The 56,512-nt window shown below is 60.5% G+C and carries 54 protein-coding genes (2 of these 54 running past the window's edge); 37 read left to right on the top strand and 17 right to left on the bottom strand.

Translation table 11 applies throughout. The annotated features are described in order from the left end of the window. The 8 genes from BM344_RS04165 to BM344_RS04130 form a co-directional block, all read left to right on the top strand. Nucleotides 1-659 carry the 3' portion of a chemotaxis protein CheA gene (locus BM344_RS04165; protein WP_091986351.1) on the top strand. Its footprint begins 1,480 nt before the window's first position, so only the last 659 of its 2,139 coding nucleotides appear in the window; its start codon lies off the left edge, out of view; the stop codon is at nt 657-659. 56 nt (nt 660-715) lie between these two features. Further along, on the top strand, nt 716-1,876 hold the full coding sequence (locus BM344_RS04160; RefSeq protein WP_091986349.1) for a protein-glutamate methylesterase/protein-glutamine glutaminase: 1,161 nt from the start codon (nt 716-718) through the stop codon (nt 1,874-1,876). Beyond that, nucleotides 1,876-2,616, top strand: a complete 741-nt coding sequence (locus BM344_RS04155; protein ID WP_091986347.1) for a flagellar motor protein — start codon at nt 1,876-1,878, stop codon at nt 2,614-2,616. Before BM344_RS04160 ends, BM344_RS04155 begins: the two co-directional genes overlap by 1 nt. A gap of 18 nt (nt 2,617-2,634) precedes the next feature. Further along, a complete protein-coding gene (gene motD, locus BM344_RS04150; protein ID WP_091986344.1) occupies nt 2,635-3,417 on the top strand; it encodes a flagellar motor protein MotD in 783 nt (260 codons plus the stop codon). A 196-nt stretch (nt 3,418-3,613) separates the two neighbouring features. Next, nucleotides 3,614-4,411, top strand: coding sequence for a ParA family protein (locus BM344_RS04145; protein ID WP_091990780.1), 798 nt, complete (start codon nt 3,614-3,616; stop codon nt 4,409-4,411). Continuing rightward, a complete protein-coding gene (locus tag BM344_RS04140; protein WP_091986343.1) occupies nt 4,404-5,207 on the top strand; it encodes a chemotaxis protein CheW in 804 nt (267 codons plus the stop codon). Before BM344_RS04145 ends, BM344_RS04140 begins: the two co-directional genes overlap by 8 nt. A 134-nt stretch (nt 5,208-5,341) precedes the next feature. Continuing rightward, nucleotides 5,342-5,830: a chemotaxis protein CheW gene (locus BM344_RS04135; protein ID WP_091986340.1), complete on the top strand. Its 489-nt coding sequence runs from the start codon at nt 5,342-5,344 to the stop codon at nt 5,828-5,830. 68 nt (nt 5,831-5,898) lie between these two features. Then, nucleotides 5,899-6,291 carry a DUF2802 domain-containing protein gene (locus BM344_RS04130; RefSeq protein ID WP_091986338.1) on the top strand — a complete coding sequence of 131 codons (393 nt, stop codon included), beginning with the start codon at nt 5,899-5,901 and terminating at the stop codon, nt 6,289-6,291. Here BM344_RS04130 and BM344_RS04125 read toward each other — a convergent pair. Both BM344_RS04125 and fliK read right to left on the bottom strand, forming a co-directional pair. Then, a complete protein-coding gene (locus BM344_RS04125; protein ID WP_091986335.1) occupies nt 6,269-6,580 on the bottom strand; it encodes an EscU/YscU/HrcU family type III secretion system export apparatus switch protein in 312 nt (103 codons plus the stop codon). The genes BM344_RS04130 and BM344_RS04125 overlap by 23 nt on opposite strands. Continuing rightward, complete coding sequence (gene fliK, locus BM344_RS04120; protein WP_091990777.1) at nt 6,577-7,962, bottom strand: flagellar hook-length control protein FliK; 1,386 nt, start codon at nt 7,960-7,962, stop codon at nt 6,577-6,579. Before fliK ends, BM344_RS04125 begins: the two co-directional genes overlap by 4 nt. 168 nt (nt 7,963-8,130) lie before the next feature. On the opposite strand from fliK, the gene ccmA reads away from it, so the two are divergent. From ccmA to ccmI, 9 genes are all read left to right on the top strand, one after another. Further along, nucleotides 8,131-8,763 carry a cytochrome c biogenesis heme-transporting ATPase CcmA gene (gene ccmA / locus BM344_RS04115; protein ID WP_091986334.1) on the top strand — a complete coding sequence of 211 codons (633 nt, stop codon included), beginning with the start codon at nt 8,131-8,133 and terminating at the stop codon, nt 8,761-8,763. Next, on the top strand, nt 8,760-9,485 hold the full coding sequence (gene ccmB, locus BM344_RS04110; protein WP_091986331.1) for a heme exporter protein CcmB: 726 nt from the start codon (nt 8,760-8,762) through the stop codon (nt 9,483-9,485). Before ccmA ends, ccmB begins: the two co-directional genes overlap by 4 nt. Nucleotides 9,486-9,516: 31 nt before the next feature. Next, nucleotides 9,517-10,260 carry a heme ABC transporter permease CcmC gene (gene ccmC / locus BM344_RS04105; protein ID WP_091986330.1) on the top strand — a complete coding sequence of 248 codons (744 nt, stop codon included), beginning with the start codon at nt 9,517-9,519 and terminating at the stop codon, nt 10,258-10,260. Between the two features lie 3 nt (nt 10,261-10,263). Beyond that, on the top strand, nt 10,264-10,503 hold the full coding sequence (ccmD, locus tag BM344_RS04100) for a heme exporter protein CcmD (RefSeq protein WP_091986327.1): 240 nt from the start codon (nt 10,264-10,266) through the stop codon (nt 10,501-10,503). Nucleotides 10,504-10,517: 14 nt separating this feature from the next. Then, nucleotides 10,518-10,988: a cytochrome c maturation protein CcmE gene (gene ccmE / locus BM344_RS04095; RefSeq protein ID WP_091986326.1), complete on the top strand. Its 471-nt coding sequence runs from the start codon at nt 10,518-10,520 to the stop codon at nt 10,986-10,988. A gap of 37 nt (nt 10,989-11,025) precedes the next feature. Further along, complete coding sequence (locus tag BM344_RS04090; RefSeq protein WP_091986323.1) at nt 11,026-13,026, top strand: heme lyase CcmF/NrfE family subunit; 2,001 nt, start codon at nt 11,026-11,028, stop codon at nt 13,024-13,026. Next, nucleotides 13,023-13,559 carry a DsbE family thiol:disulfide interchange protein gene (locus BM344_RS04085; RefSeq protein ID WP_091986322.1) on the top strand — a complete coding sequence of 179 codons (537 nt, stop codon included), beginning with the start codon at nt 13,023-13,025 and terminating at the stop codon, nt 13,557-13,559. Before BM344_RS04090 ends, BM344_RS04085 begins: the two co-directional genes overlap by 4 nt. Continuing rightward, nucleotides 13,559-14,038 carry a cytochrome c-type biogenesis protein gene (locus BM344_RS04080; RefSeq protein ID WP_091986320.1) on the top strand — a complete coding sequence of 160 codons (480 nt, stop codon included), beginning with the start codon at nt 13,559-13,561 and terminating at the stop codon, nt 14,036-14,038. Before BM344_RS04085 ends, BM344_RS04080 begins: the two co-directional genes overlap by 1 nt. An 84-nt stretch (nt 14,039-14,122) precedes the next feature. Next, the gene (gene ccmI / locus BM344_RS04075) at nt 14,123-15,391 is read left to right on the top strand and encodes a c-type cytochrome biogenesis protein CcmI (protein ID WP_091986318.1); all 1,269 of its coding nucleotides are present in this window, start codon (nt 14,123-14,125) and stop codon (nt 15,389-15,391) included. A 27-nt stretch (nt 15,392-15,418) separates the two neighbouring features. On the opposite strand, the gene BM344_RS04070 is transcribed toward ccmI, so the two are convergent. Genes BM344_RS04070 through BM344_RS04045 form a run of 6 tightly spaced genes read right to left on the bottom strand, consistent with a single transcriptional unit; the run spans nt 15,419 to nt 22,413 of the window. Beyond that, complete coding sequence (locus BM344_RS04070; protein ID WP_091986316.1) at nt 15,419-17,167, bottom strand: BatD family protein; 1,749 nt, start codon at nt 17,165-17,167, stop codon at nt 15,419-15,421. Then, the gene (locus tag BM344_RS04065; protein WP_091986314.1) at nt 17,161-18,978 is read right to left on the bottom strand and encodes a VWA domain-containing protein; all 1,818 of its coding nucleotides are present in this window, start codon (nt 18,976-18,978) and stop codon (nt 17,161-17,163) included. Before BM344_RS04065 ends, BM344_RS04070 begins: the two co-directional genes overlap by 7 nt. After that, nucleotides 18,968-19,996: a vWA domain-containing protein gene (locus BM344_RS04060; RefSeq protein ID WP_091986311.1), complete on the bottom strand. Its 1,029-nt coding sequence runs from the start codon at nt 19,994-19,996 to the stop codon at nt 18,968-18,970. Before BM344_RS04060 ends, BM344_RS04065 begins: the two co-directional genes overlap by 11 nt. After that, a complete protein-coding gene (locus tag BM344_RS04055; protein WP_091986308.1) occupies nt 19,990-20,460 on the bottom strand; it encodes a DUF4381 domain-containing protein in 471 nt (156 codons plus the stop codon). Before BM344_RS04055 ends, BM344_RS04060 begins: the two co-directional genes overlap by 7 nt. Then, nucleotides 20,457-21,398 carry a DUF58 domain-containing protein gene (locus tag BM344_RS04050; protein WP_091986306.1) on the bottom strand — a complete coding sequence of 314 codons (942 nt, stop codon included), beginning with the start codon at nt 21,396-21,398 and terminating at the stop codon, nt 20,457-20,459. The genes BM344_RS04055 and BM344_RS04050 overlap by 4 nt, the downstream gene beginning before the upstream one ends. Nucleotides 21,399-21,450: 52 nt before the next feature. Further along, nucleotides 21,451-22,413: an AAA family ATPase gene (locus BM344_RS04045; RefSeq protein ID WP_091986304.1), complete on the bottom strand. Its 963-nt coding sequence runs from the start codon at nt 22,411-22,413 to the stop codon at nt 21,451-21,453. Between the two features lie 163 nt (nt 22,414-22,576). On the opposite strand from BM344_RS04045, the gene BM344_RS04040 reads away from it, so the two are divergent. The 5 genes from BM344_RS04040 (at nt 22,577) to BM344_RS04025 (ending at nt 30,970) form a co-directional block, all read left to right on the top strand. Continuing rightward, complete coding sequence (locus BM344_RS04040) at nt 22,577-27,463, top strand: NAD-glutamate dehydrogenase (protein ID WP_091986302.1); 4,887 nt, start codon at nt 22,577-22,579, stop codon at nt 27,461-27,463. Nucleotides 27,464-27,528: 65 nt separating this feature from the next. Further along, nucleotides 27,529-28,221, top strand: coding sequence for a carbonate dehydratase (gene can / locus BM344_RS04035; protein WP_091986299.1), 693 nt, complete (start codon nt 27,529-27,531; stop codon nt 28,219-28,221). A 110-nt stretch (nt 28,222-28,331) separates the two neighbouring features. Next, entirely contained in the window at nt 28,332-28,505 is a 174-nt protein-coding gene (locus BM344_RS17545; protein ID WP_167363208.1) for a hypothetical protein, read from the top strand. 108 nt (nt 28,506-28,613) lie between these two features. Further along, the gene (locus tag BM344_RS04030; protein WP_091986297.1) at nt 28,614-29,660 is read left to right on the top strand and encodes a class I SAM-dependent methyltransferase; all 1,047 of its coding nucleotides are present in this window, start codon (nt 28,614-28,616) and stop codon (nt 29,658-29,660) included. 164 nt (nt 29,661-29,824) lie between these two features. Beyond that, nucleotides 29,825-30,970 (top strand): class I SAM-dependent methyltransferase, encoded by a 1,146-nt coding sequence (locus tag BM344_RS04025; RefSeq protein WP_091986295.1) that lies wholly within the window; start codon nt 29,825-29,827, stop codon nt 30,968-30,970. 13 nt (nt 30,971-30,983) lie between these two features. Here BM344_RS04025 and BM344_RS04020 read toward each other — a convergent pair whose 3' ends face one another. After that, nucleotides 30,984-31,604, bottom strand: a complete 621-nt coding sequence (locus BM344_RS04020; protein WP_091986292.1) for a riboflavin synthase subunit alpha — start codon at nt 31,602-31,604, stop codon at nt 30,984-30,986. A gap of 170 nt (nt 31,605-31,774) precedes the next feature. On the opposite strand from BM344_RS04020, the gene BM344_RS04015 reads away from it, so the two are divergent. Genes BM344_RS04015 through BM344_RS03995 form a run of 5 tightly spaced genes read left to right on the top strand, consistent with a single transcriptional unit; the run spans nt 31,775 to nt 35,989 of the window. Further along, nucleotides 31,775-32,668: a hypothetical protein gene (locus BM344_RS04015; RefSeq protein ID WP_091986291.1), complete on the top strand. Its 894-nt coding sequence runs from the start codon at nt 31,775-31,777 to the stop codon at nt 32,666-32,668. Nucleotides 32,669-32,727: 59 nt separating this feature from the next. Beyond that, nucleotides 32,728-33,405: a TetR/AcrR family transcriptional regulator gene (locus tag BM344_RS04010; RefSeq protein ID WP_091986288.1), complete on the top strand. Its 678-nt coding sequence runs from the start codon at nt 32,728-32,730 to the stop codon at nt 33,403-33,405. Between the two features lie 53 nt (nt 33,406-33,458). Continuing rightward, entirely contained in the window at nt 33,459-33,953 is a 495-nt protein-coding gene (locus BM344_RS04005; protein WP_091986285.1) for a L,D-transpeptidase, read from the top strand. A gap of 24 nt (nt 33,954-33,977) precedes the next feature. Then, nucleotides 33,978-35,204 (top strand): mechanosensitive ion channel family protein, encoded by a 1,227-nt coding sequence (locus BM344_RS04000; protein ID WP_091986282.1) that lies wholly within the window; start codon nt 33,978-33,980, stop codon nt 35,202-35,204. Further along, a complete protein-coding gene (locus BM344_RS03995) occupies nt 35,201-35,989 on the top strand; it encodes an S-methyl-5'-thioinosine phosphorylase (protein ID WP_091986280.1) in 789 nt (262 codons plus the stop codon). The genes BM344_RS04000 and BM344_RS03995 overlap by 4 nt, the downstream gene beginning before the upstream one ends. Here the strand turns inward: BM344_RS03995 and BM344_RS03990 are convergent. Both BM344_RS03990 and mfd read right to left on the bottom strand, forming a co-directional pair. Next, complete coding sequence (locus tag BM344_RS03990) at nt 35,964-36,782, bottom strand: CsiV family protein (RefSeq protein WP_208603372.1); 819 nt, start codon at nt 36,780-36,782, stop codon at nt 35,964-35,966. The genes BM344_RS03995 and BM344_RS03990 overlap by 26 nt on opposite strands. A gap of 29 nt (nt 36,783-36,811) precedes the next feature. Beyond that, complete coding sequence (mfd, locus tag BM344_RS03985; RefSeq protein WP_091986276.1) at nt 36,812-40,345, bottom strand: transcription-repair coupling factor; 3,534 nt, start codon at nt 40,343-40,345, stop codon at nt 36,812-36,814. A gap of 286 nt (nt 40,346-40,631) precedes the next feature. Here mfd and BM344_RS03980 point away from each other — a divergent pair, with 286 nt between their 5' ends. The 10 genes from BM344_RS03980 (at nt 40,632) to sthA (ending at nt 50,969) form a co-directional block, all read left to right on the top strand. Then, nucleotides 40,632-42,035: a glyceraldehyde-3-phosphate dehydrogenase gene (locus BM344_RS03980; RefSeq protein WP_407656841.1), complete on the top strand. Its 1,404-nt coding sequence runs from the start codon at nt 40,632-40,634 to the stop codon at nt 42,033-42,035. A gap of 270 nt (nt 42,036-42,305) precedes the next feature. Next, nucleotides 42,306-43,652, top strand: coding sequence for a Na(+)-translocating NADH-quinone reductase subunit A (locus BM344_RS03975; RefSeq protein ID WP_091986272.1), 1,347 nt, complete (start codon nt 42,306-42,308; stop codon nt 43,650-43,652). Between the two features lie 4 nt (nt 43,653-43,656). Beyond that, nucleotides 43,657-44,865 (top strand): NADH:ubiquinone reductase (Na(+)-transporting) subunit B, encoded by a 1,209-nt coding sequence (locus BM344_RS03970; protein ID WP_091986270.1) that lies wholly within the window; start codon nt 43,657-43,659, stop codon nt 44,863-44,865. Then, entirely contained in the window at nt 44,858-45,661 is an 804-nt protein-coding gene (locus BM344_RS03965) for a Na(+)-translocating NADH-quinone reductase subunit C (RefSeq protein ID WP_091986269.1), read from the top strand. The genes BM344_RS03970 and BM344_RS03965 overlap by 8 nt, the downstream gene beginning before the upstream one ends. Before the next feature lie 2 nt (nt 45,662-45,663). Continuing rightward, complete coding sequence (locus BM344_RS03960; RefSeq protein ID WP_091986267.1) at nt 45,664-46,329, top strand: NADH:ubiquinone reductase (Na(+)-transporting) subunit D; 666 nt, start codon at nt 45,664-45,666, stop codon at nt 46,327-46,329. Further along, nucleotides 46,329-46,937 carry an NADH:ubiquinone reductase (Na(+)-transporting) subunit E gene (nqrE, locus tag BM344_RS03955; RefSeq protein WP_091986266.1) on the top strand — a complete coding sequence of 203 codons (609 nt, stop codon included), beginning with the start codon at nt 46,329-46,331 and terminating at the stop codon, nt 46,935-46,937. The genes BM344_RS03960 and nqrE overlap by 1 nt, the downstream gene beginning before the upstream one ends. Before the next feature lie 37 nt (nt 46,938-46,974). Further along, nucleotides 46,975-48,201, top strand: a complete 1,227-nt coding sequence (nqrF, locus tag BM344_RS03950; RefSeq protein WP_091986264.1) for an NADH:ubiquinone reductase (Na(+)-transporting) subunit F — start codon at nt 46,975-46,977, stop codon at nt 48,199-48,201. Nucleotides 48,202-48,210: 9 nt separating this feature from the next. Further along, nucleotides 48,211-49,260: an FAD:protein FMN transferase gene (locus BM344_RS03945; RefSeq protein WP_091986263.1), complete on the top strand. Its 1,050-nt coding sequence runs from the start codon at nt 48,211-48,213 to the stop codon at nt 49,258-49,260. An 11-nt stretch (nt 49,261-49,271) separates the two neighbouring features. Then, the gene (nqrM, locus tag BM344_RS03940) at nt 49,272-49,514 is read left to right on the top strand and encodes a (Na+)-NQR maturation NqrM (protein ID WP_091986261.1); all 243 of its coding nucleotides are present in this window, start codon (nt 49,272-49,274) and stop codon (nt 49,512-49,514) included. Nucleotides 49,515-49,577: 63 nt separating this feature from the next. After that, entirely contained in the window at nt 49,578-50,969 is a 1,392-nt protein-coding gene (gene sthA, locus BM344_RS03935) for a Si-specific NAD(P)(+) transhydrogenase (RefSeq protein WP_091986260.1), read from the top strand. Nucleotides 50,970-50,975: 6 nt separating this feature from the next. On the opposite strand, the gene BM344_RS03930 is transcribed toward sthA, so the two are convergent. The 6 genes from BM344_RS03930 to BM344_RS03905 all read right to left on the bottom strand — a co-directional run. After that, nucleotides 50,976-51,794 (bottom strand): glycerophosphodiester phosphodiesterase, encoded by an 819-nt coding sequence (locus tag BM344_RS03930; protein WP_091986257.1) that lies wholly within the window; start codon nt 51,792-51,794, stop codon nt 50,976-50,978. After that, the gene (locus BM344_RS03925; protein ID WP_091986256.1) at nt 51,791-52,918 is read right to left on the bottom strand and encodes a 3-deoxy-7-phosphoheptulonate synthase; all 1,128 of its coding nucleotides are present in this window, start codon (nt 52,916-52,918) and stop codon (nt 51,791-51,793) included. Before BM344_RS03925 ends, BM344_RS03930 begins: the two co-directional genes overlap by 4 nt. A gap of 11 nt (nt 52,919-52,929) precedes the next feature. Next, complete coding sequence (locus BM344_RS03920) at nt 52,930-53,379, bottom strand: tellurite resistance TerB family protein (protein ID WP_091986253.1); 450 nt, start codon at nt 53,377-53,379, stop codon at nt 52,930-52,932. Between the two features lie 41 nt (nt 53,380-53,420). Beyond that, nucleotides 53,421-54,386, bottom strand: a complete 966-nt coding sequence (gene tal, locus BM344_RS03915; RefSeq protein WP_091986251.1) for a transaldolase — start codon at nt 54,384-54,386, stop codon at nt 53,421-53,423. 127 nt (nt 54,387-54,513) lie between these two features. Continuing rightward, a complete protein-coding gene (gene dusA, locus BM344_RS03910) occupies nt 54,514-55,545 on the bottom strand; it encodes a tRNA dihydrouridine(20/20a) synthase DusA (RefSeq protein ID WP_091986248.1) in 1,032 nt (343 codons plus the stop codon). 147 nt (nt 55,546-55,692) lie between these two features. Next, nucleotides 55,693-56,512, bottom strand: the 3' portion of a protein-coding gene (locus tag BM344_RS03905; RefSeq protein ID WP_091986247.1) for an NAD(P)H-dependent flavin oxidoreductase. It continues 206 nt past the right edge of the window; only the last 820 of its 1,026 coding nucleotides appear in the window; its start codon lies beyond the right edge, outside the window; the stop codon is at nt 55,693-55,695.

Here is a 56,512-nt window from a genome sequence, read left to right as displayed (position 1 = left end):
TGCGTCGCAAGGCCGTGGAGAAGGGGATCTATGATCAGGATGCGGCAGACCGGCTTACCAGGACCGAATGCTACAATCTGATCTTCGCCGCCGGCTTCTCCACCAAGGAACAGATCTCCGACGTGTCCGGCCGTGGGGTCGGCATGGATGTGGTGAAAACCAAGATCGGCCAACTCAACGGGCAGTTGAATGTTGAGTCCGAGCTGGGCAAGGGCTCGCGAATTGTCATCAAGGTACCGCTGACGCTGGCGATCATGCCGACCCTGATGATCATGCTGGGCGACCAGTCGTTTGCCCTGCCGCTGGTGAACGTGGTGGAGATCTTCCACCTGGACCTGACCAAGACCAACATCGTCGATGGTCGCGAGTGCATCGTGGTTCGGGAGCGGGTGTTTCCGCTGTTCCACATCAAGCGCTGGCTGGTTCGAAACGGCTCTTCCCAGGAGGTGCCGGAGAACGCCCATGTGGTGATTGTTGCCATGGGAACCAAGCAGGTTGGCTTTGTGGTTGACCAGTTGGTCGGACAGGAAGAGGTGGTTATCAAACCGCTGGGCCGCGCCCTCCAGGGAACCCCCGGCATGGCCGGTGCGACCATCACGGGCGATGGCCGGATTGCACTCATTATTGATGTTCCAAGCCTGTTGCAGCATTACGGCTGAGCTGAACCGCACAGGTGATACCAGGCAGAGAGCGAAGGATTGGGTAGGAGAATTGGATGACAGTTTCTGTCCTGGTCGTTGATGATTCAGGTTTTTTTCGAAAACGGCTGACGGAGATCCTGACCAGTTCCGGCCAGATCAAGGTGGTGGGTGCCGCCACTAACGGGCGCGAGGGTGTGGAGCTTGCCGAAAAGTTGCGCCCGGACGTGATCACCATGGACTACGAGATGCCGGTAATGGATGGCATCACCGCCGTGCGGGAGATCATGCGCAAGCGCCCGACACCGGTACTCATGTTCTCGTCCCTCACTTATGAGGGTGCCCGGGTCACCCTGGACGCGCTCGAGGCGGGAGCGGTGGACTTCCTGCCGAAGAATTTCGAAGAGATTGCGCGCGACAACAGCCAGCTACAGAAGATCCTCATCGACCGGATTCTGGACGTAGCCCGCAGCCGGCCCGGTAACAAGGCGGCGCCAGCTGCTCCGGGGCCGTCGGCGCCGGCAGGCCGGGAATCATCACCGGCGTTGCGGTCCCGAACGGCGCCGGTGGAACGGCCTCGTTCCGCGCTACGGGAACGGCCTGCTACCCAGGCACCGGTCGGCGACCCGGAGGCTGGCCGCCGCCCGGTTCGGCGAGGTCCCGCCCGGCATTACGCCGTGGTGGGTATTGGCACCTCCACCGGTGGCCCGGTGGCCCTCCAGCGAGTGTTGACGGCTCTGCCGGCCTCGTTTCCGGCGCCCCTGGTGTTGGTTCAGCACATGCCTGCCAGCTTCACCCCCGCCTTTGCCGAACGACTCAATAAGTTGTGTCAGATTGAAGTGCGCCAGGCCGAAGATGGCGATGTGCTCCGGCCTGGACTTGCCTTGCTGGCGCCGGGCGGCAAGCAGATGATGATCGAGAACCGGAGCGGCCAGGCCAGGGTTCGCATACTGCCCGGGGACGAGCGCCTTAATTACAAACCCTGTGTGGATGTCACTTTCGGTTCGCTGGCTCGCAGCTTTCCGGGTAAGACCCTTGGCGTGATCCTTACCGGCATGGGCTCGGACGGCAAGGAAGGTTGCCGGCTGATGAAGCAGAGCGGATCGGACGTGTGGTCGCAGGATGAGAAGTCCTCGGTCATTTACGGAATGCCCATGGCCGTGGCCAAGGCGGGTCTGACCGACGAAGTGCTGTCACTGGATGACATTGGCCCCCGGCTGATCGAGGGCGTGAGCTGATGGATATCCTCTCCCTGCTCGGGGTTGTTCTGGGCTTTGCCGCGATCCTCGGTGGTAATCTGCTTGAGGGCGGTGCCCTCGCTTCCCTGTTCAATGCCCCGGCGGCGATCATTGTCATCGGTGGAACCGTGGCGGCAACCATTCTGCAGACGTCCTGGCCCATGCTCAAGCGTGCCTTCAGTCAGGTGCGTTGGGTGTTCGTGCCGCCGTTTATCAGCCTGGAGGACGGCATTGGCAAAGTGATCGACTGGAGTGTGAAAGCTCGAAAGCAGGGGCTTCTGGGACTTGAAGGGCTGGCGGAGCGGGAGCCGGAAACCTTCGCACGCAAGGGATTGCAACTGCTGGTGGATGGTGCCGAACCGGAAACCATTCGCAGCATCATGGAGGTGGATCTGGAATCCCGGGAACAGCGGGATCTGGAATCGGCCAGGGTGTTTGAGGCCATGGGGGGCTACTCGCCCACCATCGGTATCATCGGTGCGGTCATGGGTCTGATCCAGGTGATGACCAATCTGGAAGATCCGCAGTCCTTGGGTAGCGGCATTGCCACCGCTTTTGTGGCCACCATTTACGGTGTTGCCCTGGCCAACCTGCTTTTCTTCCCTGTGGCCAACAAGATGCGGGGCATTGTGCGCGAGCGCACCCGCTACGAAGACATGATGATTGACGGCATTATTGCCATCGCCGAAGGCGAAAACCCGAAATCCATCGAATTGCGGCTGCGGGGCTTCCTGCAGTGACCGCACGCAGGCCAACTTATGAGGCGCCGTAGGCAAGCCCCGGACGATCTGCACAACAAAGAGCGCTGGCTGATTTCCTACGCCGATTTCATCACGCTCCTGTTCGCCTTTTTCGTGGTGATGTATTCGGTGTCCTCGGTGAACCAGGGCAAGTACAAAGTGCTCTCCGAGACCATGACCGGCGTCTTCAACGCGCCCCAGCGCTCCTTTCAGCCCATTGAGGTGGGAGACCAGCCCAGACGATCCCTGGAGGCTCCGGCCGATGACGTCATTCCTCCGACGGTAACGGAAGCCCCTCAGAACCCCGAAATGGACGCCCAGGCCCGGACTGAAGCCCTCCGTGCAATGGCCGACCAGTTGGCACTGGAATTTGATGAGCTGATCAATCAGGGGGTGGTGACCCTGGAGACCAGTGACCGCTGGCTTGAGCTCAATCTGCCGAACAGCCTGTTGTTTGGCAGTGGCGACGCCGAGCCTCATTACGATGCCTTTGAAGTGGTTGAGAAGATTGCCACGGTGCTGAATAACCGGGACAACGCCGTCAAGGTTGAGGGCTTTACCGATAACCAGCCCATCAACACATCCCGCTTTCCATCCAACTGGGAACTGTCCGCGGCCAGGGCGGCGGCGGTTGTCCGAATGCTGGTGATGGAAGGTATCGAGCCGGAACGGCTGGCGGCCGTTGGCTATGGCCAATACCAGCCGGTAGCCCGTAATGACACCGAGACAGGACGGCAAAGGAATCGCCGGGTGGTATTGCTGATTTCGCGGGATGCCAGCATCCGGGGCGCAATGCGCTGACAGTTCTCCTCGGCAGATGCGTATATCCCGGTTGGCATGGTTCCTGTATTACTCCCGGTTAATATCAAACGACGGCAACCGCTTGCCGGTATTCCTGTTCGCCGCTCGTTCAAGTTGCCCGCAGACTGGCCGATAACCCCTCAGGTACGCGCCGCGGGCTGTCGGCGAAATGACCTGTCTTCTGGAGAACCAAAGCGTGCGAATCTGGGCAGTAGCCAATCAGAAAGGTGGTGTGGGTAAGACGACAACCGTGGTCACCCTCGGCGGATTGCTTGCCGAACGGGGCAAGCGGGTACTTGTCGTCGACCTCGATCCCCACGGCTCGCTGACCAGTTGGTTCGGTTACGACCCTGACACCATTGCTCACAGCGTCTTCGACCTCTTCCAGCACCAGGGCAAGGTGCCACAGGGTCTGCCAGCCCAATTGATTACGGAAACCAGCTGCAAGGGACTGTCCCTGCTGCCAGCCAGCGCGGCGCTGGCGACTCTCGAGCGCCGTATGATTGGTGTTGAGGGAATGGGGTTGATTGTGTCCCGGGCATTGACCCAGCTGTGGGACGACTTTGACTATGTGCTGCTGGACAATACGCCCTCGCTCGGCGTGCTGATGGTCAATGCCCTCGCGGCGGCCCAGCACCTTATTATTCCAGTGCAAACGGAGTTCCTGGCCATCAAGGGCTTGGAGCGGATGTTGCACACGCTTCAGATGATCATGCGCTCGCAGAAGAATTCACTTGCCTACACCATCGTGCCCACCCTGTACGACCGACGTACCCAGGCCTCGGTGAAAAGCCTCAACCTGTTGCGGAAAACATACCGGGACACGCTCTGGCAGTTTGCGATTCCGGTGGATACCAAGTTCCGGGACGCCAGCCAGGCAGGAGTGGTCCCCTCCGCTCAGGATGCTGAAACCCATGGAGTTCGAGCCTACAGCCACTTGCTGGACGATCTGATGTCGCGGGTTGGCCAGGTGAGGGAGCGTCAGCATGGCTGACGAAAAGTTGACACGGCTGGCGGACCCGGAATCCGCCATTGCCAGTTACCTCGATGAGTTGCTTCACACCGCCACGGATACCGCCAGGCGTGAGGAGACATCCGAATCGTTGGTGCAGGAAGCGCCAGCAACGAAACCAGCTCCTGCACCTCGCCCGGCCGTTACCGCCGAAAAACCGGCACCGAAGCCGGAACCAGCCAGGCCGGTCAGGGCGAAGCCTTCGGAACCGGCCAGCCCAAAGACGCCAGTGGCCCCTCACATTGCGGAGCCAGTGGCGCAGAAACTGGATAAAGCTCCGGCCGAGCCTGCACCTGTAGCGCCACCCTCCCGCCCTGAGTGGTCGGACAAGCCGTTCGAGTGCCTGATCTTTACGGTAGCAGGGCTGCAGCTGGCAGTGCCATTAATCCTGTTGGGCGCCATTCACCGGATTGAGGATGAGATCCGCCCGATTCCCGGCAGCCCCCGCTGGTACATGGGCATTCGGGCCGACCGTGACCAGAACCTCCGGGTGGTAGACACAGCCGAGTGGATCATGGCCGGGCGGGTTCCGGAAAATGCCCGGGACAATTACCGATTCGTGATCCGGCTCGATAACAGCGAGTGGGGCCTGGCCTGCGACGATGTCGCCCAGTCCTTTACGCTGAAGCCCGACGAAGTGCGCTGGCGGACTGCCCGCAGCAAACGCCCCTGGCTGGCAGGAACCGTTATTGATCATATGTGCGCACTGATTGACGTTCGCACCATGGCCGACTTGCTGATCAGGGCTGAAAGAGAGCACCATCTGGACTTGAGCTGAAGCAAACAACCGTTACCGAATGAAACCGAGCCTTGCTGGCACGGTTTGTGCCCTTAACTATAGTATTGGGCACTGATGATAATTTTTTGACGATCAGGTTGCCCGCCGGGCAGCCCCAGAGGAGAAACATCGCTATGGCATCCCCGAGCGGAAAAACCAATCAGGCCCAGGACGATCAGGTACTGCAATACGTTACCTTCCGGCTGGATGATGAGACTTATGGTCTGAATGTCATGCAGATCCAGGAGGTGCTGAGATACACCGAGATTGCGCCGGTTCCTGGTGCCCCGGATTATGTGCTCGGCATTATCAACCTGCGGGGTAACGTGGTTACGGTCATTGATACCCGTCGCCGTTTCGGCCTGGCCGACGCAGAGGTGACCGACGCCACCCGGATTGTGGTGATGGAATCCGCAAACCAGGTCATGGGTATTCTGGTGGATTCGGTGGCCGAAGTGGTTTACCTGAAGTCCAGTGAAATTGAGACCGCACCGAACGTGGGTAACGAGGAAAGTGCCAAGTTTATCCAGGGCGTGTGCAACAAGGATGGCGAACTGATCATACTGGTCGAGTTCGACAAGATGCTGTCAGATCACGAATGGGCTGAAATCGCCGCACTGTAATAGGGGGCTACCCTGCGCAGTGCCAACCGATGGATGCCTTCCGTGGTCACAAACGGGAGACATCCGTCATGTTTGTAGAAATTCCGTCGTACCTTCCCTGGGCTCTGACTGTTGCCGCCCTGTCCCTGGTGTTTTTACAGGGGCTTTCGCACCGGCGCCAGATCCGCAGCTTGCGCACCCAACTGAAAGACCGTTGCGATACGCTTGGTCGTGAGCTGCACGCTACTGCCAGCGGCAGCATGGGCGTGGGCCAACGCCTCGTCACCTGTGAGCGTCAGCTCCACGAACTGCGCAGCACCCTGGATGAGATGCGACAGAACGATCCGCTGCGCATTTCCTACGACGAAGCCTCACGCCTGGTTGATCTCGGTGCTGATATCGACGATCTTATGAACACGTGCGGAATATCCCGTCCCGAGGCCGAGCTGGTGTCAGCGCTCAGGAAGCGTCAGGCGGCCTAGCCCCCGGCCTCCGGTCCTCAGGCGTGAAGCCCCGGATGTGAAAGGCAAACGCCAGGATCTCTGCAATTACCCGGTACAGTGACTCCGGAATCTCCTCGTTCAGCGACAGTCGGGCAAGGATGCTCGCCAATTCGGCGTTCTCGTACAGCGGGACGCCGTGTTCACGGGCAATTCGAATGATCTCTTCGGCCAGTTCGTGGGTGCCCGTGGCGCTGATGGTCGGGGCCCGCTCGCCATCATAACGCAGCGCCACTGCGGCGCGACTGCTGTAGTCCTGATCTGTGCTCATGCCCGGGTATCCACCAGTCGATGTTCCAGACGGGTAACGCTGCCTTGAGGCGTTCCCCTTCGGCATTCAAGATCCGACACTTCAAGACCGAGGTCGGTGAGGCTCTGCCGTAACAGCGGCAGTTCTTCGTTGATCCGTTGAAGCGTGCTCTGTTTTTCTGCCCACACCCTGGCACTGACGGACTGCTGGCGCAGGGATACGTCGAAATGCAGAGGACCTGCTTCGTCCAGATCCATGGCCAGCGACAGGCGCCATTCTGCAACCGCCGTGGTCGCAGCCTTATGATCCGATTCCTTGTTTTCCGGGTATTGCTCAATCCTGAGCTGGGCCAGCCTGGGCTCATTTTGCGGGGTAAGCCAGGGCAGGTCGAGCAACAGTGTGGACGCCGGCGCAGCGGCCTCGGCACCGCCTCGGGCCGTGAGCGCCTGGCTGTGCAACTGGTTGACGGTGATACGGTTCAGCATACCGGCCAGCAGCCGGAGCATCTGCCCGACTGTGGCGGGCTCACCGCTCGCTGTTGGCTGGGGCGTTGTCAAAGGTTGCGGAAATTGCAGAGGGGCCCGCATCAGATCCGCGGTTGCCAGGGGAGTGAGGCGGTTGAACTGCTCGGGAGGTTGTCCTTGCTGGGCCAGCAGGGTGGTCACAATCCGCCCGAGGGCGAGCTTCAGATCGGGGAGCTGGGCTGAGGGGGTCTGGGCCAGCCGGGATTCGGCAAACAGGCCGCTTTCCGACAGCCACTGGCGCACCTGCCTTGCGACCTGTGGCTGCGTGCCGTCGCCGGGCGACAGGCTGGTACTGCCGGGTAATCGGGACAGCATCTGTTCAACGGCCTGCCGGGCCGCTTCCGGCAGAGGCTGGGGTATGCGGGTAGAGGGGAGTTGGCCGGGCAACGGATCCGGCTTCAGACCCTGTTTGAGAGCCCCCAGTAATTGTGCCAGCCCGGCGTCCAGACTCTGCTGCCAGGGCAATCGCTGCGCCATGGCCCGCGCTATTCCGGCCTCCGGAGCCGGTGCCAGTTTGCCCATCAGTTGCAGCTCGTTGCCGGCCCGCATCACTTTGACCCAGTCGCCCGCGGCAAACTCGGTTTTACCGGTGGCGGCCTGAACCAGCAGAGATTTGCCTCGCACGTCCAGCAGCAAGTCAGTGCCTTTGCCGCCCTGTTGCTGAATGATTTCCGCCACCCGGGCCAGCGTGGTTTCCCGGTTGGCGAGCTGGAGCTGGTCCAGCAGTTGCCTCGCAGAGGCGGGTGTTATCGGCTGCCCGCCCTGGCCCGGACCGGAGGCCGGTTCGCCGGAACCGCTGGTCGGTGTCTGCCCGGTTCTGGTTGTCGACACGGGCTGAGGCTGGGGTGCCGGAGGCTGTTGTCCGCTGGGTAGTTTCATCGCCACCGAATTGATGTTGAACAAGAGTAATCGGCACGGGCTTTCGCTATAATACGCCGCGCCGGCCGGCCGCATCTGTTTCGCCACTGACTCAAGGGTAGCGCTGGCAGCGGCTGTGAATACACCCGGTGCCGTCAACACGCGCATCGTCCTGGTTACGGGGACCTGATGTCTGAGCCGTTATTACAGGCTGTCGACCTGCAGTGCGAACGGGATGAACGATTACTTTTCCGCGATCTTTCGTTCTCCATAGTGCCCGGTACGGTCACCCGTGTCGAGGGCCCCAACGGCTCTGGCAAGACGACGCTTCTGCGGATTCTCGCCGGCCTCAACGACGCCTGGTCAGGGCAAATTCTCTGGTGCGGCGCGCCCAGGTCTGCCAGCCGGGAAGCGTTCCTGCGCAATACCCTTTACCTTGGCCACCGGCCAGGCATCAAGGCGCTGCTGACGCCGGTCGAGAATCTGCGCGCGCTCACCGCCGGGCGGCGGCCCCTGCCGGAAAAGGTCCTGCGTCAGGCGCTGGCGGGTACCGGGCTGGCGGGCTTCGAGGATGTGCCCTGCCGCACCCTGTCTGCTGGCCAACAACGCCGGGTTGCACTGGCGCGTTTGCTGGTGGCGGATGAGCCGCTCTGGCTGCTGGACGAAGTCTTTACCGCCATCGACGTGGAGGGCGTCAGTGCGATCGAATCGCTGCTTCAACAGCGGGCGGCGGAGGGTGGGGCGGTAGTGGTGACCACCCACCACGAACTCCAGTTGCCGGGTATGCAGCGCATAACACTCGGGGAAGGGGGTGTTTCATGAACGTGGCGAACCGGCCTTTCGAAGCACTCCAGCATGAGACTCCGGGCGTATTGTCCGCCATGGTTGCGGTTTTCAGCCGGGATTTGCGAGTGGCGTTGCGACAGCGTCAGGATCTGCTCAATCCCTTGCTGTTTTTCGTAATGGTAGTGGCACTTTTTCCCCTTGGAGTCAGTCCGGAAGTGTCATTTCTAAGGGAAGCCGGAGCAGGTATCCTGTGGGTTGCGGCGTTGCTCTCGGTTCTGCTGTCGCTGGATCACCTGTTCCGGCACGATTTTGATGACGGCACCCTCGAGCAGTTGGTGTTGCAGCCCCATCCGCTGTTCTTGCTGGTGCTGGCCAAAACCGCGGCGCACTGGGTGCTCACCGGGCTGCCGCTGGTGGCCCTGGCGCCTGTTCTCGGCGTAATGGTGCATCTGGACGGGAACTCCATCGGAGTTTTGTGTCTAACGCTGCTGATCGGTACACCGGTATTGAGTCTGATCGGTTCCATCGGCGCTGCATTGACTCTTGGATTGCGCTCGGCAGGCGTGCTCTTGTCCCTGCTGATCATTCCGCTGTACATTCCCGTGCTGATTTTCGGCACGGGCACCGTGGCTTCGGCCGCAGAGGGCGCCCCGGTGGCTGCCTATATGGCCCTGATGGGGGCTCTTCTGGTGCTGGCACTGACCCTGGCACCGTTTGCGTCGGCAGCGGCACTTCGAATCAGCCTGTCGAACGGATGAAACAAGCTTACGGTAAGACGGTGACCATCTGATGTGGCAATTTTTTCACAAGCTGGGCTCGCCCAAGTGGTTCTTCGGTATAGCGACCCGGCTCATGCCCTGGCTGCTGGCTGGCGGCGTCGCGCTGCTGCTGACAGGCATTGTCTGGGGGCTGGCGTTTGCCCCCAAGGATTATCTGCAGGGCAACAGTTACCGGATTATCTTCATCCACGTACCCACCGCGTTTCTGGCCCAGTCGGTGTATGTCATGATGGCTGTTGCCGCGGTGGTGACCCTGGTATGGCGCATGAAGCTGGCCGATGTCTTTGTGAAGGCGGTGGCGCCTGTGGGCCTGGTTCTTTGCTTCCTGTCTCTGTTTACCGGTGCCGTGTGGGGAAAGCCCACCTGGGGCACCTGGTGGGTGTGGGATGCAAGGCTGACCTCCATGCTGATCCTGCTGTTTCTATACGGTGGTGTGATCGCGCTTGACCGGGCCATCAACGACGAGAAGTCGGCAGCCCGGGCAGTGGCCGTGCTGGTACTTGTGGGCGTGGTGAATATTCCGATCATCCAGTATTCGGTGGAGTGGTGGAATACCCTGCACCAGCCTTCCACGTTCAAGCTCACCGAGAAGCCGGCCATGCCAGCGGAGATGTGGGTGCCTCTGCTGCTGTCGGTACTGGGGCTGTACCTGCTGTTTGGCTGGCTGGCCTGTCTGCGCATGCAAACCGAGATTCTGCTCCGGGAGCAGCGCACCCGCTGGGTAAAAGAATTCGTGATGGCCGGGAGGGGCTGACCAATGGCGTTTGATTCCTTTTCGGCATTTGTGGTGATGGAGGGTCATGGACCCTATGTCTGGGCGTGCTACGGCGTTTTTTTTCTGCTGATGACCGGTTTGATGGTCATCTCGCTCCGCCGTAGAAGGGCTGCGATCGAGTCCTGTCGGCGTGGCTTTGAGCACCAGGCCGACGGGCACAGCCAGCAGGCCTCGCAACAGCCGGTGGCGGCCTTCACCCGGATCAAGGTTTCCCAAGACTGAGTGGCAGGTATCTGATGCATCCTATCCGTAAAAAACGGCTGACCATTGTGCTTTTTCTGGTACTGGGGCTGGGGTTGGCCGTGGGGCTGACCACTTACGCTCTGAGGCAGAACATCAATCTCTTCTACGACCCCACCCAGATCTCCGCCGGCGAAGCACCGGTGGATGTGCGGATCCGTGCCGGCGGAATGGTGGAAGAGGGCTCGGTAAAGCGTGATCCGGACAGTCTTCGGGTAGAGTTCCGGGTGACGGATTTCAATGCCTCGGTGCCGGTTGAATACACCGGTATTCTGCCGGACCTGTTTGCCGAGGGGCAGGGTGTTGTGGCCATGGGACGACTGGACGCCAACGGCCGCTTTGTCGCCGACCAGGTGCTGGCCAAGCATGATGAAAACTACATGCCACCGGAGGTGGCCGATGCCCTGGAAAAGGCGTCCAAAGGACAGCACAAGGCCGGTGGCGCTGCTGACACCGTATCCTATTAAACGACTCAACTGACAGCCTGGCTTCTGGAGGGCTTTGATGTATCCCGAACTCGGACAGCTCGCACTGATTCTCGCGCTGTTGCTGGCAGTGCTCCTCTCCGTGGTACCCCTGGCGGGCTCACTGACCGGCCGGGACAATCTTCAGGCGTTTGCCAGGCCCCTGGCCTCCGGCATGTTTGTGTTCATAGGTCTGGCGTTCGCTGTGCTGACCCATGCCTTTGTGACCGACGACTTCTCGGTTGCCTACGTGGCCAATAACAGCAACAGCATGCTGCCCTGGTACTACAAGTTCAGTGCGGTGTGGGGCGGTCATGAGGGCTCGCTGTTGCTCTGGATCCTGATGCTGGCGGGCTGGACCCTGGCCGTGGCCATCTTCAGCCGCCGTCTGCCGTCGGTGATGATTTCCCAGGTGCTGTCGGTGCTGGGCATGGTGACCGTCGGTTTCCTGCTGTTTATCGTGATCACCTCCAACCCGTTTGATCGCCTGCTGCCGAATGTGCCCGCCGATGGCGCCGACCTGAACCCTCTGCTCCAGGACTTTGGCCTCATCGTGCATCCGCCCATGCTATACATGGGGTACGTTGGTTTTGCGGTGGCCTTTGCTTTTGCCGTGGCCGCGCTGATCAATGGCCGGCTGGATGCGGCCTGGGCCCGTTGGTCCCGGCCCTGGACCACGGTGGCATGGGCCTTCCTGTCACTGGGTATTGCCCTCGGCAGCTGGTGGGCCTATTACGAGCTTGGCTGGGGCGGCTGGTGGTTCTGGGATCCGGTTGAAAACGCCTCGTTGTTGCCCTGGTTGTCTGGAACCGCGCTGATGCACTCGCTGGCGGTGACCGAAAAGCGCGGCGTATTCAAAAGCTGGACCGTCCTTCTGGCCATCGTCACCTTTGCCCTCAGCCTGTTGGGTACCTTCCTGGTGCGTTCCGGCGTGCTCACCTCGGTTCATGCGTTCGCCTCGGACCCGGAGCGGGGCACCTTCCTGCTGGGATTGCTGGCCGTTACAGTGATTGCCAGCCTGGCCCTCTATGCCTTCCGGGCGCCAGTTGTTCATGTGCGCTCCCGCTATGGCTCCCTCTCACGGGAGGTGTTCCTCTTGCTGAATAATGTGCTGCTGGTGTCCGCCACGCTCCTGGTCGCCGTCGGCACCCTGTACCCCCTGGTTCTGGACTACCTGGAGCTGGGCAAGCTGTCCATCGGCGAACCCTTCTTCAACCTGACGTTCAGCCCGCTGGCCGTCGCCACCGGTTTGCTGCTGGGCGCCGGCATATTCTCCCGCTGGAAGAAAACCGACGGCGGCTGGCTGGCGCGCAAGCTGCTCTGGCCTCTGGCTGTCAGCACCCTCGCTACCACGGCCGTTCTGATTGGTTATGGTGGATTCAAGCCCTGGGCGTTCATTGGCGTGTTCACGGCTTTGTGGGTGACGTTGGCCACCCTCTGGGATCTGTGGGACAAGTCGTCCTCGCGCAAAGGACGCCTGCACGGACTCAAAAGACAATCCCGCAGTTACTACGGCATGGTTCTGGGCCACCTGGGTCTGGCGATTACCATGGCCGGTGCCACCGTGGTGTCCAACTACGGCATCGAAAGGGATGTCCGTATGGTGCCGGGAGACGTAGCAGAGGTGGGGGATTATCAGTTTGCGTTCAAAGACATCGGCGCCCGGCAGGGCCCCAACTTCAGCGCCCAGTACGGCACCTTCGAGGTGATGCTGGACGGCGAGCGCATCGCGGTTCTGCACCCGGAGAAGCGCCAATATCCGGTGGGCATGAGTGTGATGACCGAGGCCGACATTGATGCCGGTCTGTTCCGGGATATTTTCGTGGCCATTGGCGAGCGTATTACCGATGAGGCCTGGGCCATACGGCTACAGTACAAGCCGTTGGTACGCTGGCTGTGGCTGGGCGCTCTGTTCATGGCGGCGGGTGGCTTCCTGGCCATTGCCGATCGCCGTTACCGTATCAAGGAGAGTGCCTCGGAGCGGGCGCCGTCCCCGGTCTCTGATAGCGGATCCGGCGCCTCGGCGGGAGCGGTTTCATGAAGCGCTTTCTGTTGTTCCTGCCTTTGCTGGTTGCCCTGGTTATCGGGATTGTCCTGTTTGCCGGAATCGGCAAAGATCCGACCAGACTGGAATCGGTGCTGGTGGGCAAGCCCGTGCCGGAATTCAGTCTCAAGGACCTGCACGATCCCGAGGTTCAACTGACCAGCGAGCTTTTCCGGGGCCAGGTCACCCTGCTGAATGTCTGGGGAACCTGGTGCCCGGCCTGCCGGGACGAGCATGACGACCTCATGTGGCTGGCGAAGGAAAAGAACGTGGCCATTATTGGCCTGAACTACAAGGATGACCGGGAAGAGGCGTTGGCCTGGCTGGACCGCCTGGGCGATCCGTACCGGAGCGTTATCTACGATCCCAGGGGCACACTGGGGTTTGATCTGGGCGTCTACGGCGCGCCGGAAACCTTCGTGATCGACGCCTCTGGCGTGGTCCGGTACCGCCACGTGGGTGTTGTCAACGAGACCGTCTGGGAGCAGACCCTGCTGCCGGTGGTGAACGAGGCGCGGGGGAACGGATGATGGCCCGCAGTCTGATCGTTGCCCTGGTTCTGCTCTTTGCGTCCGGCGCGATGGCCGAAGTAGCCGATGTCTATGATTTTGCAGACCGGGCCGAGGAACAGCGTTACCAGGACCTGATTTCGGAGCTGCGTTGCCCGAAGTGCCAGAACCAGAACATTGCAGATTCCAACGCGCCCATTGCCAAGGATATGCGGGATGAGGTGTACCGCATGATGCAGGACGGCGCGAGCAATCAAGAGATTACTCAGGCACTGGTGGCACGCTTCGGTGAATTCGTTCGCTACAAGCCTGAGCTCGACAGCCGTACCTTCCTGCTGTGGGCAACGCCTGCCATTGCCGTGTTGGGCGGATTGCTGGTGGTGATTGGCGTTGTGATCCGTGGGCGCCGCGTTTCTGCCGGACGGCCAGCCCTGAGCGACGAAGAAAAAGCCCGGGCCGATCGTATGCTTGCGGACGGCGACGAGCAGCGCCGCTCCTGATTGACAAAAGCACACCCCGGCGACAGGCGATGGTTTGTAAGCCCTTCTCCCATTGAAACATTCTGAATCTGTGACTGAGACTCAATGACCGACACTTTCTGGATTGCCGCAACGGTACTTATCATCCTGGCCCTGGCGTTCGTGCTCTATCCGGTGTTTTTCCACAGGACCAGCGCGAGAAAGCAGGCCGATCTGAAAAACCAGAACCTGATGGCCTACCGCTCGAGGATGAAGGAACTGGACGATGAATACGACGCCGGCATCCTGGATGACGACAACTACCGTCAGCTTAAGGAAGAACTGGCTGGCAGCATGCTTGACGATGTGCCCGAGAACATGACCGCCCGGCCGCTGGTAAGCGGCCGGAAAAGTGCCATGGCGGTGGCTCTGGTGTCGATCCTGCTGATTCCTGCCGCCGCGGTTTTCCTTTATGAGCGCTGGGGCGCGATGGACCGCGTGGAGCAATTCCTCACCATGCAGAATATGGCCAGCTCCGATGAGGCGCGACAGGCCCAGATGGCCGACCTGTCGCAGCAACTGAGGGAGCGCTTGCTGGCCAGCCCGGACAATCCGGAAGGCTGGGCCATGCTCGGCAGGACCTATATGCGCCTGGAGAACTATGAAGACGCGGCCTGGGCCTTCCGGCAACTGGCCACCAACGTCAACGGGGACCAGCGCGCCCAGGCGGTCGCTTACGGATTGGCCGCCCAGGCACTGTTCTTTCAAAGCCAGGGCACGATGACCGATGAAGTACGAGCCGCCATCGACCAGGCCCGCCAGCTGAATCCGGACGAGGTGAATGCCCTGGGTTTGCTGGGTATCAATGCCTTCAGCCAGGACAACTATCGCGAGGCCATCCGCTACTGGGAGCGGATTGAAACGGTTGCCCCGGATCACCCCCAGTTGCCGTCCATCCGTGAGGGAATTCGCGAGGCCTATACCCGCCTGGGTGAACAGCCACCCGCGCCGAAAGGCGAGCCTGGGCCTTCTGGCCCGGGGGTCACTGTTCAGGTAACGCTGGCTGATAATTTTAAGGGCCAGGTGCCGGACGACACCACGCTGTTTGTGTTCGCCCGCGAAGCGGGGAGCAGGCAAGGGCCGCCCCTGGCGGTGGCTCGGCTGACGGCGGCGCAGCTACCGGCAGAAATTCGCCTGGACGATCGTTACGCCATGTCGCCCCAGGCCAGTATTTCCGGTGCCCGTGAAGTGATGCTGACTGCCAGGCTCAGCCGCTCTGGTAACGTTGCCGCTCAGGCCGGTGACTGGCAGGGCAGCACCGATTCCCCGGTACCCGTAGTCGAAGAACAGGGTGCGCCCGTTGAGTTGGTAATTGATCAGCAACTGATTGACTGATGGCCGCCGGGAGGCCCCCGGACGGCGTCAGCCGAGGCCTCGTGGGTACAACGGTGGCAGATCGGGGGCCTCGTCGGTTGCCTGAGATTGCCGTATTTCCTGAAGTGATTTTGCCAGCGGCCGTCCGTCCCATGGGGCCGGTTCCTGCCCGCTCTGATCGGGCGCAAACAGCCGGGCCTGAAGGTTTCGGATTTCCGAGAGCAGCGTGTTGTGCCCGAAGTATTGGGCTACCTCGGTAGCCGAATGGAAGCCCCGCCCGGGCGCCTTCAGGTTGGCCCAGGCCACCAGTAGCTCTGGCGCCGCTGGCGACCCGTCACGGGCGGCCCGGATCAGCCGTTCAAAAACTGCCCGTTCGTTGGTATCGTGCACGGCCCCGCCGGGGCTGGTGTCGCGCTGGCGATAATGCTTGCGGGAGTACCACCAGGCCAGAGCCGTGATCAGCCATAGCAACGCCAGGCCCAGACTGGTCCAAAGCCACGGGTTGTCGGTTGCCGACGCATTCTGCGCTGAACTGGCGTTTTCTTTTTCCGGGGTGTCCGGATTGGCGCTGGTTGTAGCAGCATCTGCCGGGACGTTGGTGTTCGGCGCCGTCCCGGCGTCAGTTACCATGAGGGTCCGCGCGGGAATGACGGCGACGCGCTCACGGTCGGCCTCGGTGTCCCACCAGGGAATACGAATGGCCGGCAGGGTCATGGTGCCGGGTTGCACGGGCACCAGGGCGACCGACTGGCTGAGGGACGATGTCAGGCCGGTAGGGGTGGTTTCGGTGTTCCGCTCCGGCGCCTCCGGGTAGCTCCGAAGCCCGTCGGGCACCTGATCGGGTAGGGGCGGTAACGTCTCGGAGGGCAGGCCGGCGGCGGTCATGCGGATTTCCCGGGTCAGGTTTTCCCCGGTGGTCACTTCCAGGCTGGGTGGCAGGCCAGATTCTTCCAGTGCCAGCCCGGTCGCCGGCAGCCAGGTCTTGCCGCTGAACTGCGCCGGCACGTCCTTCACGGGTACCTCGAACAATTCCTCACTGTCTCGCAGGAACTTGAGCTTGCCGGCGCTATCCCGCATCTGGCCCTCGAACCGTATGGGCGGCAGTTTCAGCATGCCCGGGCGCTGGGGAAACAGGGCGTAGCGTCGCTCCACAACGCGATAACGCAAACCATCCCGATACTGGGACGATTCCTGCTGCCGGCCCAGAGATTCGATGATCACATGGGGATGATCGGGCTCGGACAACTCGCCCCGAATCAGATTGCCCCGGAAAAACAGTCGAATGGTCAGAATCAACTGCTCCTGAACGTACACTTCTGCCTTGTCTGCAGAGAGCTCGATGAAACTGTCTCGGCCGGTTGCCGCCTGGTTCGGCGGCGTTCCGTCCACCACTTCGATGGTCACCGGCTCGGACATCGATTCACGGAACTTCAGCGCCGGAATGGTCAGCTCGCCGGTCTTTTTGGGCGCCAACTGGTAGGTCCAGGTAATTTCGCCCACCATCCGGCTGTTTACGGTCCGGATGCTGTATTGCTGGTTTCTGGCCAGGATCTCGAAATCAGGCTCGACCTTCTCGATGTTGGGGGAAGGCAGGTTCGACATGTCGAAATCGAACAGATTGCTGAGATTAATATCGATTTCCATGCTGCCCTTGACGGTCAGCGTCAGGACCTCGCCTTCGTATAACCGGGTCCTGTCCGGTTCAACGGTCAGCTGCTGGTTCTGCGCTTGGGCCGGAAGCCCGATGGCCGCCAGCCACAACAGGCAGAGGATCGATGTAAAGATCCGCTTTACCATGGTGTATCCCCTTCATCGGATGGAGTCTGGCGCTGCTGATACTGCTGCAGGAACTTGCGTTGCAGAAGCCCGCCCGGGTTGTCGGGTACCCGCCTGAGCCACTGTTCCTGGCTTTGCGTCAGGGGTGTTTCGGAAATCTGGGCGGGCGCCTGGCCTTCGGCACTTTCTGTTCCCGCTTCGCCTGAAGACTCCCCGCGGGACTCTCTCTCGCCTTGAGGCTCTTCCGGAGACCTGTCGCCTTCCTCGCCCTGTTTACCCTGGCCCGGAATGTCTTCTCCCTGATTGCGCTGGCCCTGTGAGTCGTTTGCCTGATTCCCGGGATTCTGGTTGCCCTGGTTCTGGTTATTCCGGTTCTGCTGGCTCTGACCGGAATTGTCGGGACTGCTATTGTTTCCGGACTGGTTTTGCTGGCTGTCTGCGGGGCTGCTGTTCTTGCCCTGGTTCTGCTGGTTGAGCAGATCCTCGACCAGTTTCCGGTTGTGTCTGGCATCGTCCATGTCAGGTGCCTGGGTCAGCGCCTCGTCGTAGGCCGCGAGGGCCTGTTCGAGCTTACCCGCACGGGCCAGGGCGTTGCCCCGGTTGTAGCTGGCCTGCGGGCCCTGCGCCTGCGCGAACGCCTCCGCCGCCTGGTCGTATTGCTTTGACCGGTACAGCGCGGAACCGCGCCAGGACGGGTCGTCCAGAAGGCGAGCGGCCCGCTCCGGATTGGTCTGGATCAGGGCTGGCCCCAGTTGATCCTCCCGTTGCCAGAGCTCATCCCAGCTGATGGCCTGGGCCGGGCGGGGCAGTGCCGGTAGCAGCGCCAGCGCCAGAACGGTGAGGGCACCGCGGCGCCAGCCAAGAAGAATCAACGGCAGCGCCAGCCAGAGCAGCCAGTAACCGTCGTCCTGCCACCGGCTGACGGTCAGGCCGTCCTTGGATTCCTGCCAGTCTTCCTGTGCTTCCGGGCTCAGATCAAGGGCATTGATATCCGCATTGTCCAGAGTGAGCTCATGGCTCTGCCCACCGGTGTTTCTGGCCAGCTCCGCCAACTGCCCGGGTTCAGCCCGGCTGATCACGATTTCGCCGTCCTCACGAATAAACCCACGACGGGCCAGGGGAATGGGCCCGCCTTCCTCGGTGCCCACCACCAGGGTGCTGAGCGTGAACGGGCTGCCCGCAAGCGCTTTACGTATCGGCTCACGATACCGGTCACCGACCGAATCGGTGATCAGAAGAATCCGGCCCGTTCCGGGGGCGCCTTGCGCCAGCAATTCCGTCGCACGTTCTACCGCCAGATCCGCACGGTTGCCGGTGGCGGGCATGATGACCGGGTCCAGTACATTGAGCATGCCCTCAATGGTCCTGCTATCGTCGGTCAGAGGCGTCACCACATGGGCGTCCCCGGCGTAGACCAGCAGGCCTGTCAGACCGCCCTCGCGCGCTGCGAGTATGTCCCTGATTTTGCGCTTGGCGCGGGTTAGCCGGTCGGGTTCTACGTCCGTTGCCAGCATCGATAACGACAGGTCCAATGCAATCACCAGGCTATCGCCGGGCTGTTTCAGAGGTGTCGGCGCCTCGCGCCACGCGGGGCCGGCGAGCGCAAGGGTGAGCAGGGTAATTGCGAGCATCGCCGGAACGGCGGGTGAAGCGCCGGGTTGCCTGCCGGAACGACCTTCGCGCTGCAGCACCGGGGTCAGCAGTCGCGCGGGAATGAATCGTGACCAGCCGCTGTCACCCAGACGCACATGGCGCAAGGCGAGGCCGACGACTGGCACGGCCAGCAGTAACAGCAGCCAGAACGGACGCAGTAAGTGGAACTCAGCCAACATCGGTTTGCTCCTTGGTACGACGCCGGCCTGCACTGGCAAACTGTCCTGCGTGCCTGTGAAGAAACAGCATCAGCCATAACAGCACCGCAAGACCAGCCGGCCAGGCATAGAGTTCGGTCACCGGGCGGTAATACTTGCCTTCCAGTTCGATGGGTTCCAGACGGTTGATGCTCTCGTAGATCAGCTCCAGCTCGGGCAAACTTCGGGCACGGAAGTACTCGCCCCCGGTCTGCTGTGCCATGCGGGTGAGAAGGTCCTCATCCAGGTCGCGGGAGGGGTTGACCCGGCGTGAACCGAGCAGCCCCCTTTGCACCATGGATTCGGCGCCAATGCCGATGGTGTATATTCGCACGCCCGCCGCGGCCGCAATCTCGGTGGCTTTGTCCGGCGTGATTTCACCTGCGGTGTTGGCGCCATCAGTCAACAGTACCACCACGCGCTGATCCTGTGGCCGGTCCCGGAGACGCTTGGTTGCCAGGCCAACGGCATCGCCAATGGCCGTGGCGCGTCCCGCCATGCCGAGGCCGGCTTCATTCAACAGGGTTCTCAGGGTTTCCAGATCGAAGGTCAAGGGCGCCTGAACGTAGGGTTCGGTGCCGAAGAGTATCAGCCCGAGACGGTCACCCTGTCGGCGGGTGATAAAGTCATCCAGTACCCGTTTGACGGCCTGCAGTCGGTTGATGCTCCGCCCCTGCAGAACCATGTCCTGCTCGTCCATGCTTGGAGAAATATCCACCACCAGCATCAAATCCCGCCCCGAGACCGGCATCTGTACCTGTTCGCCAACGTGCTGCGGGCGGGCGAGGGCAATAACAAGAAGCACCCACATCAGGAGCAACAGTAGTCGCTGCCAGAAGGGTACAGCGGACCCTTTTCGGCTCACGCCGGGCAGGTCTGAAAGCCAGTGCCCTACGGGGAGCACCGGGGCATCCACCGATTGCCCCCGGGGTTTTCGCCATTGAAGCAGTACCGGCAACGCAATCAGCAGTAATACCCAGGGCCAGGCCAGTGTCAGCATTTCTGACCTCCCAGCCAGAGCCGGGCGAACGCCACCGCCTGGGTCGGCTGCGCGGATGCTGACGGACGCCAGGTGCTCTCGACCAGGGCTTCCACCAGTGGTCTTGAGGCAATCCGATCCCGCGGTGATGTGGCAAGAAGGAACGTTACCCAGGCCTCTCCCGACATGGCTTCCGGGTGCTGCTCCGGATAGCGCTGACGCGCCGCTACCTTCAGCAGGGTATTCAGGGCAGTGAACCAGTCGGGCTCAGGGCGAGCGGTCTGTTCAAGCGCTGCCAGTTGCCGGCGGGCGGTTCGCAGCCAGCGGTTCCGGCGCCGGCGTCTCTGAAGCCACCATGCCATCGCTGCCAGAGTGGCCAGCAAAAGCAGGGCCAGGACCCACCAGCCCGGGGCTGGGGGCCACAGGCCACCGGTTGCCGGCAGGTGAATGTCCCGGAGCTGGCTCAGGGGATCTTGCGGATTCATCCGATGCGTCCCCCCGGGCCCAGAAGGGATTTAAGCGTAACCGCCGGGTCCCCGGCCGTGGAGATGTCAGCCGCCGCCACCCCGGAGGTTCTGAAGCAGTCTTCCAGCTGCCGTTCGTGACTGGCCACTTTCTGCTGCCAGGCACGCTGGAAGCGGGGATTACCGGCATCGAACCACACTGGCCCCTCGGGGCCGGCCACCGCAAAGCGGCCGCTGGCTGGCAGTGACTGCTCCAGCGGATCCAGAACCCGGAGGGCGCTGACTGCATTGTGCCGCGCCAGGGCGCCCAACAGGGTTCCCGTTTCAGAAGAAATGTCGAGGAAATCGCTGATCACGAAGATCCGGCTGCCGGTGTGGGCGACTCTCCTGGCCTCGGTGAGTGCTTTGTCCAGTCTGCCGTCGCCGGCTCCGGCATCGGGAGCAGGCCCACGGTCGGCGGTGCGCTGCCGGTTTGCCAGCGCGTCGAGCAGTTTTAACACCGACTTCTTGCGTCGGGCTGGGCGCAGTACCTCCAGGGCCTCCCCATTGAACACAATCCCACCCACCTGGTCGCCGGCGGACAGCGCCAGCCACGCCAGAATGGCCGCGAGCTGGGCGCAGCGAACCTGTTTGAAAGCACCGGTGCTGGCAAAGTAGAGGCTCGGGCCGAGATCGCACAGCAGCAGGACCGGTCGTTCGCGCTCTTCCTCGTACAATTTGGTGTGGGGTTCCTGGCGCCGGGCGGTTACCCGCCAGTCGATGCTGCGGATGTCGTCTCCGGGCTGGTACAGTCGCACTTCCGCGAACGCCATGCCACGGCCACGCTGTGGTGACCTCTGCAAACCCGACTGGCGCGACCGGACCGGACGCGCCGAGGGCAGCCTGAGGGCCCGGGCGTCTGCCTGTAGCCGGATCAGGTCCGGTAAACCGATGTGCGTGGTCGCGTTGGTCATGCCCATGGTTGTGGGTTCCCGTGCCTTGCTTCAGCCGTGACTTGGTTGCTGGCCGGTTTCAGGCACTTACCGGTACCCGTTCCACCAGCCGCTCGATCACAGTATCGGCGGTCATGCCCTCGGCCTCGGCTTCAAAGGTGAGCAGAATCCGGTGCCGGAGCACGTCGAAGGCGATGGCCCGGACATCATCCGGTGTAACGTAGTCGCGACCGTCCAGCCAGGCCAGTGCCCGGGCACATCGATCCAGGGCGATGGTGCCCCGGGGGCTGGCGCCAAAGGCTGTCCAGCGTGCCAGTTCCGGATCGAGAGTGGCCGGGTCCCGGGTGGCCAGAACCAGTGCCAGCAGGTACTGCTCCACGGCGTCGGCCATGTAAATGCTGGCGACCTCGTTGCGGGCCTCGAATACCTGCTCTGCGGTGAGCTTCAGCTCCGTCTTGGGGAGGCCGTGGCGGTAATCGTTTCGCGCAAGCTGCAGGATGGCCTTTTCCGCCTCCGCGGAGGGATAGTCGATCATCACATGCATCAGGAACCGGTCTAGCTGGGCTTCGGGCAAGGGGTAAGTGCCCTCCTGCTCGATCGGATTCTGGGTGGCCATCACCAGAAACAGACGATCGAGGGGGAAGGTGCGCATGCCGACACTCACCTGACGCTCGCCCATGGCTTCCAGCAGCGCCGACTGCACTTTTGCCGGAGCCCTGTTAATTTCATCGGCCAGCACAAGGTTGTGGAAAATCGGGCCACGCTGGAATTCGAACTGGCCGGTTTCCGCCCGATAGATTTCACTGCCCGTCACGTCCGAAGGCAACAGATCGGGGGTGAACTGGATGCGATGGAAGTCACCTTCCAGATGATCGGCGAGGGCCTTGATGGCCGTGGTCTTGGCAAGTCCCGGAGCCCCTTCCACCAGCAGGTGGCCATCTGCAAGCAGGGCGATCAACAGGCGATCCACCAGTTTGTTCTGTCCGATTATCCGTTTGGCTAACTGTGCCCGTAACTCTCCGAACGTATGCTGTAACGACATTGGAAATGACTGCTCCCTCTTGCTGAGGCTCTTCCGGGGAAACCCGTATCGTTCATAGGTAGTTGCCGCAGTTTTGGCGTCTGGCCGGCAAAAATCAAGGGTTTGACTATGCTTATGTGACGATACCCCGATTACGTTTCTTTCACACTAACTGAGGTCGACCATGAATGCGCTGACAGTGGCCAGCAAGGATCAATTCTTTGAACAGTTGGCTGAGGCTTTCGCGAAAAAGATCAACAAGACCGAAGCTAAAAAAATCAGCGAATTTGCCAAGCAGCATTACGCCCACATACCTCTGGAGGAACTTGTAAGCCGACGATTCGCGGACACCTACGGTGCCGTACTGGCCGCCTGGCAGTTTCTGCAGAAGCGCTCTGCTGAAGAGACGCCCGTCTCGGTGTTCAATCCGGATCTGGAGAGTGATGGCTGGCAGTCGACACATACGGTGGTGTTTATCCTGCATCCGAATATCCCCTTTCTGATTGATTCCCTGCGCATCGCCATCAACCAGCGGGAAATCGGTACTCACTCCATCCAGCACTCGATTCTCCAGGTGGAGCGCGATAAGGCCGGCAAGCTCAAGAAACTCCACTCCACCAAGAAAACCGCCTCCGAATCCTTTTACGAGGCGTTTATCGTGCTGGAGATTGATCGTCACAGCGACCCGCAGGATCTCCGGGATATCGAGGATTCCCTGCAGAACGTTCTCCATGAGGTTCGCATCGCCGTGTCGGATTTCCCGGTCGTTACCGAGAAGGTGAACGAGATTCTCGGCGAGCTGGACAGCACTACTGCCGGTATCAATGACGATCAGAAAGCCGAGGCCAGAGCGTTTCTGGAGTGGCTGTCCCGGGACCACTTCACTTTTCTGGGGTATGACGAATACGACTTTGCCAAGGACAAAAGCGGCATGGTGGTTCGGCGGGTCGAGAATTCCGAGTTGGGGATTCTGAGAGTCAACAATGAGCGTCCGGATCGGGTCCGGCTGAACGAGCTGCCGCAACGAACCCGGCATGAGATGACTCGCAGCGACGACATTTTCATCTTCGCCAAGTCTGCCCAACGCTCCCGAGTGCACCGGCCAGCCTATCCGGACTACATTGCCGTCAAGAAGTTCAACAGCAAGGGCGAGGTCGTCGGCGAGCGTCGTTTCCTCGGCCTTTACACGGCCCGGGTTTACAACGAGCGCCCCGATGAGATTCCGCTGCTGCGCCGCAAGTTCCAGGCGGTGATGAAGCGCTCCGGTTTCCTGCGGGACGACTACGCGGGCAAGGAGCTGGAACAGATCCTCACCGTGTATCCCCGTGACGAGCTGTTCCAGATCGAACCGGACGATCTGCTTAAGGTGGCCAAAAGCATCCTGTATATCCAGGAGCGCCGGCGCATCGAATTGTTCATGCGCGAGGATGTGTACGGGCAGTTTGTCACCTGCCTGGCGTTTTTCCCGCGGGATATCTACAACACCGAGCTGCGCCTGAGGGTGGAGCAGGTCCTGGTGGACCGTCTGGAGGCGGAGGACGTGGAGTTCGTCACCCACTTCTCCGAATCGGTGCTGGCCAGGGTCCAGTTCACCATCCGGGTGCCGCAGGTGGAAAACCGCCAGTTGCCCATTTCGGAAATTCGCGAAAAGGTGATCGAGCTGGCCCAGTCCTGGCGTGACGGGCTGTCCGAGGCCCTCAGTGAGGCCTATGGGGAAGAGCAGGGTAATGAGCTATACCGCCTGTGGGCTGGCGGCTTCCCGCCGAGCTACACGGATATGTTCTCACCCCGGCGGGCAGCGATCGATCTGGAGCACATCTCAGCCTCGGCCAGCCGGCATGACCTGGCCATGAGCTTTTACCGCGCCCTCGAAGAAGAGGAGAGCACCCTCCACTTCAAGCTGTTCTATCCGGATGAGCCGCTGCCGCTGTCGGATGTGATGCCAGTATTCGACAACCTGGGCTTCCGGGTGATTGGTGAGCATCCGTTCGAGGTGACTGACCGCCACCACAAGACCGTATGGATCCACGATTTCACGCTGCAGGCCTACACCGGGAATGTGGTCGATATTCATCGTATCCGACCCATCTTCGAGGACCTGTTCCGTCGGGTCTGGCATGGGGACGCCGAAAACGACGCCTTTAACCGGCTGCTGCTGTCCTCCTACATGAGCTGGCGTGAAATTGCGCTGCTGCGTACCTACGCCCGGTACATGCGGCAGATCCGCTTCTCCAACAGCCAGACGTTTATCTCCAACACCCTCGTCAATCACGTGTCGCTGGCACGGCTTCTGCTGGATTTCTTCGAGATCCGGTTCAACCCAGAACGGTATCAGAGCCCCGGCAAGAGCCAGGCGGCCCAGCAGAAACTGGAAATCGAGTTCAACGCCGGCCTTGAGGAGGTGGACAACCTCAGTGAAGACCGGGTGCTGCGTCTGTACCTGGAACTGATGCAGGCGACCCTGCGCACCAACTACTACCAGCTGGATGAAGCCGGCGGGCCAAAGCCCTACATCAGCGTGAAGTTCGACCCGTCGCGTATTCCGGACATGCCGCTGCCGATGCCGATGTTCGAGATTTTCGTGTACTCACCGAGGGTGGAAGGCGTGCACCTGCGCGGTGGCAAGGTGGCCCGTGGGGGGCTGCGCTGGTCTGACCGTTTTGAGGATTACCGTACCGAGATCCTGGGGCTGGTGAAGGCGCAACAGGTCAAGAACGCGGTGATTGTGCCGGTGGGTGCCAAGGGTGGCTTTGTTGCCAAGCGACTGCCCGATCCTTCGGACCGGGAAGCGTTCCAGGCCGAGGGCATCGAAGCCTACAAGACCTTTATCCGCGGTCTGCTCGACATCACCGACAACCTGGTGGATAGCGGCATACAGCCACCCGAGCGGGTGATCCGTCACGACGATGACGATCACTACCTGGTGGTAGCTGCCGACAAGGGCACGGCCACCTTCTCGGATATCGCCAACGGCCTTGCTGCCGAATATGGTTTCTGGATGGGCGATGCCTTTGCGTCCGGTGGCAGCAACGGTTACGACCACAAGAAAATGGGGATCACGGCCCGGGGCGCCTGGGTGTCTGTTGAACGACACTTCCGGGAAATGGGCATCAACCCGGCGCTGGATGAATTCACGGCCATCGGCATTGGTGACATGGGCGGTGATGTGTTCGGCAACGGCCTGTTATGCTCCGAGAAAACCAAGCTGGTGGCCGCCTTCAACCACATGCATATCTTCATTGATCCCGCGCCGGATCCCGAGCGCAGCTTCAAGGAACGCAAGCGCCTGTTCGCTTTGCCCCGTTCTGCCTGGACCGATTACGACAGCAAACTGATCTCCAAGGGCGGCGGTGTGTTCAGCCGCAGTGCCAAATCGATACCGGTCAGCCCGGAGATGAAAAAGCTCCTGGGCATCAAATCAGACCGCGTACCACCGAACATGCTGATTTCGCACATCCTCAAGGCTCAGGTGGATCTGCTCTGGGTCGGCGGTATCGGCACCTATGTGAAGGCCAGCAGTGAGTCCCACAGCGATGTTGGCGACAAGGCGAACGATGGCCTTCGAATCAATGGTTCCGAGCTTCGCTGCAAGGTCGTGGGCGAGGGCGGCAACCTCGGTCTGACCCAGCTCGGGCGTATCGAGTACGCGCTACGGGGTGGTCGCCTGAACACCGACTTCATCGATAATTCCGGTGGCGTGGATTGCTCCGACCACGAAGTGAACATGAAGATCCTGCTTAACCAGCTGGTGGCCATGGGTGATCTCACCAACAAGCAGCGGAATATCATGCTGGAGGAGATGACGGACGATGTCGCCGAGCTGGTGCTGAAGAACAATTACCGGCAGACCCAGGCCATCAGTATCGCCAGCGAGGACGCTGCTACCCGGTTGGAAGAGTATCGCCGGCTGATGAATACCTTCGAAAGCGAGGGTAAGCTCAATCGCTCGCTGGAGTTCCTGCCGGACGACGAGACCCTGTCCGAGCGCAAGCTCGACAAGAAAGGACTCACCCGGCCGGAGCTGTCCATCCTGATTTCCTACGTCAAAGGCGATCTCAAGCAGACGCTGATTGACAGTACCCTGCCGGACGAGCCGTCACTGGCCGGCGAAATGTACAAGGTGTTCCCACGGGATCTGACCCAGAAATTCTCGAAGGAGCTGGGAGAGCATCAACTCCGGCGCGAGATCATCGCCACCCAGATTGCCAACGACATGGTCAATCACATGGGCATCACCTTTGTGGAGCGACTCAACCAGAGTACCGGCGCCGATGCCGCATCCATCGCTCTGGCCTGGATCATTGCCCGGGATGTGTTCCGGATCGACAACTGGTGGGATCGGATCGAGGATCTCGACTTCCACGTGCCGGCGCAATTGCAGATGGAGTTGATGCAGGATCTGATGCGCCTGATGCGACGCTCGGTGCGCTGGCTGCTACGCAACCGCCGGGCCGAGCTCAGTATCCAGAACCACATGGAGCGCTTCGCTGACAGTGTCTGGGCCATCACCGCGGGCCTGCCCGAATACCTCGGCGATCAGGCTCGCACCGCCTGGGAGAAACGCCACCAGGCGCTGGTGGACGCCGGGCTGCCCTCGGAACTGGCTTCCGTGGTGTCCGGCACCGGTCACTTGTACTCGTCGCTGGGTATTATCGAGGCCCAGGAGGCGTCGGGTATGCCGCTCAAGACCGTGGCCAACCTTTACTACGAGCTCGGCGACCGGCTCGACCTGGGCTGGTTCGCCAATGCCATTGCCGTGCTGAAGCCGGCGTCGCACTGGCAGGCGCTGGCCCGGGAAAGCTTCCGTGAGGATCTTGACTGGCAGCAGCGTGCACTCACCACCGGGGTGCTGAAAATGGCTGGAAAACCGGAGGATGTGCCCGCGTCGGTCGAGGCCTGGCTGGACCGACACCAGCACATGATTGATCGGTGGAAATCCATGCTCGCCGAGCTCAAGGGTGTCAGGGAGCCGGAATACGCCATGTTTTCCGTTGCGCTTCGGGAACTGCTGGATCTGGCGCAGAGCACCATGCACCAGCCTGCGCCCGATTCGGCGACTCCCCCGGATTGAGTATTGCGTTCACTGCGGTATTCCCGTTCAATCGGCGGGCGCCAAACACATGAGGGAATCGGACAGTGGGACAGCTTGACCATCTTCTCGAGAAGAACCGGGCCTGGGCGGATGGTATCAAGGCCCGGGACCCGCAGTTTTTCCATCGCCTGTCGAACCAGCAGGCGCCGGAGTATCTCTGGATCGGGTGCGCGGACAGCCGCGTGCCCGCAAACCAGATAGTGGATCTGCTGCCGGGCGAGCTGTTCGTGCACAGAAACGTGGCTAACGTGGTGGTGCACACCGATTTCAATTGTCTGTCGGTGCTGCAGTTCGCCATTGAGGTTCTCAAGGTCAGGCACGTGCTGGTTGTGGGCCATTACGGCTGCGGCGGGGTACGTGCGGCCATGCTGAACGAGGGCTTCGGGCTGATCAGCCACTGGCTCCGCCATGTTCAGGACGTGCGTGACCGTCATCAGGACGTGCTCGATGCACTACCTAGCATTCAGGATCGGGTGGATCGCCTGTGCGAGCTGAACGTGGTGGAGCAGGTGGGACACGTGTGCCAGAACGCCATTGTTCAGGAAGCCTGGCTGCGCGGACAGCCGTTAACCGTTCACGGCTTTGTGTATGACGTTGGCGACGGCGTGCTCCGGGATCTGGGGCTTTCAATCGCCTGCGAGGAGGATCGTGAACCCGCCCGCCGCGCCAGCATTGAGGAGCTTGTGCAGCGCCCGGTTCGCTCAGGGCGCCAGAAAAAAGCACTCCAAAGAATGTAAAATTGCGTCAAAAAATCGTGACCAACGTCACTTGGTGACCCTCGGCGTCATCACAGCCCGTGGCGCGTCTTCTTGATACAGTCGGTTCTGTAGTATCGAGGAGGTGGATCATGAAAGAACTGATGCAGAAAGCCCTGACAGCGCTCAGCCAGCGTAAAGAGGTCTCCACCGGTCGGCAGTCCGGGGGCAACGGCAGTAAAGCCGCCGAACCCCAAGTGGCCGAAGATTGGGGCATGTCGCCCGAGGACGCCCTGAAGGTCGGGACTGTGGCCCGCTACAAGTAACCCCTGGCGACCTTGTTCCCGCACCGTCTCTCTTGCCCGGGAGACGCGGGGACTGTTTCCGGGTAAAGTAGCCCGCCTCGGTAATAGCCAAGCGGGACCAGTTGATTGATGTCTTTACCCAATTCCCACGAAGCCCTGCTCAGAAACCGGCACCTGTTACGCGGCCGGGTCGCCTTGATCGGCGTGACGGCTCGCGCCCTCCTGGCAGATCTGCCCGAGGGCGGGTTGGCCATGAGCGAGAATGCAGGCGTGTGTGCCGCTCTGGCAGGGCAGGCTGACTGGCAGATTGCTTTTGGCTACGAAGATCCCGCCCTGGCCGAGGGCGCATTCGACACTCTGGTGGTTTTTCTCCCCAAGGCCCGAGCTGAGCTGGACATGCGTCTTGCCCTGGCGTTATCGCTGGCCAGCGATGGCGGTTGTGTGGTGCTGGTCGGCGAAAAAAAGGAAGGGGTGGCCGGCGCGGTAAAGCAGCTCCGTGCAGTAGCTCCCCAGGCGGCAAAGGTGGACAGTGCCCGGCACTGCCAGGTCTGGTGCGCCAACGGAATTCGCGGGCACGCTGGATTTGTCCTGGCGGACTGGTTGCAATGGACTGCCGTTGAATGTGAGTCCGTGGCCCTCGACGTAGCAGGCCTGCCGGGTATTTTCAGCAACGGGGAGTTGGACGAGGGTACCCGGATGCTTCTGGAAACGCTCAGCAACCGTCCTCTGCATGCCAGTACTCTTCTGGATTTTGCCTGTGGGGCGGGCGTGATAGGCGCCTGGCTGAGCCAGTGGTGCAAGCAACATGGCAAGCCGCCGGTGACGGTGGACGCCGTGGATGTGCAGTCCCAGGCCCTGGTGTGCGCCAGGGCGACCTACCAGCGCAACGACGTTTCGGGCCGAATTATGGCCTCGGACGGCTTGTCAGGGGTTGCCGGGCAATGGCCGGCGATCGTCACCAACCCCCCCTTTCACAGCGGTGTCAAAACCGACCTGTCAATGACCGAACGTTTTCTGCGGGACGTGGCCGGGCACCTTTCCCCCGGCGGAGAACTGCGGCTTGTGGCGAACAGCTTTCTGCCCTACGAGGCCTTGATTGAGCGCTTTGTCGGGCCAGTCGAGCGCCTGCGGGAAGACCGACGATTTACTGTTTATCGCGCATCTCGAAGGGCCTGAACGAAAAAAGCCCCTGGGGTAAGGGGCAAAGGGTTGGCGTCCAGAACAACGGAGCTAACCGGAAAAGGGTGTTCAGAGTGAACACTTTCAACGTTAGGCTTAATTTCTAGAATAAACAGCCTAGAATGACGGCTTTGTGACGAATCACTTCCGGGATGCCCGAAATGACAACTGCCGAGCTGGCGCTTCCGATGTTGCCGCTTTCACTGCGACTTACCCGGCCGGGAACCTCGGACCCTGCATTGCGTGCCTGGGATGCAGCTGACGAACTGTTAATTGAGCAGGCGCACAGGCTGGCCGAAGGCTGCCAGCCCCGGGTTCTGGTGGTGGATGATCAGTTCGGAGCGCTGACCCTGGGCGTGTCGGCATTGTCTCCGACCGTGGTTGCCGACAGTGCCATGCTCCCGGAAGCCCTGGAGAACAACGGGCGGCAGAATCCGGAACTGAGCCCTCCGCTGTCGATTCACAGCTGGCTTAACCCACCCACGGGTCCTTTCGATCTCGTGATTATGCGCATTCCCCGGCAGGCGGATTATCTGGCGTGGCTGCTGCGCTGGCTCAACGAAGTGATGACGGACTCCGCGCAGCTTCTGGCCGGGGGCATGATCAAGCATCTGCCCGATCGCAGTGTCGATGTCTTTGCCAAGGCCGTTCAGACCGACCAGGTGCTTCCCGCACGCAAGAAGGCTCGCGTTATTGTCTGTTCTCCAGGGCGGGCTCGGCTTGGTGATTGGGCAGAATGCTGGAAGGGTTATGAGGGTGTCGCCGGCTGCGCTCGCATCGAGGCGTTGCCCGCGGTCTTTGCCCGTGAACGGTTGGACATCGGCAGCCAACTTCTATTGCCGCACGTGATTGAGGCTGCGGGCGCAGCCTCCGGGGAAACCCGGGTGCTGGATCTCGCCTGTGGCAACGGTGTGCTGGGACTGGCAGCGTTGGGCCAGCGTCCCGGGCTGGCGGTGACGTTCAGCGACGTGTCCAGCCAGGCGGTGCTCAGCACGCGGTGCAACGTCGACCGTTCGTTTCCCGGTGCCCGGGTGTCGTGTGTTCACCGGGACGGGGTGCCGGAAAATCAGGGCCCCTGGGATCTGATCCTGCTCAATCCGCCGTTTCATGAGGGCGGCGTGGTAGGGGATCACATTGCCCTCAGGCTGTTCGGCCAGGCCTCACGCAGCCTCGCGTCTGGCGGTCGGTTGCTGATGGTGGGCAACCGGCATCTGGGCTATCACCGCAGCCTTGAGCGATTCTTTGCCCGGGTTCGACAGCGGGATGCCAGCCCCAAATTCGTGGTTTTTGAGGCCAGCAACGATTGAGTTGGCGGTCTGCTCAAAGGGTCGGGGCCGGGCGGTCATAGCCCAGCCTGGCCAGGGTGTCGACAATGGTCTGGGTCTGGCTGTCGATCTCGATATTGACCCATTCACCCTCGGTGGCCCGGCCGAAGGTGGTGGCTCGCAGCGTTTCGGGGATCAGGTGGACATTGAACCGGTTGCCCTTAACCTCGCCAATGGTAAGACTGGCACCATTGATCGCGATGTAGCCTTTCGGAAAGATGTAGCGAGTCCAGGCCTCCGGTACCTCGAACCAGAGTGTGACGTTATTTTCCGGTCTCAGGATTTCGACCAGCCGTGCCGTGGTGTGAACATGGCCTGAGAGCAGGTGCCCCCCAATCTCGTCGCCGATTCGGGCGGCCCGCTCAAAATTCACGGTGTTGCCTGCTTCCAGGTTGCCGAGGGTGGTCAGCCTCAGGGTTTCCTGCATGGCATCGAAAAACAGAACGTCGCCTTCCTGGCGGGTCACCGTCAGGCAGGTGCCGTTGATGGCCACGGAGGCACCAATCGTGACGCCTTCTGTGTTTTTTGCTGGCAGCCGAATGGCAAACGTGCTGAGGCCGGGCCGGGCGGTGATCTCTTCGACGGTTGCGATACCCTGAACGATGCCTGTAAACATGAGGTGACCTCCCGAACTGATGTGCGGCTGCCGTTTTGGCGGGAGCGCAAAGGATAACGAGCGCGCCCGGCAATGCCAAGGTCGGGCAGCGGCAGTCGGGCAAGACGGGGTTCAAGAAACCCGGCCGGTGGCCGATAGACGTTTATCAACCAAGCTCCGGACTGCCTGCCATGGCCGAAAACCAGACCAATGTGACACAAGCGAAGGGGCCTGCCCAGGCGCCCGTGCTGCGGCCCGGCCGTGCTGCCGATCCCGTGCCTGTGCCGGCTGATGGGGACGCGCTGGAAACGCAGGGGTCGTCACCCGCCGAGGCGCCTGTCGATACCGGCAAGACCGATACGACTGCCGGCCCCGAAAAGTCTTCTGACTCTGCAGAGGACGGCGGACAAGCTGAGGCCGGAAACGATGTAAAAGTCGAGCGTGTGCTTGCGGAATCGCGGCAGCGGAAATTGCGTCTTATGCTGCGGCAATGCGATCGGGTACTGCTGATGGATTTTGATCTTCTGGCCATGAGTGGCTGGCCAGACAATTACGCCATGGCGTTGGCCCGCCGAAACCGGGATCTCTGGCTGTTCAGTGCCCTGATCGCGGCCGTCGTGTTCCTGAGCGGGCTGACCGGCTTTGTGCCGGCCTGGATCGCCGGGGGTGGGTTCGGGGCGTTTGTGATCATCCTCCTGCTCGGCATGCCGGCCATCCGACGGATTTACACCTCCAGACCCTCGTACCTGGACCTTGTGCTTACCCGCCGGCGTATGCTGCGGGAGGCCCGTCAGCACATCGCCCGCCTTGAAGGAGATGACGGCCTCATCTGGCAGTGCGCACAGATGGCCGAGTTCAATCCGGCGCTCAGGAACACCCGGTTCAGTCACCTGCTCAGGCTCTCGGAGAGCCGGATTCTGGCCAGGAACCTCTCCCGGCGCGAGCATGTGAGGCTGTACCTGATCTATTTGCTCGAAGCCGAGAAAGCCTACGGGCGCGTTGAGAAGGCCTTTTTCGAGGGACACCAGGAGGCGATTGATCGGGGTTGGGATGAGGTGGCTGTCGAGCCCCCGCCACGAACTTGACATGCAGGCCTTTCAAACGTATGTTTGAAACAGACGTTTGCTAGAGGCATTAAAACAAGATGGCGCAATCTGATACGGTCGATCGCATTCTCGATGCAGCCGAGGAGCTGTTCGCTGAGCGTGGCTTCTCTGAAACCTCGCTCCGAATGATAACCAGTAAGGCTAAAGTAAATCTGGCTGCTGTCAATTACCACTTTGGTTCAAAGAACGCGCTGATTCATGCCGTCTTTGCGCGCTTTCTGACACCTTTCTCGGCAACTCTGGAAAAGGCGTTTGATGATCTCGAAGCGCGCTGTGACGGCACGCCACCCACGCTTAATCAGACACTCTGGGCCCTTACAGAAAGTGCCGTACGCATGCCTCAGCGTAACGAGAAGGGCATTTCCATCTTCATGCGTCTGCTGGGCCTGGCCTACACCCAGTCCCAGGGCCATCTGCGGAAGTTCCTTGAACAGGAGTACAGCGAGCCGTTCAGCCGGTTCATGCGGCTGCTCAAGGAAGCCACGCCCCAGTTGTCATCGGTGGACCGCTACTGGCGGATCCAGTTCATGCTGGGCGCCACCGCGTTCACCATGTCCAGTAGCGACGCCCTGCGGGATATCCTGCAGAACAAGCTGGGTGTTGAAACGTCGGTTCAGGAAATTGCCGCCCGGCTGGTACCGTTCCTGGCAGCCGGCATGCAGGCACAGGACACCATGCTCATCCCGCCCCCAAGCACCAAGGTCTCGGTTGCCTGAGTTCCGCTCTCTCGGTTAGGCTTCCCTGATCCATCAAGGGAGCCTGACCAGCGGTGATCGATCCCCAACCTCCAAGCATCGACATTGATCTAGGACGCCAGCAGCTGACCCTTCGCGCCGGTGACTGCGGGCCTGTGGCTGTCTATTCCATCTCCTCCGGCCGCAATGGCGCCGGTGAACGGGATGGCAGTGGCTGCACCCCCCGTGGCCAGCATTTCATCCGCGCGCTGATCGGCGCCGGTCTGCCATCCGGCACCGTGTTTCGCGGGCGGCGTCCTACCGGCGAAACCTACACGCCGGCGCTGGCCGATAAGCATCCAGGCCGGGACTGGATCCTGTCCCGCATTCTCTGGCTTTGTGGTCGGGAATGGGGAAAAAACCGGGGCCCGGGAGTCGATACTTTTCGCCGGTTCATATACATTCACGGCACGCCGGACAGCGAGCCCATGGGTGTGCCGCTGTCACATGGCTGTATTCGGATGCGCAACGCCGATGTGATTGACCTGTTTGATCGCGTCAGGCCCGGTACGGCCGTTCTAATCCGCTAAACCTTACTGAGACCGAGGAATCCGATGATCGGGGATATCACAGCGATGGTGAACAGCTGGATCGAGAATTTCGGTTTGCTGTCGGAAAGTTGGCGTGTCGGGATCGTTGTGTTTGCGCTGGTGTTCGGTACTGCGGCTGTCGCCTATCTGGCGAGCCACGTGATCGGCGCCCTGGAAAGGAAATTTGCCAAGACCAATAACCTCTGGGACGACACCCTGCTGCATGCTGCGCGCAAGCCGGTGGTCGCTTTTGTCTGGTTGCAGGGTGTGTACTGGGCTGCCGAAGTGGCTCACCGTTATTCCGAGGCAGAGATCTTCAAGGCCAATGGCACGGTCCTTCAGGTCGGCTTTATCTTCATCCTGGTCTGGACGGTCCTGCGGTTGATCAAGGAGGGCGAGAATATCCTCATCTCGCCCATGAAGATGCAGAAGCCCATGGATTACACCACCGTGAATGCGGTGAGCAAGCTGTCCAGAGCTGTGGTGATGATCACCGCCGTACTGATTGCCATGCAGTCCCTCGGCTACAGTATATCGGGGGTTCTTGCCTTTGGTGGCGTGGGCGGCATCGCTGTCGGCTTCGCGGCCAAGGATCTGCTCGCCAACTTTTTTGGCGGGTTCATCATTCACCTCGACCGTCCTTTCAAGGTAGGCGACTGGGTGCGCTCACCGGATCGGAACATCGAGGGTACGGTAGAGCACATTGGTTGGCGTCTGACCACCATCCGCACTTTTGACAAGCGCCCTCTTTACGTCCCCAACGCAACCTTCACCACCATAGCGGTGGAAAACCCGTCGCGGATGACTAACCGTCGTATCTACGAGACCATCGGGATCCGTTACGTGGACGTCGGCCAAATGGCCAGCATTGTTGCCGACATCAAGTCAATGCTGCAGGGCCATGACGACATTGACTCCGATCAGACGTTGATTGTGAACTTTATGGCCTTCAATTCCTCGTCGCTGGACATCATGGTCTATACGTTCACCAAAACCACCGAGTGGGTTCGCTTCCATGAGGTAAAACAGGACGTATTGCTGAAGATCAGCGACATTATTGAAGGCTATGGCGCCGAAGTGGCCTTTCCGACCCGTACTCTTCATCTTCCCAACGGTGTCCGTCTGGCCGGCGAGGATCGAGATGATGGGGGCAGCCAGGCCGCCGATACGGAGTCGCGTGGGAGTGCACCCAGGGGGCAACAGGCGGGTAACAGCCGTGGCGATATTGAGAATTCAGGAGATTCAGAATGACATCACCGGAGAAAATGCTCCCTGTAGGCATCATCGGGGGCACCGGCCTGACAACTTTGTCTGGGCTGCAGATATCCGGGGAGCGACAGGTTCGGACTTCCTGGGGCGTGCCCTCTGCGCCGCTGGTTGAGGGACGACTGGGAGATCAACGGGTGATTTTCCTGGCGCGACACGGCAACCCGCATCGGATCCCGCCGCACCAGGTAAACTACCGTGCCAATCTCAGGGCGCTCTACGACGCGGGTGTGCGCACGGTCATCGGCGTCAATGCGGTAGGTGGGATCCATCCGGACATGGGACCGGCCCACGTTGTGATTCCGGATCAGATCATCGACTACACCTGGGGGCGTGACAGCACCTATTTTGAGGGTGAGCTCGAGTCGGTCACCCATATCGATTTCACCTGGCCGTATGATGAGAGCGCCCGTCAGATCCTGATTGACGCTGCGGGCGCCGAGAACATCCCGTTCTCCGGCTTTGGCGTGTACGGCGCGACCCAGGGGCCGCGCCTGGAAACGGCGGCGGAAATCATCCGCATGGAACGTGATGGCTGCGATCTGGTGGGCATGACAGGTATGCCGGAGGCCGCCCTGGCGGCGGAACTCGGCATGCGCTATGTCTGTCTCGGGCTGGTGGTCAACCGTGCGGCCGGCAAGTCCGACCACATCATTACCATGGAAGAAATCGAAGAGGCCATCGACCAGGGTATGTCCGGCGTGAAGCGGATTCTGGAAGTGTCGATGGCTGGTCTTGGGGTGCTTACTCCGCTTTCTCGATCTTCTTGAAGAAAATCAGCACGCCCAGGGTAGGGGAGTCGAGGAAGTGGACTTCCTCGCTGCGCATTCTCCGCGTCTCGCGAATCCAGGTGACCAGTTCCAGGGGAGCCGGTTCGGCAAAGGCCGACATCATCGGATTTGCGGCCGGCTCTGCCGCCGGATCGGGGGATTGTCCCGTTTCTCCGGTTTCAGCCGCAGCAGTTGGCGCTTCAACGGCTCCTGAGGAGGTGGCAGGATCGGCTTCTGGGGCCGCGGAATCGGTAGTCTTCGCCAACTGCCAGTGATTCAGGTGCACGTTGACGTGCAGGTACCGCTGGCGATCAATCGTGATGGTGCCTTCCACGGCGCGGGTGTTGGCCCCCTCGAGCCAGTCGCCCACCGCAACCCGCAATGCTTCACCCTGGTAATCGGGCGGAAACGCTTCATACCAGCCCGCCGTGGCCAGTACCCGGTAGCGACCGCTGCGCTCCAGCCGCTCGGCTGCCGACGCCAGATGCAGTTCGTTCCTTGGTGCCAGCTTCAGTGTGGTCCGCGCGGTGCCGTCCTCACCAACGGCCCAGAGCACTTGACCGGTTTCCGGCGTGGGCTCTACTTCCCGGTCTGCCATCTTTTCATTGACTGCCTCGGGCGGCACGATGCGTTTCAGGATGACAAACTCGGCCCGATAGTAGTCGTCCGGTATGGTTTGCCCGGCTGGCGAGGCGGCCTGTTGGGCGGAAGCCAGGGCTGACAGAGCCAGCAGGAGAGCGGCGAGCGTGGCCCTGGTTGCAACCTGGTACCAGCGAATTCCATCAATCTGCAAGGGACATACTCCACGTGTTTGTCGGGCGTTCATGATCCAGCCGGGGCGCTGGCGGGCGGCGCCAGTTCGGCAAGCATCCTCGAAATGCCGTCGAGTTTACCACCGGTTGTCGTATCGTTCAGCCGAAAACGGAAGCTGTTGGCTCCCTCGAGGCGGTACTGGTCAGGAGCGGATTGCACTTTTTTAACCAGCACGAGGGGGTCGACCGGAGTCGAACTGCCGAACTCGAAGCGCCCCCACTCCTTGCCGGCGTCGACTTTGACGATGCCAAGCGCCTCCGCCTGCAGCCGAAGCTCGGTCTGGCGTATGAGATTCTTGGCCGGTTCCGGTAATAATCCGAACCGATCGATCATCTCAACCTGAAGTTCTTTTAATGCATCCCGGTCCTCAACACTGGCGATGCGCTTGTACAGCATCAGTCGATTGTGGACATCCGGCAGGTAATCTTCCGGTATCAGTGCCGGAATTCGCAGGTTCATTTCGGTGCCGTGGCTCAGGGGCAGGTCAGCATTGGGTGTTCGGCCCTCCCGGATCGCCTGCACCGCTTCATCGAGCAATTGCATGTAAAGGGTGAAGCCAATGCTCTCGATCTGGCCGCTCTGCTCCTCGCCCAGCAGCTCGCCGGCGCCACGTATCTCCAGGTCGTGGGTGGCGAGCATGAACCCGGCCCCGAGGTCCTGGGCCTCGGAGATGGCGTCCAGGCGCTTTTTCGCGTCTGCGGTGATGGCCTTGGGCGGCGGTGTCAGCAGGTAGGCGTAGGCCTGATGGTGGGACCGTCCCACGCGACCCCGAAGCTGGTGCAGCTGGGCCAGGCCAAATTTGTCCGCCCGTTCGATGATAATGGTGTTGGCGCTTGGAATGTCGATGCCGGTTTCGACGATGGTGGTGCAAACAAGCACGTTGAACCGCTTGTGGTAGAAGTCCGACATGATCTGCTCAAGCTCGCGCTCGCGCATCTGGCCGTGGGCGACACCAACGCGGGCCTCGGGAATGAGCGCGCGCAGGTCCTGTGCGGTCTTCTCGATGGTGGCCACGTCGTTGTGAAGGAAGTACACCTGGCCGCCACGCAGAATCTCCCGAAGGATCGCTTCCTTAACCATGGCGTCGTCCCGTTGACGCACAAAGGTCTTTACTGACAGGCGCCGGGCCGGTGGCGTGGCGATGATTGACAGGTCGCGCAAGTGGCCCATGGCCATGTTCAGAGTACGGGGTATCGGTGTGGCTGTGAGGGTCAGCATGTCCACTTCTGCCCGGAGCGCTTTCAGCTTTTCTTTCTGCTGCACGCCAAACCGATGCTCCTCGTCGATGATCACCAGTCCGAGATTCTTGAAAAGGATGTCGCCCTGGAGCAACTTGTGGGTGCCGATGACAATATCCGCCTTGCCATTTTCCACGGCTTCCATTGCCTTACTGGTCTGGCCGGCTGTCCGGAAGCGGCTGAGCAGTTCTACCTGCACCGGGGTGTCCGAGAATCGATCCCGGAAGGATTCGTAGTGCTGTTGGGCGAGCAGGGTGGTGGGTACAAGCACCGCCACCTGTTTGCCGGACCAGGTCGCCATGAACGCGGCGCGCATGGCCACTTCGGTCTTGCCGAAACCGACGTCGCCACAGACCAGCCGATCCATCGGTCGTTCGCTGGTCATGTCCTCAATCACTGACTCGATGGCCACCTGCTGGTCCGGCGTTTCCTCGAACGGAAAACCGGCGGCGAATGCCCGGTAGGCCTCTTTTGGGTCCTCAAAACTGAACCCCTTGCGGGCTTCCCGGCGGGCATAGACATCCAGCAATTCTGCGGCGGTGTCGCGGATTTTTTCCAGGGCTTTCTGTTTGGCGGCAGTCCAGCGGTCGGTGCCCAGTTTGTGCAGGGGCGCATGCTCGGTGTCGGTGCCGGCATAGCGGGAGATCAGGTGAAGGCTGGACACTGGCACGTACAGCTTGGAGCCGCCGGCGTATTCCAGCATCAGGAATTCGCTGGACTCGCCCTCCACAGTAATGGTTTCGAGGCCCAGGTATCGGCCCACGCCGTGGTCAATGTGCACCACCGGGGCGCCGATGCGCAGCTCGGACAGGTCTCGGAAACCGGCGTCGTCGACTTCGGTCGGTTTCTCCCGACGGCGTCTTTGCAGAACCCGCTCACCGAACAGGGCTGTCTCGGTAATCAGGGCAATGGAATGCTCCGGCAATGTCAGGCCCTGCTCCATGGGGGCAATGCTGATTGCCAGGACACAGTTAGGGGACGCCAGAAAATCCTGCCAGCCGGACACCGTGGCCAGCTCAAGCCCCTGGGCCCCCAGGTTTTCAAGGAACGCTTCGCGCCGTCCAGAGGACTCGGCGCACAGCAGTACCCGACCGTTGAAATCGCTCAGGAAGCGCTTGAGGCGAGCGGAGGGATCGGCGGCCCGACCATCCATGGCCACATCGGGCAGGGCGGCGGTGGAGCAGTTGAAGGAACCCGCGGATTCTGCTGTGTCTGAAGACAGCGTAACCCTGGCAAAACGCTTGAGCTGTCCGAACAGTTCGTCCTGCTGCAAGAACAGCTGGGTTGGCGGCAGGATGGGCCGCAGACGGTCGTGGCGGCGGTCCTCGTAACGGTTGCGGGTTTCGCTGTCGAAATGGCTGACGGCCTCATTCAGGCCCGCCGCCGTGAACACGTGGGTGCTGCCCGGAAGGTAATCGAACAGGGTTGCGGTCTCGTCGAAGAACAACGGCAGATAATACTCGATACCTGGGGGCGTGATGCCATGGGTCACGTCCTGATAGATCGGGACATCGCGGTCGGCATTGGGAAATTGCTCAAACCATCGGCTGCGAAACCCCGAGCGGGCTTCCTTGTGCCAGGGAAACTCGAACGCCGGCAGGAGTTCAATGCGATCTATCCGGTCAATGGACCGCTGGGTCTCAGGATCAAAGGTGCGCAGCGTTTCTATTTCATCATCGAACAGATCAATCCGGTAGGGCTGGCTGGCGCCCATGGGAAAGATGTCCAGAATCGCGCCGCGCACGGCGTATTCGCCGTGCTCGTAGACGTTCTCTGCATGGCGGTACCCTGCCGCTTCCAGTTGCTGGCGCCAGGTGTCTATGTCCAGAGACTGCCCCACTTCCAGCAGCAGCGTGTTGCCCTGCAGGTAGTTCACCGGCGGCAGCCTGTGCATCAGCGTCCGGGCCGGCACCACGAGCACGCCCTGCCGGGTAGAGGGAAGTCTGTGCAAGGTTCGGATTCGCCGGGACGTGATGTCCTGGTGCGGTGAAAACAGATCGTAGGGCAGCGTTTCCCAGTCGGGGAGCGACAGCAGCTCCAGGCCATCCTCTGTGACTGCCGGACCGTCCTCTTCTGCGGGTAGCCCCAGGAAGAAACGCATGGCCTGCTCCAGACGAATGGCTTCATCGGTGCTTCGGGTGATGACCAGGGTCAGCCCACGGTGCGTCCGGGCGCTCTCGCAGATAGCCAGGGCGTCGCTGCTGCCATGCAATTGGCCCCAGGTGCGGTGATCGCCCGGTTTCGCGGGAAACTCCGGGGCAATCATGGGGCTGGGCGCGGGTTGGTTGGTAGCACCTTGGCTCATGGGCAGTCTGGTTCTCCTGCGGTGGATGTCCGGGTGATGACGAGGCGCGTATTCTAACGCCCGCTGGTGGTGCTGTCATGGCAGCCGCCGGCCTACCGGCATGGGGGCGACTGCTGGGCGCAAAGATACGAAGACGGGTCCCGGCTGTATTTGCGGTCGGCGGGATTAAGTTGGATAATGTGCGCCCAATTTTCCAAGTGCCAACTGCAGAGGTCCAAGCGTGAGTCACGAACAGATCAATCAGCACCTGTCCAACTGGACGGAAAGAGAATCCACTGCGGAAGCCATGATTCCGCTGATCGGCCGTCTCTACCGCAAGAACAACGTGGTTACGTCTGTGTATGGCCGCGCCATCATCAACCAGTCGGTGATCGATATCATCCGAGCTCACCGCTTTGTGCGTCAGGTTGAGGACAGCGAGCTGTCGGTTCACGACACGCTGCCCATTCTGCAGGCCATGGACAAGCTGGAGCTGGGTCGTGCCCACGTCGACATCGGCAAGCTCGCCGTCAAGTTCAAGGCCGAGGGTGGCGATCTGACCGAGTTTCTCAAGCGCGAAATCGGGCCGATTGTGGGGCAGTATCCGGCGCAATCCGAGGAAGACGCCAGCAAGGACACCAAAGACGTTGTGTTGTATGGTTTCGGCCGAATCGGTCGTTTGCTCGCCCGTATCCTGATCGAGAAGGCCGGCGGCGGCAACAACCTGCGTCTGCGCGCGATCGTGGTTCGTAACGGCGGTGCCGACAACGATCTTGAGAAACGCGCCAGCCTGCTGCGCCGCGACTCCGTTCACGGCCCGTTCGACGGCACCATCACCGTGGATGAGAAGGAATCCGCCCTGATTGCCAACGGCAACTACATCAAGGTGATTTATTCCGACGGCCCGGACAAAGTGGATTACACCCAGTACGGCATCAATAATGCGATTGTGGTGGACAACACCGGCAAATGGCGTGACGAAGCCGGCCTTGGTCTGCACCTCAAGTCGAAGGGCGTAAGCCGGGTTATCCTGACCGCCCCGGGCAAGGGCGATATCAAGAACATCGTCTATGGCATCAACAACGACTGGATCACCGACGAGGACAAGATTCTCTCGGCTGCTTCCTGTACCACCAATGCCATCACCCCGGTGCTGAAGGCGATTGATGACGAGTACGGGATTGAAGACGGTCACGTGGAGACCGTGCACTCCTATACCAACGACCAGAACCTGATCGACAACTACCACAAGGGCAGTCGCCGCGGCCGCAGCGCACCTCTGAACATGGTCATTACCGAGACAGGCGCGGCCAAGGCCGTGGCCAAGGCCCTGCCGGCCCTGAAAGGCAAGCTGACCGGTAACGCCATCCGGGTGCCGACACCTAATGTGTCCATGGCTATCCTGAACCTGAACCTCAAGAAAGAGGTGGATGTTGCCGGGGTGAACGACTACCTGAGGGATATGGCTCTGCACTCTGAGTTGCAGAAGCAGATCGATTTCGTGAATTCACCGGAGGTAGTGTCCACGGATTTTGTTGGCTCCCGTCATGCGGGTGTGGTGGATGCGCAGGCAACCATTGCCGGCGGCAAGCGCCTGATCCTGTATGTATGGTACGACAACGAGTTCGGCTACAGCGCCCAGGTGGTTCGCGTGGTCAACCAGATGGCCGGCGTTACTTATCCGATCTTTCCCAAGCGCGCACGGGACTGATTTGCGCCTGGTCTCCCGTTGAGCATGCGGGCCCTGAAAACCCCGGCAGCGAGAGCTGTCGGGGTTTTTCTTTTGTGTCAGAGTGTGAATTGAGCGGTTTACGAAGCGGTACAAACCCATTCCGGTTTCTGGTGGAAATAGAATTCCTTAATCCTTATAATTGGCGCGATTTTGGGTACGTCTGGCACTCCGTTTCTCATTCACTTCCTGGGCCGCAGTGGTCGGGCGTTACGAATCCATTAAACAGTTTCTGATGATTGGACGAGGCTAATGATCAAGATCAAAAAAGGCCTGGATCTTCCCATCAGCGGCGCTCCCGAACAGACCATTACAGATGGCAAACCCGTTCGCCACGTGGCGTTGATCGGTTTTGACTATATCGGCATGAAGCCGACAATGGCTGTGAAAGAGGGAGACCGTGTCAAGCGCGGCACGCTGCTGTTCACGGACAAGAAGACCGAGGGCGTTCGTTACACTTCTCCGGCTGCCGGCGTGGTGAAAGAAATCAACCGTGGTGAGCGGCGGGTGTTCCAGTCGATCGTGATCGAAATTGATGGCGACGATGCGGAAACCTTTGCCCGTTACAGTGAGGCAGACCTGCCGGGCCTGGAACGTCAGCAGGTTGTCGACAATCTGGTGGAGTCGGGACTCTGGACGGCGTTCAAGACGCGTCCTTACAGCAAGGTGCCGGCAATCGACTCGGCCCCCCATTCCATTTTTGTCTCGGTCATGGACACCAACCCTCTGGCGGCCGATCCGACCGTGATCATCCAGGAGAACAGCCAGGCGTTCGAGAAAGGCCTGACCCTGCTCACCAGGCTGACCACCGGCAAAGTCTTCGTGACTGGCAAGCCCGGCTCCAATGTGTCTGTTCCCAAGTCAGATGCGGTGGAAGTGCACCAGTTTGACGGTGTGCATCCGGCTGGCAATGTGGGTACCCATATCCATCATCTTGATCCTGTTTCCGTGAGCAAGACGGTCTGGACCATCAATTATCAGGACGTGATCGACATCGCCAAGCTGTTCGAAACCGGCGAGTTGCCGGTCGAGCGGATCGTGGCCATCGGCGGTCCGAAGGCCCTGACGCCACGGCTGGTGCGTACCCGTGTCGGTGCCTGCCTGCCGGAACTCCTGGACGGCGAGATTGCCACAGACTGCGACGTGCGGGCCATTTCCGGATCCGTGTTCGGCGGTCGCCGGGCGGATGGCCCCTGTGCCTACCTGGGTCGTTTTGCCAACCAGGTGTCGGTGCTGGAGGAGGGCAACAAGCGCGAGTTCATGGGCTGGCTGTCGCCGGGCCCCAACAAGTTCTCGGTGCTCAACATCTACCTGTCCAAGCTGACGCGCGGCAAGCTGTTCAATTTCACCACCACCACCAACGGCAGTGAGCGTGCCATGGTTCCGGTGGGTGCCTATGAACAGATCATGCCCCTGGACATCCTGCCGACCCAGTTGCTGCGTTCGCTGATTGTCGGCGACACCGAAATGGCACAGAAGCTCGGTGCACTGGAGCTGGATGAAGAAGATCTGGCGCTGTGCACATTCGTGTGCCCGGGTAAATATGAGTACGGTCCGATTCTCCGCGAGAACCTGACCCGAATCGAGATCGAGGGCTAATACGATGGCTATCAGACAGTTTCTCGATGGAATCGAGCATCATTTTGAGAAGGGCGGCAAGTATGAGCGCTGGTACGCGCTCTACGAAGCCGTGGACACCATTTTCTATACTCCGGGAAAGGTGACCTCGACCACGGCTCATGTGCGTGATGGCGTTGATCTCAAGCGCATCATGATTACCGTGTGGCTGTGCACCTTCCCCGCCATGTTCTTCGGTATGTGGAACATTGGTTTCCAGGCCAACAGCTTCCTTGCCGCCAATCCGGATGCCATGGTGGCCGATGGCGGTTTGCGCACGGCCTTTATCCAGGCGCTGGCGGTAACCGGTGCCGGTGCCGGCGTGTGGGATAACTTCGTCTACGGCATGGCGTACTTTGTGCCCATCTACTTCGTGACGTTCGTGGTGGGTGGCTTCTGGGAAGTCCTGTTTGCCACCGTCCGTCGTCACGAAGTGAACGAAGGCTTCTTTGTAACCTCCGTGCTGTTCGCGCTGATCTGCCCGCCCACCATCCCGCTGTGGCAGGTGGCCCTTGGTATTACCTTCGGCGTGGTGATCGGCAAGGAAGTGTTTGGCGGTACCGGCAAGAACTTCCTGAACCCGGCGCTGACCGGTCGCGCGTTCCTGTACTTTGCCTATCCGGCCCAGATTTCCGGTGACACCGTGTGGACCGCCGTCGATGGCTTCAGCGGCGCAACTGCCCTGAGCTGGGCGGCGTCTGGCGGACTGGAGGCGCTCGAGAGCCAGATTGGCTGGATGAACGCCTTCATCGGCACCATTCAGGGTTCCATGGGTGAAACCTCCACCCTGGCCATTCTCATCGGAGGCCTGATCCTGCTGGTCATGAAGATCGCCAGCTACCGGATCGTGGGTGGTGTGTTGATCGGCATGATTGGCATGTCGCTGCTGCTGAACCTGGTTGGCTCTGACACCAACCCGTTCTTCGGTGTGCCGGCCCACTGGCATCTCGTGATGGGAGGCTTCGCCTTCGGCATGATGTTCATGGCAACGGATCCTGTCTCAGCGGCCATGACCAACACCGGTCGCTGGTGCTTCGGCATCCTCGTAGGCGTGATGACCGTGCTGATCCGCGTGATCAACCCGGCCTTCCCGGAAGGCATCATGCTGGCGATCCTGTTCGCTAACCTGTTTGCGCCGCTGATGGACCACTACGTGGTTCAGGCCAACATCAAACGGAGGCTTGCTCGTGGCTAAAGCTAAAGAAACCGTCTCCCGCACACTGATCGTTGCGCTGGTTCTGAGCATTGCCTTCTCGGTTGTGGTTTCCACCGCGGCCGTGATGCTGCGCCCGGCGCAGATCAAGAACCAGAATCTCGATATCAAGACTAACATCCTGTCGGCCGCAGGCATGCTGGAGCCCGGCTCCAGTGCCGATGAAATCGAACAGCAGTTCGCTCAGTTCGACGTCCGGCTGGTGGACCTCGACAGCGGTGAGTTCGTCGAGCCGTCCGCCGTGGGCGTGCAGGACCCGATGAAGTACGACATGTACAAGGCGGCGTCTGATCCGGCCATGTCGGTCAACATTCCTTCCTCGGAAGACAAGGCGGGCATCAAGCGCCGGCCCAACGTAGCCAAGGTTTACACCATGAGCGAGAACGGCGAGATCACCCGAGTGGTTCTGCCGATTCACGGTTATGGCCTCTGGTCAACGCTGTACGGGTTCATCTCGCTTGAAGGCGATCTGAACACCATTGAGGGCCTCGGCTTTTATGCCCACGCTGAAACACCGGGACTGGGCGGTGAAGTCGACAACCCTCGCTGGAAGCAGCAATGGACCGGCAAGGAACTCTACAACGAGGACAAGACCGAGCCGCAGATCCAGCTGGTGAAAGGTGGTGTCAGTGCCAACACGCCGGAAAAGGAGCACAAGGTTGATGCGCTTTCCGGTGCTACCCTGACCAGTCGTGGTGTGCAGCAGCTTGTCAATTACTGGATGGGCGACCGCGGATACGCGCCTTTCCTGAAAAAACTTCGTGAAGGGGAGGTCTGATCATGGCAGATGCATCCGCCAAACAGGTTCTCTTCGAACCAATCTTCAGCAACAACCCGATTGCCCTGCAGATCCTGGGTATCTGTTCTGCGCTGGCGGTGACCACCAGCATGAACGTGACCCTGGTTATGTGTGCTGCGGTAACCGCGGTAACGGCGTTCTCCAACCTGGCGGTTTCGCTGGTGCGGACCCAGATTCCTGGCAGCATCCGGATCATCGTGCAGATGACCATCATTGCCTCCCTGGTTATCGTGGTGGATCAGGTGCTCAAGGCCTACGCCTATGAAATATCCAAGCAGCTCTCGGTGTTTGTCGGTCTGATCATTACCAACTGCATCGTGATGGGCCGGGCGGAAGGCTTCGCCATGAAAAATGGCCCGTGGCTCAGCTTCCTCGACGGCATCGGCAACGGCCTTGGCTATTCCGTACTGCTGATCTTCGTGGCGTTCTTCCGTGAACTGCTGGGCGCCGGCTCGCTGTTCGGCGTGTCTATCATGCCCGTCGTCAACGAGGGCGGATGGTACATTCCGAACGGCCTGTTGCTGCTTCCGCCGAGCGCGTTCTTCATTATTGGTCTGGCAATCTGGGGCCTGCGTACCTGGAAACCGGAGCAGGTTGAAGAGCCGGATTACAAGATGTCTCGTCACGTCGCCAAGGAGGCCTTCTGATGGAACACTATATCAGTCTGATTCTTAAGGCCGTTTTCGTTGAAAACATGGCGTTGGCGTTCTTCCTGGGGATGTGCACCTTCCTGGCCATCTCCAAGAAGATTGAGGCGGCAACCGGTCTCGGTATTGCCGTAGTGGTTGTACTGACAGTCACCGTTCCCGTAAACAACCTGCTCTACAACAGCATTCTCCGTGAGGGAGCGCTGGCGTGGGCCGGTTTGCCGAACGTGGACCTGAGCTTTCTCGGCCTGCTGACGTACATCGGTGTTATCGCCGCGATCGTCCAGATCATGGAAATGGTACTGGACAAGTACATCCCGGCTCTTTATGCCGCGTTGGGTGTGTTCCTGCCGCTGATCACCGTGAACTGCGCCATTCTGGGTGCCTCCCTGTTCATGGTTGAGCGGGATTACACCTTCGGCGAGAGTCTGGTGTACGGCTTCGGTGCCGGCCTTGGCTGGGCCCTGGCTATTGTTGCATTGGCGGGTATCCGTGAGAAGCTCAAGTACAGTGACGTTCCCGAGGGCTTGCGTGGCCTGGGCATCACCTTCATTACGGTTGGTCTGATGTCCCTGGGCTTCATGTCCTTCTCTGGTATCTCACTGTAATTCACCCGGTGATTCGGTTTAACGAAAAGGCGAGACCATGAATACAGAAATCATTCTTGGCGTGGTCATGTTCACCGTTATCGTACTGGCCCTGGTCGCAGTGATTCTTGCGGCCCGGTCCAGGCTGGTAAGCACCGGTGATGTGACTATCGAGATCAACGACGACCCTGAGCACACGGTCAAGACCGAAGCCGGCGGCAAGCTGCTCGGTACGCTGGCCAACAACGGTATTTTCCTGTCCTCCGCCTGTGGCGGCGGCGGTACCTGCGCCCAGTGCAAGTGCAAGGTTCTGGAAGGTGGCGGCGCCATGCTGCCCACGGAAAAGACCCACTTCACCAACCGTGAGGAAAAGGAAGGCTGGCGTTTGTCTTGCCAAGTTCCGGTGAAGCAGGACATGAAGGTGGAAGTGCCGGAGGAATTCTTCGGTGTGAAGAAGTGGGAGTGCGAGGTTATCTCCAACCACAACGTTGCCACTTTCATCAAGGAACTGGTACTGAAGCTGCCTGAAGGTGAGGAAGTCGACTTCCGCGCCGGCGGTTACGTCCAGCTGGAGTGTCCTCCCTACGAGATCGATTTCAAGGACTTCGATATCGAGGAAGAATTCCACGAGGACTGGGACAAGCACAACATCTGGCGCTACAAGGCCGTCAACAAGGAAGAGACCATCCGGGCTTACTCTATGGCGAACTACCCGGAAGAGAAGGGCGTGCTCAAGTTCAACATCCGTATTGCTACACCGCCTCCAGGTACCGACCATCCGCCGGGCATCATGTCCAGCTATGTGTTCAATCTGAAGCCAGGTGACAAGGTGACCGTGATGGGGCCGTTCGGTGAGTTCTTCGCCAAGAAGACCGATGCCGAGATGGTGTTCATCGGTGGTGGTGCCGGTATGGCGCCGATGCGCTCTCACATCTTCGACCAGCTCAAGCGTTTGAACTCCAAGCGCAAGATCAGCTTCTGGTACGGGGCACGAAGCGTCCGCGAGATGTTCTACGTGGAAGACTTCGACATGCTCCAGGAAGAGAACGACAACTTCGAGTGGCACGTGGCCCTGTCTGACGCACTGCCGGAAGACAACTGGGAAGGCCCGACCGGCTTTATCCACAACGTGCTTTACGAAAACTACCTGAAGGACCATCCGGCACCTGAGGACTGTGAGTTCTACATGTGCGGGCCCCCTATCATGAACGCATCCGTCATCAAGATGCTCAAGGATCTGGGTGTCGAAGATGAGAACATCATGCTGGATGACTTCGGGGGCTAAGCACGACTGATGACATCCCGCATGATTCGACCCGCCAGGGTGACCCTGGCCAGCGCGCTTTCAGCGCTGGCCCTGGTTGTTCTGGCGGGTTGTTCGTTTCAGCCCGAGGAACAGGTCTGGGAGATCTCCGGCCCTGTATTCGGCACCACCTACCACATTAATGTCGTATTGACGGACGATCAGGAAAGGCTCGAGACTCTGGCCAGCGGCATCGAAACCGTTCTGGAGGAGGTGGACGCGTCCATGTCCACCTGGCGCGCCGATTCGGAACTCTCCCGATTCAATCGGATGGACGACCAGTCTGAATGGGTACCGGTTTCAAGCGGCCTGCTGGAAGTGCTTCAGGCCGCCCATGGTGTCTCCAGGCTGACCAATGGCGCCTTTGACGTGACCATTGGTCCGGTGGTCAACCTGTGGGGTTTTGGGCCCGAGGCGCGGCCAGAACAGGTGCCTTCGCCAGAGGCGCTGGCCCAGTTGCTCGCTGCTACCGGTTTTGAAAAGCTCGAGCTGAGGGCAGAGCCGCCGGCAGTCAGGGCGACGCCAGCCCAATACGTTGATCTTTCAGCCATTGCCAAGGGCTACGGCGTGGACGTGGTGGCTCGGTTTCTCGAGGGCGAGGGCATCCAGGCCTATCTGGTGGAGATAGGCGGCGAGGTGCGTGTGAACGGCCGCAAGCCTGATGGTATCGCCTGGCGGCTGGCGATTGAGCAGCCGGTGTCTGAGGGGCGGCAGGTAAATCGTGTGGTGGCGCTGGAATCCCGCGCTATGGCAACATCGGGTGATTATCGTAATTATTACGAATCGGAAGGTCGGCGTTATTCCCATACAATTGACCCTGAGACGGGTGAGCCAATCACTCATAACCTGGCATCGGTAACGGTTCTGGCGGACGACTGCATGACCGCTGATGCCCTGGCAACGGGCTTTAACGTGATGGGATACGAGAGAGCCAACGAACTGGCGGTGCGGGAAAACATTCCCGCCTATTTTATTGTCCGGACGGAAGACGGCTTTGAAACGCATCAGACGCCGGCCTTTTCGTCCTTTGTGACTCAATAGGGGAGGGCAACATGGGTACCTTTCTTCTGGTTCTGTTTATTGTGGTGCTGTTGGTGGCGGCCATGTCGATCGGCGTGATGTTCGGTCGCAAGCCGATTAGTGGCACCTGTGGCGGCATCGGTGCACTCGGCATCAGCCAGTCCTGCGAGATCTGTGGTGGCAACACCAAAAAATGCGAAGAGGAAAACGAGCGCCTTTCCAGGAAGGGCAGTGAAGAGCTCGCTTACGATGCGACCAAGGCCGACGGGCAATAAGCCGACCTGGTGTTGTTGACGCACAATACATATCCACGACGTAGATAAGGAGTCACTGCGCGCATGGCAGAACATCATTACGACGTCGTCGTTATCGGCGCCGGACCGTCCGGCGAAGGCGCGGCGATGAATGCGACGAAACACGGCAAACGTGTCGCGATCATCGAGGACAAGCCGACCGTTGGTGGTAACTGCACTCACTGGGGAACCATCCCCTCAAAGGCGCTGCGTCACTCCGTCAAGCAGATCATTACCTTCAACACCAACCAGATGTTCCGGGATATCGGCGAGCCCCGTTGGTTCTCCTTCCCGAGGGTGCTCCAGAATGCCCAGAAGGTGATCGGTAAACAGGTAAAGTTGCGGACTCAGTTCTACGCCCGCAACCGGGTGGATCTGATCAACGGCCGGGCTTCCTTCATCGATAAAAACCGCATTGAAGTCCGTGGTAGCAAGTCCTCGGAAATCCTGCACTTCAAGCAGGCGATCATTGCCACCGGCTCCCGGCCTTACCTGCCGCCCGATGTGGATTTTCGCCACCACCGGATCTACAACTCTGACACCATCCTCAACCTGTCGCACACGCCGCGTACACTCGTAATCTACGGCGCCGGGGTTATCGGCTCGGAATACGCCTCGATCTTTGCTGGTCTGGGCGTGAAAGTGGATCTCATCAACCCGGGCAGCCGCCTGCTGACATTCCTGGATGACGAGATTTCCGATGCACTGAGCTACCACCTGAGGAACAACGGCGTGCTGGTGCGTCACAACGAGCAGTATGAAAGCGTGGTGGGCGATGACCACGGCGTGGTGCTTTCGCTGCAGTCGGGCAAGAAAATCCGGGCCGATGCCTTCCTCTGGTGTAATGGGCGCAGCGGTAATACCGAGAAGCTTGGTCTGGAAAACATTGGTCTGGTGCCCAATGGCCGTGGCCAACTGGCTGTGGACGAGCACTATCGGACCGAGGTGGAAAATGTCTACGCCGCCGGCGACGTGATTGGCTGGCCGAGCCTGGCCAGCGCTGCCTACGACCAGGGTCGCTCAGCCTCCTCGGATATCGTTCAGGACGAGTACTTCCGGTTCGTTTCGGACGTTCCAACCGGCATCTACACCATTCCTGAGATCAGCTCCGTAGGCAAGACAGAGCGCGAGCTGACCGAGGCCAAGGTACCCTACGAAGTGGGGCAGGCGTTCTTCAAGGACCTGGCGCGCGCCCAGATTACCGGTGAGGCGGTGGGCATGCTCAAGATCCTGTTCCACCGGGAAACGCGCCAAATCCTGGGGATTCACTGCTTTGGTGACCAGGCCGCCGAGATCGTGCACATCGGCCAGGCCATCATGAACCAGGAAGGGGAGGCCAACTCCCTGAACTACTTTATCAACACGACGTTCAACTATCCGACCATGGCAGAAGCATACCGCGTAGCTGCCCTGAATGGCCTGAACCGGATCTTCTGATCCGGCTCAGCGTGAACTGGGGCTCAGGCGGAATCTCTCTTCCGCCTTGGGCTCGGGTGCGGTCGTCGATGCTTCCTGTCCGGGGAGGTTCAGTAGCGTCCGGGACCGGTTATCGAAGAAAATTCGTGTGCTTGTGGGATAGTCGGTAATGATGCTGTCTACGCCCATTCCTTCCAGCTGCAACATGTCGTGAATGCGGTTTACCGTCCAGGTGGAGACGTGCATTCCTCGCCGATGAGCCATGCTCACCAGTTCCTTCGAGCAGAGCCTCCAGTTGATGCAGAGGTATTCGCAGTTCAGGCGGGTTGCGACATTAAGGGGCTTAGGGAATTTTCGGTCGCTCACCAGGCCAATGCGGATGTTACGGTTGCGGCGCCGGATTTCGTTAAGGAACCAGGTGTCTGACGAGGTAATCGCGACCTTTTCGTAGAGATCCCTGCGCTGGATGATTTCTGTCAGCCGATTGGAAAGGATGTTGAGTCGCGGGCGCTTGTCCTTCTTCACCTCCAGTTGCAGGTGCTCCAGGTCATCGAACTGATCCAGCAGGTCCTCCAGCGACGGAATGCCGGCTGCCGTGGGCCAGGAGCTGGTGTTTCGCCGCGCGTCCATGGCGGCCAGCTCCCGGGCGGTAAACTGGCTGATGTCGCCCTTGAGATAGGTGGTGCGGTCTACCGAGAGGTCGTGCACCAGAACCGGTATTCCATCCTTGGACAACACGAGATCCAGTTCGAAATGACGGATGCCGTGTCGATAGGCATGGCGAAAGCCGGGAAGTGTGTTTTCAGGCGCTTCTCCCTTGGCGCCCCTGTGTCCGTATACGATCATTCTGCTGCGTTTTCCTTCAGCCGATCATAGATGGCCTGGCGTTTTTTCCAGGTGTCGTGGCAGAGCCGGATGTCCTCCAGGTACGCCGGTAATTCATTCATCAACAGGGCTTGTGGGCCATCCACCAGAGCCTTTTCCGGCTTCGGGTGGAAATCCACCAGTACCATGTTGGCGCCGGCAATGACGCCCTGGGCGGTGGCGTGCATGACATCCAGGATGCCTTCGGGGGACTGTTCCCGGCTGCCCACGGAATGGGATGGGTCCACGCACACGGGCATACGTGTGAGGCGCTTGACGGCGGGCACATGGGCAAAGTCCACCATGTTCCGGTGCGGCTGGCCGGCCTCGGTTTTCATGCCGCGCAGGCAGAAAATGACGTTAGCATTACCCTCGCTGGCCAGATATTCGGCTGCGTTCAGGGATTCGTTCAGGGTAATACCGAAGCCCCGCTTGAGCAGAACCGGATAGGTGTTCTGACGGCCAATAGCCTTCAGCAATTCAAAGTTCTGGGTATTGCGGGTGCCCACCTGCAGCATGACACCAGTTGGCCGCCCGAGCTTTTCCAGGCAGTTGTCGATTTCCTCAATGTGGCTCTCGTGGGTGATCTCCATGGCGATCACCTTGATACCGTGCTTGCCCGCCTTCTCGAACACCCAGGGCAGGCAGCCTTTGCCATGGCCCTGGAATGAATAGGGGTTGGTACGCGGCTTGTAGGCGCCCATGCGCGTGCATACCTCTCCGTGATCTTCCAGGGCCTGCATCATCATTTCAACGTGTTCTGGCACGTCCACGGCGCAGAGCCCCGCAAAGACATTCAGGTTGGACTGGCTGAACTCCACGCCGTTGTAGGTGAACCCGCTCTGGCGCCGATCGTCCCGGTGCCGGCCAAGGATCCGGTAGTCTTCCGAGATACGGATGGCGCGCTCGACAGCGGGAAGGGCCTCGATTTCTTCCTTGTTGAGGGACTTGGTTTCCCCGAGGAGATAGATCTCGGTTAACCGCTGGCTGGCACCCTGTACCTCGTGGACCCGGATCGATACTCCCGGCAGATGCTCCAGGTAGTGCAGGGTGGTGCGGTACTCCTCGCTGTCCAGCGAAATGTTCGGATGCAGAATGGCTAGCATGATGTCTCCTTTCAGGAACCGGTGCCTTCGGCCCGGTGCCGCGCCTGCATGTATTCTCTGTGATTAAGATGCAGCAGGTCCGCCATGCGGCGAATAAGGTGTTCCTCGTATTTATCGATACGACCGTCGGCAAAGGCCACGCGCCAGATGCTTTCGAGCAGGGCCTGTTTATCCTCTTGGTTGAGGTGCTCGTTGATCAAACCGGTAAACTCGTACATCGAGACGGCGTCGTCAGCATGGCTGAGTGCATCGGCCAGGATTTCCTCGGCTTCCTCCCGGGACACCTGGTGGGCTTTTACCGCGCCGTCGACAATGGCCTTCAGTTCCCGTTCGTCCTCGTGCTGGTCCACCCTCGACAACTGAACCATCAGCGCGGTGGCCGCCACTGCCAGTTGGTGGCTGTCGGGTTCCGGCTGGTTGCCCTCGGGGCCGGCAAAGAGCATTTTCAGACGCTCGATCATGGTCAGGCTTTCTTCTCCGTTACGGTCGTTCGGGTCTGATCTCAGGCGGCTTTGGCAAGCTGCCGGACCCGGTGTTCAAGCTCAATCTGGTCGGCGGTGAACCGGCGAATGCCATCGGCCAGTTTTTCCGTGGCCATGGCGTCTTCGTTAGACTCCCACCGGAACAACTTTTCATCGATGGCACCTGGACGGTCCTGGCTGCTGGCCGATTCAGGAGCCAGTCGGCGCGGCAGTTCTCCAGCATCGTCCTGGAGTTCCTGCAGAAGGGCCGGGCTGATGGTGAGGCGGTCGCAGCCGGCCAGCATCTCAATCTCCCCGGTGTTCCGGAAGCTGGCGCCCATGACCACGGTATCGAACCCGTTTGCCTTGTAGTAATTGTAGATCCGGCTTACCGACAATACCCCGGGATCCTCCGCGGCGGCGTAGCTGTCCCGACCACTGTTTGCCAGGTGCCAATCAAGGATGCGGCCCACGAAGGGTGAAATCAGGAAGGCACCCGCCTGGGCGCAGGCGGCGGCCTGGATAAACGAGAACAACAGGGTAAGGTTGCAACGGATGCCCTCTTTCTCAAGCTGTTCGGCCGCGCGAATGCCCTCCCAGGTGGAGGCTATCTTGATCAGTACGCGGCTGGTATCCACGCCCTGGCGATCGTACAGCTCCACCAGTCGGCGGGCGCGTTCCAGAGTGGCCGCGGTGTCAAAGGACAGGCGCGCATCCACCTCGGTGGATACCACGCCCGGGATCAGGCCCAGGATCTCTTTGCCGGCCAGTACCGCCAGGGTATCCGTTGCTACAGTCAGCTGCTCGGCGTCGGATCCGCCCTGCCGGCGAGCCTCGGCCACGGCTTTGTCCAGCATCGGGCGGTAGGCGTCGGACGCGGCGGCTTTCAGCAGCAGCGACGGATTCGTGGTGGCATCTTCCGGCCGCCACTTGGCAATGGCCTCGATATCGCCGGTGTCGGCCACGACTGTGGTCATGGCTTTCAGTTGTTCAAGCTTGCTGGTCATTCGTTCTGTCGTCCCGGTTGATCTGTTACTGGTACGCCCGACTCCCGGGCGCTGGCTATACGCCTACAATAACGGGCCGTCCTGACAGGAACAAGACAACAAAAGGTATGGCGGTGATTGACGCCGGTTACGCTTCGGCAATCTCGGCGTCGGATTCGCGCACTTTATCGAGCGCTGTTTCGATGACTTCGAGGCCTGCGCCGGATTTGTGGGCGTTTTCGCTGATGTAGCGTCGGAACTGGCGGCCTCCGGGCTGGCCATGGAACAGACCGAGCAAGTGCCGGGACATATGGGTAAGGTAAACGCCCCGCTCCAGTTCACTCTGGATAAACGGCAGCATGGCGCGTAACGCTTCGTGTCTGGTGCGCACCGGCGCGTCGGTGCCAAAGAACTCCGAGTCCACACCGGCCAGCAGCCACGGATTATGGTAAGCCTCACGTCCGAGCATCACACCGTCGGTGTGACGCAGATGCTCGTGGCACTCGTCAAAGGTCTTGATGCCGCCGTTAATGATGATCTCAAGCTCCGGATATTTCGCCTTGAGCCGGTACACCCAGTCGTATTTGAGCGGCGGAACTTCGCGATTTTCCTTCGGGCTCAAGCCCTCAAGAATGGCAATACGGGCATGTACGATAAAGGTCCTGCAACCGGCGGCGGCCACTTTCTCCACAAACTCGCAGAGGTCGTCCCAGGATTCCCGACCATCAATGCCAATGCGGTGCTTGACCGTCACCGGTAGGTCTGTGGCCTCGATCATCGCCTGTACCCCCTCCGCCACCTTGTCGGGATGGCCCATCAGACAGGCGCCAATCATGTTGTTCTGCACGCGATCGCTCGGGCAACCCACGTTCAGGTTAACCTCATCAAACCCGTAGTCCCGGGCCAGCTTTGCGCAATGGGCCAGCTCACCGGCATCGCTGCCACCGAGCTGGAGCGCGAGCGGGTACTCGGCTTCGTCGTGGCGAAGAAAGCGGGCCGTGTCGCCATGAATGAGGGCGCCGGTGGTGACCATCTCGGTGTACAGGAGCGTGTGTCGACTCAGCTGCCGGGCCAGATAGCGATAGTGGCTCGTGGTCCAGTCCATCATCGGGGCCACGCAGAAGCGGCGGGAAAGGCCGGGTTCGCTTGTTGTGGCGGTAGGTGATGCTATGACTGACATTTCGGTTACCTGATTGACTGAATTGCGGGTAAAGGCTGGTTCTTACGCTCCTGAAAGCGCCTAGTTTAACAGGGTTGGCCGGCTGATTTCCGTAGGGCTTTGGCGAAGCCCGGGTGCGGTGTTAGTCCACCACCACGGTTCCGTTTGTCAGGGTACGAGCCTTTCAAGCAGCTCGGCGGCCGAACCTTCGTGGCAGCCAGATGCGTTCTGCCCGCACCAGAGTGGTGAAAAATCTCCAGAGCCAGCCGCCTCGGCAGCCGTCCGGAGTGGTGCGATTGCCCCTGTGGCAAGAGGAAATGGGGGAGCCTCACGGCAGAGCGGGCCAAGCTCCCGGACCACCCGATTTACAATGCCCCGTGCGGGGCCTCCCGAGAACACATTGGTAATGGCAGTATGCCGGGCATTCTGGCTTTTCAGTGCTTCTCTGTGCACTGGCCTTGTGGTTGCCTCTCGACACAACAGAAAGGCGGTGCCCACCTGGGCGGCGACAGCGCCAAGATCCAGAGCGGCTTTCACGCCCCGGGCATCGGCAATGCCGCCGGCAGCAATCACCGGGATTTTCACCGCAGCGACGACCTGGCGCAGCAGGGCAAAGGTACCCATTTGGGTAGTCATGTCTGTGGTCAGGAAGATGCCCCTGTGGCCACCGGCCTCAAGGCCCTGGGCAATGATGGCGTCGACACCGTGTTGCTCTAGCCAGACGGCTTCTTCAACGGTGGTCGCCGTGGACAGAACTTTGGCGCCCGTTCTGCGTACCCGCTCCATCAGAGAGGGCTCTGGCAGGCCGAAGTGAAAACTTACAACCGCGGGGCAGAACTCTTCCACAATACCGGCCGATTCCTCATTGAAGGGCATTCGGCCGGGCCCGGATTCGATGGAATCCGGATTGATACCGAATTCCTGGTAGAAGGGTTCCAGTGCCCGGCGCCACTTTCGTTCGTCTGCTTCAACCTGAACAGGAGGCCTA

It is taken from the genome of Marinobacter gudaonensis, assembly GCF_900115175.1.
In the GTDB taxonomy this organism is placed as follows: Bacteria; Pseudomonadota; Gammaproteobacteria; order Pseudomonadales; family Oleiphilaceae; genus Marinobacter; species Marinobacter gudaonensis.
This window is presented reverse-complemented; position numbering and strand designations above follow the sequence as displayed.

What these genes read in the sequence shown, in the direction of transcription:
- BM344_RS04140 (WP_091986343.1), top strand. Translation starts at nt 4,404, where the DNA reads ATGGCTGACGAAAAGTTGACACGGCTGGCGGACCCGGAATCCGCCATT.
- ccmD (WP_091986327.1), top strand. Translation starts at nt 10,264, where the DNA reads ATGGCGTTTGATTCCTTTTCGGCATTTGTGGTGATGGAGGGTCATGGA.
- BM344_RS04015 (WP_091986291.1), top strand. Translation starts at nt 31,775, where the DNA reads ATGGCCGAAAACCAGACCAATGTGACACAAGCGAAGGGGCCTGCCCAG.
- BM344_RS03925 (WP_091986256.1), bottom strand. Translation starts at nt 52,918, where the DNA reads ATGCTAGCCATTCTGCATCCGAACATTTCGCTGGACAGCGAGGAGTAC.
- BM344_RS04025 (WP_091986295.1), top strand. Translation starts at nt 29,825, where the DNA reads ATGACAACTGCCGAGCTGGCGCTTCCGATGTTGCCGCTTTCACTGCGA.
- BM344_RS04085 (WP_091986322.1), top strand. Translation starts at nt 13,023, where the DNA reads ATGAAGCGCTTTCTGTTGTTCCTGCCTTTGCTGGTTGCCCTGGTTATC.
- BM344_RS03930 (WP_091986257.1), bottom strand. Translation starts at nt 51,794, where the DNA reads ATGATCGTATACGGACACAGGGGCGCCAAGGGAGAAGCGCCTGAAAAC.
- motD (WP_091986344.1), top strand. Translation starts at nt 2,635, where the DNA reads ATGAGGCGCCGTAGGCAAGCCCCGGACGATCTGCACAACAAAGAGCGC.
- tal (WP_091986251.1), bottom strand. Translation starts at nt 54,386, where the DNA reads ATGACCAGCAAGCTTGAACAACTGAAAGCCATGACCACAGTCGTGGCC.
- BM344_RS04040 (WP_091986302.1), top strand. Translation starts at nt 22,577, where the DNA reads ATGAATGCGCTGACAGTGGCCAGCAAGGATCAATTCTTTGAACAGTTG.
- BM344_RS04125 (WP_091986335.1), bottom strand. Translation starts at nt 6,580, where the DNA reads ATGAGCACAGATCAGGACTACAGCAGTCGCGCCGCAGTGGCGCTGCGT.
- BM344_RS04155 (WP_091986347.1), top strand. Translation starts at nt 1,876, where the DNA reads ATGGATATCCTCTCCCTGCTCGGGGTTGTTCTGGGCTTTGCCGCGATC.
- ccmC (WP_091986330.1), top strand. Translation starts at nt 9,517, where the DNA reads ATGTGGCAATTTTTTCACAAGCTGGGCTCGCCCAAGTGGTTCTTCGGT.
- BM344_RS04070 (WP_091986316.1), bottom strand. Translation starts at nt 17,167, where the DNA reads ATGGTAAAGCGGATCTTTACATCGATCCTCTGCCTGTTGTGGCTGGCG.
- BM344_RS17545 (WP_167363208.1), top strand. Translation starts at nt 28,332, where the DNA reads ATGAAAGAACTGATGCAGAAAGCCCTGACAGCGCTCAGCCAGCGTAAA.
- nqrF (WP_091986264.1), top strand. Translation starts at nt 46,975, where the DNA reads ATGAATACAGAAATCATTCTTGGCGTGGTCATGTTCACCGTTATCGTA.
- BM344_RS04045 (WP_091986304.1), bottom strand. Translation starts at nt 22,413, where the DNA reads ATGTCGTTACAGCATACGTTCGGAGAGTTACGGGCACAGTTAGCCAAA.
- BM344_RS03920 (WP_091986253.1), bottom strand. Translation starts at nt 53,379, where the DNA reads ATGATCGAGCGTCTGAAAATGCTCTTTGCCGGCCCCGAGGGCAACCAG.
- mfd (WP_091986276.1), bottom strand. Translation starts at nt 40,345, where the DNA reads ATGAGCCAAGGTGCTACCAACCAACCCGCGCCCAGCCCCATGATTGCC.
- BM344_RS04060 (WP_091986311.1), bottom strand. Translation starts at nt 19,996, where the DNA reads ATGCTGACACTGGCCTGGCCCTGGGTATTACTGCTGATTGCGTTGCCG.
- BM344_RS03945 (WP_091986263.1), top strand. Translation starts at nt 48,211, where the DNA reads ATGACATCCCGCATGATTCGACCCGCCAGGGTGACCCTGGCCAGCGCG.
- BM344_RS03975 (WP_091986272.1), top strand. Translation starts at nt 42,306, where the DNA reads ATGATCAAGATCAAAAAAGGCCTGGATCTTCCCATCAGCGGCGCTCCC.
- BM344_RS04080 (WP_091986320.1), top strand. Translation starts at nt 13,559, where the DNA reads ATGGCCCGCAGTCTGATCGTTGCCCTGGTTCTGCTCTTTGCGTCCGGC.
- BM344_RS04160 (WP_091986349.1), top strand. Translation starts at nt 716, where the DNA reads ATGACAGTTTCTGTCCTGGTCGTTGATGATTCAGGTTTTTTTCGAAAA.
- BM344_RS03960 (WP_091986267.1), top strand. Translation starts at nt 45,664, where the DNA reads ATGGCAGATGCATCCGCCAAACAGGTTCTCTTCGAACCAATCTTCAGC.
- BM344_RS04135 (WP_091986340.1), top strand. Translation starts at nt 5,342, where the DNA reads ATGGCATCCCCGAGCGGAAAAACCAATCAGGCCCAGGACGATCAGGTA.
- BM344_RS04010 (WP_091986288.1), top strand. Translation starts at nt 32,728, where the DNA reads ATGGCGCAATCTGATACGGTCGATCGCATTCTCGATGCAGCCGAGGAG.
- BM344_RS03970 (WP_091986270.1), top strand. Translation starts at nt 43,657, where the DNA reads ATGGCTATCAGACAGTTTCTCGATGGAATCGAGCATCATTTTGAGAAG.
- BM344_RS04130 (WP_091986338.1), top strand. Translation starts at nt 5,899, where the DNA reads ATGTTTGTAGAAATTCCGTCGTACCTTCCCTGGGCTCTGACTGTTGCC.
- sthA (WP_091986260.1), top strand. Translation starts at nt 49,578, where the DNA reads ATGGCAGAACATCATTACGACGTCGTCGTTATCGGCGCCGGACCGTCC.
- BM344_RS04090 (WP_091986323.1), top strand. Translation starts at nt 11,026, where the DNA reads ATGTATCCCGAACTCGGACAGCTCGCACTGATTCTCGCGCTGTTGCTG.
- BM344_RS04020 (WP_091986292.1), bottom strand. Translation starts at nt 31,604, where the DNA reads ATGTTTACAGGCATCGTTCAGGGTATCGCAACCGTCGAAGAGATCACC.
- fliK (WP_091990777.1), bottom strand. Translation starts at nt 7,962, where the DNA reads ATGAAACTACCCAGCGGACAACAGCCTCCGGCACCCCAGCCTCAGCCC.
- BM344_RS03980 (WP_407656841.1), top strand. Translation starts at nt 40,632, where the DNA reads ATGATTCCGCTGATCGGCCGTCTCTACCGCAAGAACAACGTGGTTACG.
- ccmE (WP_091986326.1), top strand. Translation starts at nt 10,518, where the DNA reads ATGCATCCTATCCGTAAAAAACGGCTGACCATTGTGCTTTTTCTGGTA.
- dusA (WP_091986248.1), bottom strand. Translation starts at nt 55,545, where the DNA reads ATGTCAGTCATAGCATCACCTACCGCCACAACAAGCGAACCCGGCCTT.
- ccmA (WP_091986334.1), top strand. Translation starts at nt 8,131, where the DNA reads ATGTCTGAGCCGTTATTACAGGCTGTCGACCTGCAGTGCGAACGGGAT.
- BM344_RS04030 (WP_091986297.1), top strand. Translation starts at nt 28,614, where the DNA reads ATGTCTTTACCCAATTCCCACGAAGCCCTGCTCAGAAACCGGCACCTG.
- ccmI (WP_091986318.1), top strand. Translation starts at nt 14,123, where the DNA reads ATGACCGACACTTTCTGGATTGCCGCAACGGTACTTATCATCCTGGCC.
- nqrE (WP_091986266.1), top strand. Translation starts at nt 46,329, where the DNA reads ATGGAACACTATATCAGTCTGATTCTTAAGGCCGTTTTCGTTGAAAAC.
- BM344_RS04050 (WP_091986306.1), bottom strand. Translation starts at nt 21,398, where the DNA reads ATGGGCATGACCAACGCGACCACGCACATCGGTTTACCGGACCTGATC.
- nqrM (WP_091986261.1), top strand. Translation starts at nt 49,272, where the DNA reads ATGGGTACCTTTCTTCTGGTTCTGTTTATTGTGGTGCTGTTGGTGGCG.
- BM344_RS04055 (WP_091986308.1), bottom strand. Translation starts at nt 20,460, where the DNA reads ATGAATCCGCAAGATCCCCTGAGCCAGCTCCGGGACATTCACCTGCCG.
- BM344_RS04065 (WP_091986314.1), bottom strand. Translation starts at nt 18,978, where the DNA reads ATGTTGGCTGAGTTCCACTTACTGCGTCCGTTCTGGCTGCTGTTACTG.
- BM344_RS03995 (WP_091986280.1), top strand. Translation starts at nt 35,201, where the DNA reads ATGACATCACCGGAGAAAATGCTCCCTGTAGGCATCATCGGGGGCACC.
- BM344_RS04000 (WP_091986282.1), top strand. Translation starts at nt 33,978, where the DNA reads ATGATCGGGGATATCACAGCGATGGTGAACAGCTGGATCGAGAATTTC.
- ccmB (WP_091986331.1), top strand. Translation starts at nt 8,760, where the DNA reads ATGAACGTGGCGAACCGGCCTTTCGAAGCACTCCAGCATGAGACTCCG.